Here is a 57,149-nt window from a genome sequence, read left to right as displayed (position 1 = left end):
TCACCAGCAAGGCCTGGGCTGGAAGAACAGTTTTGGTACCGGCAAAGGCCCGGACACCATCACCAGCGGCCTGGAAGTGACCTGGACCACTACGCCAACGCAATGGAGCAACAACTACCTGGAGAACCTGTTCGGCTTTGAGTGGGAACTGAGCCACAGCCCCGCCGGTGCCAACCAGTGGACAACCAAGGACGGTGCCGGCGCCGGTACCATCCCGGATGCCCACGACCCGTCCAAGCGGCGCAATCCGACCATGCTGACCACGGACCTGGCACTGCGCTTCGACCCGATCTACGAGCCGATCTCCCGGCGTTTTCTGGAAAATCCAGAGCAATTGTCGGACGCCTTTGCCCGTGCCTGGTTCAAGCTGATCCACCGCGACATGGGCCCGCTCTCGCGCTACCTCGGGCCGGAAATGCCCAGCGAAGAACTGCTGTGGCAAGACCCGATTCCGGACGTCGACCATGCCCTGGTCGACGACAGCGACGTCACCGCACTCAAGAGCAAACTGCTGAACTCGGGCCTGACCGTGTCGCAACTGGTATCCACCGCCTGGGCGGCGGCCTCCACCTTCCGTGGCTCGGATAAACGCGGCGGCGCCAATGGTGGTCGCCTGCGCCTCGCTCCGCAGAAGTTCTGGCAGGCCAACCAGCCTGAACAACTGGCCAACGTGCTGCAGAAACTCGAAAGCATCCAGAGCGAGTTCAACGGCAGTGGCCAGGCCGGCGGCAAGAAAATCTCCCTGGCAGACCTGATCGTGCTGGCCGGTAGCGCCGGCGTCGAACAGGCGGCGAAAAATGCCGGCCACAACGTGACAGTACCCTTCACTCCCGGACGGATGGATGCCACGCAAGAGCAGACCGACGTCGAGTCATTCGGCTTCCTGGAACCCATCGCCGATGGCTTCCGCAACTACGCCAAGTCGCGCTACGGCGTCCCGGCCGAGGCGCTACTGATCGACAAGGCGCAATTGCTGACCCTCACCGCACCGGAAATGACCGCGCTGATCGGCGGCCTGCGCGTGCTGAACACTAACGTCGGACAAACCCGGCACGGGGTATTCACGCAGCAACAGGAGGCGCTGACCAACGACTTCTTCAAGAACCTGCTGGATATGGGCGTCGAATGGAAACCGACCTCGGAGGCTAACGAGGAGTTTGAAGGGCGTGATCGCAAAACCGGCGATGCGAAATGGACAGCGACGCGAGTCGATCTGGTGTTTGGCTCGAATGCGCAGCTGCGGGCCCTGGCTGAGGTCTATGCCAGCGACGATGCGAAAGAGAAGTTCGTCAAGGATTTCGTCGCCGCCTGGACCAAAGTGATGAACCTGGATCGCTTCGAACTCAAATAGCTGAAAAGCGCTGTTGAAAACCCGCAACGCCTCCCCCTGTGGAGGCGTTGTGCTTTTTTGCTGGCGAAGGAGTCCGGCGCACTTGACGCCTCAAGCCGTTAAGTGGAAAAAGGTGCGTGCCCCATAGGGAAAACTCGATGCAAGCGTTGGGTGAGTACAAGAATTAAGGAAGATTCGTCAAAATTCATGAAAACCCTATTCTGCTTGCTGATCGCCATCAGTGTCGGTATCGCGCTGCAGTACGCCGGTATTCCCCATGGCCTGTTGCTGGGCTCGATACTCGGGTCCGCGCTGTTTGCCAGCAACTTGCGCTTTTCCCCCACGCTGCCCCTCGGCCTTGGCTACGTCCAAATCGTCCTGGGGATCGCAACCGGCCTGATGTTCAAGGCATGGGACAGCCATACCGCGACAGCGATGTTGCCCAGCCTGGGTTTCATGCTGCTGGCGCTCACGGTCCAGAGCATCGTGGCTGGTTTCTGGTTGCTCAGAGTCTCGGGATGGAACCGCAAGGACTCCCTGTTGGCCGTCTACCCTGGCGCCCTCGCCGCCGTGTTCGATTTGCTCGAGTCCGAACGCGCGTCCGGCAAGGTGATTGTCGTGCACCTGGTCCGCCTGCTGTTGATCACCGTGCTGGTCAGTTTTTGCATTCCCGGACAGACCATCGCGGTGATTGCCCAGAGCAGTCCGCTGGGCACCAGTACGGCGCTGACCCTGCTGTCGCTGATCGCCTTGTGCATAGTGCTCGGCCGCTGCCTGTTGCGCATCGGCGTCCCGGCCCCCTTCATGCTGACCGCGATCGTCGTCACCGGCGTCTATATCAAGATGGGTTATCTTTCGGCCTTCCACATGCCGCAATGGAGTGTCGACAGCGCCGTCGTCCTGCTGGGAGTGCTGATCGGCTCGAAATTCAAGGACATCCCCCTCACAGAACTCATTCGCCACGGCCGCGCCGGGCTGATGTCGGTATCACTCATGCTGCTGATCGCAGCGGCATTTGCCGTAGTCGCCGGGCGGGTGCTGGGCAGCGATCCCTTGATGCTGTGGCTGGCCTACATGCCCGGCGCCGTCGAAACCATCGCCATCGTCGCCTTCAGTGGCGGACTGAACGTGGTGTTCATCCTGACCCATCATCTGGTGCGGATGGTCCTGCTGCACTTCGCGCCCGCCTTGCTCATCCAGGCGCGGCGCTGGCGCGAAGAGGCCTGATCGGCAGCGGCAAGGCGCGAGGGACTAAACCGGAGAAATGGTGGCCAGAGCGCCGATCAAAATGGTCAACACCAGAAATCCACCCAGAAAAAATGCCATCTTGCCCATTGGGGCCTCCTACGTCATGTGCATGCGGTGCAGCGGTGGCTGCGCATGCGGAACAGGCTGTCATTGTGAGCTCGGGACGGCGTGCATGACAGCGGCAGATGGCGAAGGAAAATACGGATCAGATGCCCCGTTTCACCGACTCCACCTGCGAAATCCCGACACTATTCCTCCAGGCTGATCCCCGATCCCCCCAATTCCTTGGGGACATCCTTCTGCTTGGGCAATCCATCCTTGATCCGCAGCACGCTCTCCTGATAGTGAACGTGAACGCCAGGCGTATACGCAAGATCCGGAATAACCGCGGCATACACGTCGATGAGCCCCATCCCGGGGTGTTCGGTAAACAGATGCCCGCCGCACGTCTTGCACCACTTGCGGTAACTCTGCGGGGTCTTGTTGTAGGTGCCGATGTTGTCTGCCCCCCGAGTCACCTGCACCGCCTCGGGTTTCCACAGCGTGAAGGCATTGACCGGCCCAGCCGACCAGTGCCGGCACGACTCGCAATGGCAATAGCCCATCGCGTCCGGCTCGCCGCTGACGGTGAACTCGACGGCGCCGCAAAAACAACTGCCTTTGTAAGAACGTTCGATGCTCATGACATGACTCCTCGATCAAGGGTCAGGCGATAGGATCGCCTGACGTGTACCCGCTTTCAGCCGTCGATGTAGCGCACCGCTGTCGCCGGCGTGCGCCGCACCTGCAGTTCGAAAATATCAGGGCGCGCGTAGTGCCCGGTGACGTCAAGCGCCCGTCGCGCAGGCGCCACGAGTGCGACGTCGATGTCCGCGTACAGAATGCCGGCCTCACGGTGTAACGGGCCGGCCACGATCCGGCCTTGAGGACTGACCACCACCGAGTCGCCGTCGTTGATCCATTCGTCCGGATCGGCAAACAGTTGCGCACGCGCCGGGAAGTCGTCCGGGATGTCACTGCCACGCAGCGCGGTGCCGCTGCCGAGCACCCAACAACGGCCTTCGAGTGCAATGTGACGCATGGTGCTGATCCAGCCATCGCCCGTGTCGTAGGTGGGTGCGACGTAGATTTCCACCCCTTGGGCATACAGTGAATAACGCGCCAGCGGCATGTAGTTTTCCCAGCAGATGAGCGCCCCCACGCGGCCGACCGGGGTATCGACCGTACGCAGCCCGGATGCATCGCCGAAGCCATGCACCATGCGCTCGGGATTGGTTGGCATCAGCTTGCGGTGCCGGTTGAGCACGGCGCCGTTCGCGCCGATAACGACTACGCTGTTATAGAGCGTGCCGCCGCCATTGCGCCGGTCGCACTCATTGATGCCGCACACGATCGTCACGGCGTGAACCCTGGCGGCCTCGCACAACGGGCTCAGGTCACCGCTGGTGATATCGACGGCGTTGGCCAGCAGCCGCGTGTGCAACTGGCCCATGACGGCCCCGTCCTTTCCCGCCGCCAGCCGCCATATCCATGACGGGTAACCTGGAATGAAGGATTCGGGCAAAACGATCAGCGTGGCTCCCGCCGCCGCAGCCTCGGCGACCGATTGCACGGCCCGGGCGATGGTCGCGCTGCGATCGAGCAGCACGGGCGGACGCTGAATGATAGCTACCTTGGTCATGGCGTTCTCCTTGGGCGTTGGTTATTGACGGCTTCAGCGTGCGCGTGGCGAAGTCGCGGGGCTAGTTCAGAATCTGAAGTGTTGCAATTGCGGAGACCCGGTGATGGATGACAGCTACGGTCAGTTCTGCACGGTCGCGCGGGGTGCCGAAGCCCTGTGCGAGCGCTGGACGCCATTGGTCGTGCGCGAACTGCTGTGTGGCAGCAAGCGCTTCAACGAACTGCACCGCGGCGTACCTCGGATGTCCACCGGTCTGCTGGCACAGCGGCTGCGCCATCTGGAAGAGATCGGAGTGATACGTCGCACCGCCGCAGGCAAGGTCTGGGAGTACAGCCTGACCGAGGCGGGCGAGGAATTGCGCCCCATCATCCTGGCCCTGGGTCACTGGGGCGCGCGCTGGATCGGCAGTCGCCTGCGCGATGACGAACTCGACGCGGGCCTGCTGATGTGGGACGTGCGCCGCTTCGTGCGCCTCGAGACGTTCCCGTCCCGACCGGTGGTCATCCACTTCAAGTTCCGCGACGCGCGCCCCGGCGAGCAGGCGTGGTGGCTTGTGGTCGAACAAGGCGTGGCAGACCTGTGCCGCGACGACCCCGGGCGCGAACTGACGCTCGTGGTGGACTCCAGCGTGCGTGCTTTGACCGAGGTGTGGACGGGTGATCGCACTCCGCGGGAGGTTCTTCAGGCGCGAGAGCTGCGGGTCGACGGCGCGGCGCGGGATGCGGAGAGCTTGTGGAGATGGCTTGGTACCAGCGCGTTTGCGGGTACCCGTAGCGCTGCACTTTCTACTGGGCGTTGATACGTATCTTCAATAACCGAACACATCGCAAACCTGTGGGAGCTGGCTTGCCAGCGAAGGCGGCCTGACAGCCAACCCAATTCCACGGATATCCCCGGCACCCTGTAGGAGCGAGGCTTGCCCGCGAAGACGTCCGAAACCCAACCAATCTCTTGCGACCGTACTCACCCCCCGAAGGCTGCGATCTTTGATCTTGAAACCGCACAAGCCCCACCCCAAAGAATGGGGCAGAGCTTCTTACTCCACATCAAGTTGAACAACCGCCCTCACCTACTCCTGCGGATCAACCCGATCCAGCACCCGATTCACCGACAACTCCGCCAGTGCAATCATCTGCTGAATCGCCAACGCCAGATTGCACTTTGGCCCTTCGAGGATGAACGCCAATTCACTGGCCATGACACTGGCTGAAGCCAGGGTTTCACAGGCGTGAACCAGGAGGGTTTCGTTGTTTACGCTGGGGACGATGTTGAAGATGGGGTTGGGACGACGGTCGGCCATGGCTGGCTTGCGGGATGGAGACTCTGAATCGGTTTTCGGCGACTCGCAGGTTTGGGATGAATCAGCGTTTTCGTTGAGCATCTGGAACTCCAAATGGATGGGGCTCCTATGAGAAATACGGGCTACCACACCCGGTCGCTGCCTTGGCAGTGACGGAGTGAGGTTAGCCAGGTGACTTCCGAGCGGCAAGCTTATTGGATTGTAGGAAATCTCCGAGACACTCGTACCACCGCTTTGCGGCAGCTATGATGTTCTAAATTTTCGGAAACCCCCAGTCGGTAAGTGGCGAGAGTTGAGACAACAACTCAAGGTGCTCTATCGTTTTGACCTTTTGAATATTTCCTAACTCTATCGATCCACCGAGAGCCAAAGCAGGCACCAGCCCATACATTTCGTCAGCTTTAAGTTTTCCTAACTTCTTTAGAGCCGGCTTAAACAAAAACTCCAAGTCGTTATAATCAGGGTCCATGGACGAAAAAAATACCCGAACCCCAAAATCAATCTTCTCGCCTGTGAAAATAGAGACACGGGGCGAGTAACGTGCCATACAAGCGCTGATTGTCAAACAATACCCGCTTTTTTCTCCCCATACATAAAGATCACCAAACGCGCTGCGGGCAATGACATAGTAGTTATCCTGGTGATAAAGCTCTGTATCAACTAACCACTGCGTCAGTACGGCTTCATATTCCTGAGGGTTGACCGTCCAAAATAATCCGTCACCGTATCCGCACCACCCAAACTCTTCCCAATACTTGATCAATTGTCCGGGAAGTTTGTTTTTATATCGAGCCACGCTCGACACCGGAACTTCCTGGCGTGTGATTGGAGCGCCGAACTGTTTGATAAAAAAAGCATAATCCTCGTCCAAAGCCTACTCCTTATTTACATCTTTCAAGTTTTGCACTCATTTTTGTGGAGCCACGAATAGCCTCGGGTACATCATTAGCGGCAGCATCCAGACCGCCTATGCGGCTAGGCCACTGGGGACCAATGCTTGCATTGATACGCCGATCACCAAAATCACTGATGATGTCCTTTCCTCCTGCAAACAGGTCGGGATTATGCAAAGCGGCTAACGTTGCCATTTTTTGCAAAGTCATATCCTTGGCCAAGGTTTTTGCTCGTTCGGGAAATACACCTTCCGCCCTCAGTTTATCGCGGAGTTCAACCTCCATCTCTTGACTGAGTTTTTTTCGCGCTGTTGCAGCAACCTTCGGATCCCTCATAACGTTTTTCGTCGTGAACGCTTCTCTTCCTTTCAAATACTCATTCACGCTCAGATCATTAAGCCCTTTTTCCTGCCCTGCCAGCTGCCGATCAAATTCCGGGATCTTCGCTGCGTGCATCTTGTTCACCTTAAAGCATGGCACCTTGTGCTCTGGCATGCCCACCGGTTTTTTCGGTGACGGGCGATCGGGTTGGCGATGAGCGGGTGATGTCGGTTCTTGCGGTGCGAATGCGCCTCTTCCTGGCTTCGGCGGCTGCAGGTCTGGATGTTTTTTCAGTGCGTCTTCGTGCTTGAGCATCCACTGGCCCAACTGCGCACCTTTGGAGCTTGCTCGCATCTCACTGGCAAGGACATGTGCATTGCCTCGCCCGCGCGTGAGGTAGGCGACGATTGATCCCGGCAAGAGGACAACGATTTCCTCGTGTCCCCATGCGATATGCTGGGCGGCCCTGTCTATGGCAAACGGGTCATCACGGCTGAAGGGATTTAATTCCTCATCGCCACGGGTCCCCTTCCACGCGATGTTAATGCCATCCAGGTAATACCTGCCAATACGCGGCAGTCCATCGACGAAAAACTCAGCGATGGAAACCAGGCCGAGCGCCCCCAATATCCAGGAGCTGACTTTTAAACCCATTGCAGCGCCAGCTGCGCCGAGCGGAATAGCTCCCGCACCTCCTGCAAACGTGCCTACCCCAGCGCCAATCGCGCCGCCTGCAAGCACACTGCCGACCACGATCATCGCCATCTGATTGACGACACTAATGAGTTCAGTGAGGACACTGGAAATGTCGAGGTCGGAGAAGCGTTGCCTCAAGGATCTGGCGGCTTCCCATTCTGCTCGAATGAACGCCGTCTGGATGTTGTGGATGCGTCGAATATTGAGACCGATGGAGGGCCCTTGTTCATTGAGTCGAGTTCTGGTTTGTCCTCCTTGATATCCCATACTGCGGGTTATCTCGTTTTCTATTTCAAACCAGGTGGGAACGACATTCCATAAAGTCATTCTGTGTCTTCCTGACATGGGTGAAGTACTGACGATGTTTGTTATCGAGGATATGAAACAGGTATCAAAAAAAGCATGACAAGCTTTGACAACCCACCCTATACCAAGCGGATTTCGTCAATCAACAAAACGCATAGAAATCCCAATTACCTTTTTCTAAAACAAGAAATTTCATCTCAACAAGTTCACATTTACTGTAAGAAATTTCTTACTTGAACTCACCAAGAGCGATTTTTTTACTCGCTTGGAGACCCTTAAACTACAGCCAACGCGAGGCGGCCTACCGACCAGCCTGACTCTTTGAGCCGCATGCAATCCAGCTATAGGAGCCGGCTTGCTGGCGAAGGCGGCCTGACAGCCAACCCAATTCCACGGGTATCCCCGTTATCCTGTAGGAGCGAGGCTTGCCCGCGAAGACGTCCGGCAGCCAACCAATCTATTCCAACCGTACCCAATTTCCCCGAGCTGGGCCGAAGCGCTTTGGTTACTTTCGCGCTTTTCGAATCGGCATAGGAGGCGGCCATCTGGCCGCGCCCCTGCCACACCACCCGGCATGCGGTTCCGCACCGGGCGGTTCGAGAAGTTGAGGTCAGCAGAGTCGAGGTAGACCCAACCGGTCGAACCACGCCACCGTAAACACTCCATGGATCAGACCGACACTGTTGTGCCAGTACCTGTGGCGCAAGGCGAAACCCTAGATCGCCGTTACCGCAGCAATGGATATGTACGCGATCAAGAGACAGGTCAGCTGTCAGGCCGTCTTCGCCAGCAAGCCGGCTCCTACAGGTGATCGGGGTACATATATATATATATGTACCTCCAGTCAGGGTACTGACCGGGTGAAAATCCGACTGCGTCTTGAGGAACAAGACGCTGGATTATTCACTCATGCAAGGAGGCACCATGCCTGATCCTACTCAAGTAGAAACTCTGCTGAAAGCTGTCATTGGCAAAAACTATTCGGAAGCACTGCGTGCTCAATTATCGGAACAGACCGGGCGCACCATTCGCCCGCTGGGCGGTAAGTTTGCGGGTACTATGGATTACCAACCCGAACGTATCAGCCTCTATCTCAACGATGCCGGTGTGATTGATTCGTATCGTTTCGGTTGATCAACTATTTCAACGCCCACAAAAAAGCCCGCTGACCGTCACCGGTTCAGCGGGCTTTCAAACAGCTTGGCTACTTACAACGCCATATCCCTGGCAGCATCAGCCTTCGGTGCCACAGGCGCTGCAGCCGGAGCAGCAGCCGGAGCCGTCGCCTGACCAATCGCCGGAGGCGGAGTCAGCTCCAGCACCTTGGAGGTGTAGGCCCACTCCTCGGCAACTTTCTCGGGATTGCCGTTCAACTGAGTGCCATAGCTAGGCACGATCTGGTGCAGCTTCTCCTGCCAGGCCGGGGAAGCTACCTTGTCCTTGAACACTTTCTGCAGCACGGTCAGCATGATCGGCGCGGCAGTCGAGGCACCTGGCGATGCGCCCAGCAGGCCGGCAATGGTGCCGTCTTGCGAAGCGACGATCTCGGTACCCAGCTTCAACACGCCACCGGCGGCTTCATCACGCTTGATGATCTGCACGCGCTGGCCGGCTTGCCACAGCCGCCAGTCTTCGGCCTTGGCGTTCGGGAAGTATTCCTTCAGGGCGTCGAGGCGGTCTTCGTCCGACAGCATCAGTTGACCGGCAAGGTACTCGACCAGCGGGTATTCCTTGATGCCGACCTTGGTCATCGGCCACACGTTGTGCGTGGTGGTGGTGGTCAGCAGGTCCAGGTACGAACCTTCCTTGAGGAACTTGGTGCTGAAGGTGGCGAATGGGCCAAACAGGATGACGCGCTTGCCGTCCAGGACCCGGGTGTCCAGGTGCGGCACCGACATCGGCGGTGCGCCAACGGAAGCTTTGCCGTAGGCCTTGGCCAGGTGTTGCTCGGCGAGGGTCGGGTTTTCGGTGACGAGGAACGAGCCGCCTACCGGGAAGCCTGCATATTCCTTGGCTTCAGGAATGCCCGACTTCTGCAGCAGGTGCAGGGCTCCGCCGCCGGCGCCGATGAACACGAACTTCGCGTCGGTTTCGGATTTCTTGCCGTCCTTGAGGTTTTTGTAGCTGACGCGCCAGCTGCCGTCGTCGTTGCGGGTGATGTCCTGCACTTCGCTGGACAGTTTCAGGTCGAACTTCGGGGTGGTCTGCAGGTGCGCGACGAACTGGCGGGTGATTTCGCCGAAGTTGACGTCGGTGCCGATCGGCGACCAGGTGGCCGCGATTTTCTGGTTCGGGTCACGCCCTTCCATCATCAGCGGAACCCACTTCTTGATCACAGCCGGGTCTTCGGAGTACTGCATGCCGGCGAACAGCGGGCTCGCTTGCAGGGCTTCGTAGCGCTTTTTCAGGAACTTGATGTTGTCATCGCCCCAGACGAAGCTCATGTGCGGCGTGGAGTTGATGAACGAACGCGGATTTTTCAGCACGCCTTGCTGGACCTGCCAGGCCCAGAACTGACGGGAGATCTGGAAGGCTTCGTTGATTTCAACGGCTTTCGGGATCTGTACGTTGCCCTTGTCGTCTTCCGGGGTGTAGTTCAGCTCTGCCAGGGCGGAGTGACCGGTACCGGCGTTGTTCCAGCCGTTGGAGCTCTCCTGGGCGACGCCGTCGAGGCGCTCGATCATTTCCATCGAGGTGCCGGGTTCCAGCTCGTTGAGCCAGACACCCAGGGTCGCGCTCATGATGCCGCCGCCGATGAGCAGTACATCGACTTTCTTTGCCTCTTGCGCCTGGACGCAAGTGATCCCCATCGACAAAGCCAGCCCCAGCAGGGCTGTGTTCATTTTCTTAAACATCTGTAGCACCTATGATAAAACGCCATCCGCCCTTCCATCTTCACTCTCGAGCCCCGTGTTTCACGGCATACAGGCAGATGTCGTGGGTGCTCGCACATGACGATTGGAGGGTGGGCACACAAGGCCGACGTGATCCATCGACCTCACTTTATATGTCCCTGCTGAACTGACTTTTTATCGTTATTGGCCTCAGCTACTTGAGCGACAGTGATTCTGCTGGCGCGTCTCGTGGACGCGCAAACTGAATAAGTCAAAGCAAGTTATTGCCAAGAATATCACGACATGACAAACCCGCGCGTCTGTTCCCGACTTGATCGTCCGGGCACGGGCGTCTGACGCCACTATACTGATCCTGATTTTCCAGGTGAGCCGGTGAGGAATAGTCATGAGCGATAAAGTCGATCTGCGCAAATACTCCTCTCAAGTGGTGGATGGCGTGGAGCGCGCGCCCGGCCGCTCGATGCTGCGGGCGGTGGGCTTCACCGACGAGGACTTCAAGAAGCCGCAGATCGGCATCGCCTCGACCTGGGCGATGGTGACGCCGTGCAACATGCACATCGACAAGCTGGCGATCGAAGCCGAAAAAGGCGCGAATGCGGCCGGGGCCAAGGGCGTTATTTTCAATACCATCACCATTTCCGACGGCATCGCCAACGGCACCGAAGGCATGAAGTATTCGCTGGTGTCGCGGGAGGTGATTGCCGACTCCATCGAGGTAGTGGCCGGCTGCGAAGGCTTCGACGGGCTGGTGACCGTGGGCGGCTGCGACAAGAACATGCCGGGGTGCCTGATCGGCATGGCGCGGCTGAATCGCCCGTCCATCTTCGTTTATGGCGGCACCATCCGGCCCGGCGCCGGCCACACCGATATCATCTCCGTGTTCGAAGCCGTGGGCCAGAACGCCCGGGGCGATATCAACGAGATCCAGGTCAAGCAGATCGAGGAAGTGGCGATTCCCGGGCCCGGTTCCTGCGGCGGGATGTACACCGCCAATACCATGGCCTCGGCGATTGAGGCGTTGGGCATGAGCCTGCCCGGCTCCAGTTCCCAGGACGCGGTCGGCAGCGACAAGGCCTCGGACAGTTTCCGCGCCGGTCAGCAGGTGATGGAACTACTGAAGCTGGACCTCAAGCCGCGGGACATCATGACCCGCAAGGCCTTTGAAAATGCGATCCGGGTGGTGATCGCCCTCGCCGGCTCGACCAACGCGGTGCTGCACCTGCTGGCCATGGCCCATGCCGTGGACGTCGAGCTGACCCTGGATGACTTCGTCGAGCTGGGCAAGGTGTCACCGGTGGTGGCCGACCTGCGCCCAAGCGGCAAATACATGATGAGTGAACTGGTGGCCATCGGCGGCATTCAGCCGTTGATGAAGCGCATGCTGGCTGCCGGGATGTTGCACGGCGATGTGCTGACGGTCACCGGCAAGACCCTGGCCGAAAACCTGGAAAACGTACCTGACTATCCCGAAGGCCAGGACGTGATCCTGCCGTTCGACCAACCGGTGAAAAAGGACTCGCACCTGGTGGTGCTGCGCGGCAACCTCTCGCCCACCGGTGCGGTGGCCAAGATCACCGGCAAGGAAGGCCTGCGCTTTGAAGGCACGGCCCGGGTGTATCACGGTGAAGAAGGCGCGCTGGCCGGCATTCTCAATGGTGAAGTCAAGGCCGGCGACGTGATCGTGATCCGCTACGAAGGCCCCAAGGGCGGGCCCGGCATGCGCGAAATGCTGTCGCCGACGTCGGCGGTCATGGGCAAGGGACTGGGCAAGGACGTGGCGCTGATCACCGATGGCCGCTTCTCTGGCGGCTCGCACGGCTTCGTGGTCGGGCATATCACGCCGGAAGCCTTCGAGGGCGGGCCAATTGCGCTGATCGAAGACGGCGACAGGATCACTATCGATGCTGAAACCCGACAGATCAGCGTTGACGTGTCCGACGCCGTGCTGGCCGAGCGCAAGACCCGCTGGGTGCGTCCGCAATCGAAGTACAAACGCGGGGTGCTGGCCAAGTACGCCAAGACCGTGTCCAGCGCCTCGGAAGGTGCTGTTACGGATAAATATCTCTAGGAAACAACTTTGTCAGGACTGACGTCTTCGCGAGCAGGCTCGCTCCCACATTGAATCTCTGGGGCACACACACAAATTCTGCACCCGCCGAAGACCTCATGTGGGAGCGAGACTGGCTTGCCGGCGAAGAAGCCCTCATGAACAGCACAGAAATCACTGAATGCGCGCAGGCCTGACCCCTTGCCTGAATTATCTCCAAAGCTTCTCGTAACAAATACGCCCGCATTCACATAAAACTTCTGAATGACCCTCCGACTCTCAATCTTGCGCTGGCGAACCCGTGCAGCGTCACGATGCATTTCATCGACAGTTAATCCCCTAAGGTTATGAGTTCGCCTCGCAATAACGCCCCACACAACAATTCAGGAATCGCTATGAAACGCTCTCTGTGGTTTGGTTTGATCGCTACCCTCGCAACCGGCACCGCCCACGCGGCGTCCCAGGAGGTGCCCATGAATCTGGTGAGCGCCGAGGGTGCGCCACAAGCCATCGGCACAATAACCGTCAACGAGACGCCCTATGGCCTGTTGTTTACGCCGAATCTCAAGTCACTGCCGGTGGGCACGCACGGTTTTCATGTACACGAAAACGGCAGCTGCGAAGCGGCCCTGAAAGATGGGGTGAAAGGCGCTGCGCTGGCGGCCGGAGGGCATCTGGATCCGCAGAAAACCGGCAAGCATCTGGGCCCGTATGCCGACGGGCACCTGGGAGATCTGCCAGCGGTCTACGTGACCGCCGACGGCATCGCCAATTACCCGGTACTGGCGCCGCGCCTGAAGACGCTCTCGCAAATCAAAGGCCACGCGCTGATGATCCACGCCGGCGCCGATAACCATTCGGACATGCCAAAACCCCTGGGTGGTGGCGGCGACCGTGTGGCGTGCGGTGTGATCTGATCCCCACGATCAAATGCAACACTGGCCAAGCCTGCGATCTTCAGCGGCGCTCCCTCAAAGCCGAAACCGCCCCACCGACTGCGACAGCTGACCCGCCAGGGCCGACAGTTCATCGGTGGTCGACGCGGTACGGCCGATGACCTGGCTGTTGCCCTCGGACATGCCGGCGATCATTTCCACCTGATGCGCGATTTCATTGCTGGCCAGGCTCTGTTCACCGATGGTGCGGGTGATGTCGTTGACCAGCTGCGTGGTATTGAGCGTCGCGTCGAGGATTTCACGGATAGCGCGTTCAACGTCGGCGGTCACCGCCATGCCTTTGTCGACCTGCGCCACGCCCGCTTCCATGCTGGTCACCGCCTCACGGGTGCTGAGCTGGATGCGCGCGACCATGGCGGCGATTTCCTGGGTGGAGGCACTGGTGCGTCCCGCCAGGCTGCGGACTTCGTCGGCCACCACGGCAAAACCGCGGCCCTGCTCCCCGGCGCGGGCAGCCTCGATGGCGGCATTCAGCGCCAGCAGGTTGGTCTGGTCGGCGATACCTTTGATCACCTGAATGATGCTGAAGATGGCTTCAGACTCCTTGTCCAGCGTGCGGATCACCTGGGCTGATTGCTGCGCCGAGCGCGCGATGCCGTCCATGTCGTTGACCACCTGATGGATCACCCGGCCACCCTCCTTGGCCAGTGTCTCGGCCTGGTTGGCCATGTTCAGGGCCCGCTCGGCATGCCGGGTGATTTCCTCGATGCTGGCGGTCATTTCGCTGGCCGCCGCCGCCATGGTGCTGGCCGCTGCACTTTGTTGCTGGCTGCTGCCGGCGACTTCATGACAGCCGTTGCTCAATTGGGTGCTCATGCCGCTCACGCCATGGGCGTTGCTGCGAACCACCTCGATCATGCCGCGCAGGTCGCGCTGCATGGTCGCCAGGCTACGAATCAGCGCACTGGCTTCGTCTTGATGGGTGGGCTCGACAATGGCCTCGCTCAGGTTGCCATGGGCGATGCTGTCGGCAATGCGGCTGGCGGTCCGCAGCGGCCCCATGATGCTCAGAATCACCCAACGGCCCTGGGCGAGCAGCAATAACAGGCTGGCGATGAGCACGCCGCCAATGGCGAGATTGGCATTGCTGATGGCTTGCCCGGTGGCGGCACTGGTCTGTCGGGTGTCGGTTTCGATCAGCTCGCTGAGCGCGGCCATCTGGTCTTCCAGCTGACTGAACGCAGCATTGAAGGTGCCCAGTTCCTTTTGCGCGGCATCGGGGTTATCCAGCGCCAGCCCGACGATGCGTTCGGCGGCATTGATGTAGGTATCAAGGCTCGGTTTGAGCTTGTCCAGGCCGGCCTTGATAGTGGCATTGACCGGCAGCCTGAGGTTCTCACCAAGCACTTCGCGAAAGTGCGCCGCATGTTCTTCGATGGAGCTGCGCACCTCGGCTGTGCTGCTGGTGCTTTTGCCCAGCCCGACCAGCATCGCGGCCAGCACGTCGGCGCGTAACGCGTCGTGCATCATGTCGGCTTCGAGGTGATTGCGCAGCGCGGTCATGCTGACCTCGTTGTCATTCACCGCCTGCGCCATCTGCGCATTTCCCAGGTAACTGACCAGGCTCATGATCAAGGCCGTGAGCAGGCCGGTGCCAATCAACAACAGCAAACGTATTTTTATCGACACTGTGTGGGTCCCCTGTCAGTTGATCAAACCACCCGCAGATGGCTTGGCTGATCAGGTTATCGACTGCACCCGGCGCTAATTGAAGGCTATTTCCATACGCTCGTTTCTTTTACGACATGCGGTCGTCATCGGCCGAGAACGTGCGCACGTTCATCGCCAACACAAAAACCTGCAGGAGCCTGGCTTGCCAGCGAAGAGGCCCACACAAACCACCCTGATCCCCGACTTTTCACAGCTTGGCCCCGCAGCCCAGAACTGCCTGCAACGTCAGCGCGTTGGCCAGCGCAAAACCGCTGGCGGTGTTATCGAAGATGCACCAGGTGGGTATGCCCGCCTGCACCGGGTGTTGTACTTGCCGAGCCAGCGCTTCCAATCGGCTCAGGTCGTAGTCGCTGTGATAAATGCGCGGCGAGCCGTGCCAACGCCAATAATGAATCCCCGACCAACCGCTCGGCGTTTCGCCCCCGGTAATGGGCGAGGGATCGGCAGCGACCCGCCCTATGCGCAACTCGACCAACAAGGCTTGCGCCTCCAGCCAACTCTCATGCCGAGGTTCAAGCACCACCGGCCCGGCGTAACGTTGCCGCAGCGCCAGGAAAAACGCCGCCGCAATGTTTTCGTCATAAGCCAACGACGGCGGCAACTGCACCAACAGACAACCCAGGGAAGCACCCAGCGCCGTGCATTGGAACAAAAACTCGTCCAGCAACCGCTCACAGCCTTGCAAGCGCTGAACATGGGTAATGAGTTTGGGCACCTTCACCGAAAACCGAAACTGCGCCGGCACCGACTGCGCCCAGCGCTCATAGGTCTGCGGCCGATGCGGGCGATAAAACGAACTGTTGATTTCGACGGCCGTGAGTTGCGAGGCATACCGCTGCAAATGTGTGCCCAGCTCGGGAAACAGCGGCCAGTGTTCCCGGGGCAGGTTCCACCCGGCACAGCCGACGTAAACCGGCGGGATTTGATCGGGCTCGTTCAATAGAGCACCGCCGCGGCATCACGCATGAAGATTTCCACGGTCTTGGGCCCGATCCCATCGAATTCGAGCAGGCGCTTTTCAAAGGCCTGGCGATCCTCGCTGGCCGCCTGAATGTGGCCAATTTTTCCGGCGTATTCCTCGCCGAGTTTCTGGCACAGGTTCAACAGGCGCGTCGCGGTGGTCTCGTCGTAGCGCACGTAATGGGCTTCACCCAACATTAAAACCAGTTGCCTGTGGGTACATCCACCCAGCTTGCGCGCGGTATCGCGTCCGTGTTTTTCAACGATTACGCGGTAGGCCTGCGCCGCGATTTCAGCCTGGATGCGCTTGCCCATCAGGAAGCTGGCGATAAACCATTTGAACAAGGCACCCTCGTCTGCATTACTCAAATGAATACCGAGATCGCTGGCACTGATCGATTTGTTCATTTCAGGCTTCCTTCTCCCAGGTCCGCAACAGCCTCGGCTCCTTGAACTTCGAGAAAAGCTCGCCCTGCAAGTTCGTTTTTTTCACGGAAATCGAAAACTTCCAGATCTGGCAGAAACAGAAAGGCCAATGGCTGCTGGTTGGCCGACAAGCTTTCCGCTTCTAATTTTTGCGTAAGGAGGGGACGGTTCTCAAAACCCGTCCCTCTATCTATCTCGAGACAACAGCAGCGCCATCGCCAACGATCTTCAGCCAAGGCCAGCGAGCCTGGTAACTCCGGGCCTTCGCTTCGAATAAATCCCTTTCGGGATGAAGCGGATTGATCCGCAACAGCCCTTCTTCGACATCGCTTAAACCGTAAGGCGCATACACCTCGCCCGTCAGCACATCCAGCCCGATGCAGGTTCCCGCAATCAGATACCGATCGATCCCATCCCTGGCCGACTGAAGCCTGGGGTACGGTTTGCCGAACCGCTGGCCGTACCAAAGGTGCACCCGTGCCTGATTCTTGATTTCGATATCCACTTCAAGGTCGTGAAAGAGCTCGCGCGCGAGTTGGATGACTTCGTTCTCCGCCTCCCAGGATACGTCTTCATCAAAGTAGAAAACGTCGTAGTCCTTGACGCCCCAGGCGGCGGGATGCCCGGCCTGCTGATTCCAGACCGCCTGGAACAGGCAGCCTGCGGTCAACATGCATTGGTCCAGGCCAAGTGCAGGCAAGCGCCGGGCTATTTCGTCGTTTGCCGGATTGGTCATTGCGATTTCGATCAAGCGTTCGGTGGTCAACATGGGCCATCTCCCTTTGGGTATCCCTATCCTGAGAGTTGACGATACATGAATCCGTTTATTGAATGAGTGGATGCTGTTGTTTCACCCGTCTCGACAGGCCGCTAATGGTGCACGTACTTGCCAATGAATCAGCAAGCACGCCCATCCGGCACACCCATGAAAAAGCCCGCACAGGGCGGGCTTGGGTAGTTAAAGTTGAGTAGGTGGCCAGCGCTGGTCTCTGGCTTACAAGGTTTATCAGGCTTCTGACAGAAGAGTTTTGTGCTCTCCTGCTTCACACGGCATAAGGGCTGGATCTCAGCGCGGAGATCTTTCTAACCGTGTACCCTTCGGAACGCGCCCCACGTTTCCTCGCTATCCGCTTTGCGCATCAGTCTGCGTCTTCACCTACAACTTCAGAGTAGCAAAAAGCTCGACGCGGTGGCCGCGATTTTTAGACCGATTTCCTTCATCGAAAAGCGCGGCTGGAAGCAAAAATACTAACGCCTACCGCCCGAGGGATCGAATTGACGTTCACCCGGACTCAAGTGAATACTCGACTGCCTGGCGAGACCATTTCGGCCGGTACGCTCACAGGGCCAATCACTTCAGGGGAAGGACCGCAACATGACGACGCGAACTGAAAAAGCCATTCTGGCAGGCGGTTGCTTCTGGGGCATGCAGGATCTGATCCGGCGCCAACCGGGTGTGCTGGCCACGCGGGTGGGCTACACCGGCGGCGATGTGGACAATGCCACCTATCGCAACCATGGCACCCACGCCGAAGCGATCGAGATCGAGTTCGATCCGCAGCAGATCAGCTATCGCCAGGTCCTCGAGTTTTTCTTCCAGATCCACGACCCGACGACCAAAAACCGTCAGGGCAACGATATCGGTACCAGCTACCGCTCTGCCCTCTTCTATCTCGACGACCAGCAAAAACAAGTGGCCGAAGAGACGGTGGCCGACGCTGATGCCTCCGGTCTGTGGCCCGACAAGGTTGTCACTGAAGTGGTGCCTGCCGGCCCATTCTGGGAAGCGGAGCCGGAACATCAGGACTATCTGGAACATTATCCCAACGGCTACACCTGTCATTTCATCCGGCCGAACTGGAAGCTGCCGCAACGCGGCTGAGGCTATTGGCAGCGAGCCCTACAGCACTTGCCGCGCGGGGGCTCCGTTCGTGCATAGCGCCGAAGCTCAAGCGGTGTGCAACCAACGACCCGCAGGAAGCTTTGCTGCATGCGGCTCGCGTTGATGAAGCCGCAGCTGCAACTGCGGCGCGTAATACCAGTGGGTGGTCGCCGAGCGACCGTTGAGCAGGCCGCTGGCGATCAAGGATCTACCTGGCCCATCATTTCAGCGACCGTTTCCGAGCGATTGGCAAAGCGTTGCGCCAACACCGCGCAGACCATCAGCTGGATCTGGTGGAACAGCATCAGCGGCAATATCAACACACCCAGGGTGCTGCCGGCGAACAGCACCTGGGCCATCGGCACACCGGTTGCCAGGCTTTTCTTTGAACCACAGAAGAGGATGGTGATGCGGTCTTCCTGATTGAAGCCAAGGGCTTTGCCCAGCACGGTGGCGATCAGCAGCACCAGCGCCAGGAAGATGCAGCAAACGACCACCAGCCCGGCCAGCGCCCACAGCGGAATCTGATGCCAGATGCCTTCGACCACCGCCGCACTGAACGCACCGTAGACCACCAGCAGGATCGAGCTTTGATCCACGTACTTCAGCCAGTTCCTGTTGCGCGCCACCCAGCTGCCGATCCAGCGCCGGGCGATCTGCCCGGCAATGAACGGCAGCAACAGTTGCACGCTGATTTTCAGGATCGCATCGAGGGTCGAGCCGCCCTCGCCGTGCACATCCAGCAGCAAGGTCACCAGCAGCGGAGTAAGGAAGATCCCGAACAGGCTGGACGCCGCCGCACTGCAAATCGCCGCCGGAATGTTACCCCGGGCCAGAGAGGTGAAGGCAATCGCCGACTGCACGGTGGCCGGCAGTGCGCAGAGGTAGAGCATGCCCATGTACAGATCGTTGCCGATCAGCGGCGACAGCAAGGGTTTGAGCGCCAGACCGAGCAGCGGGAACAGGACAAAGGTCAGGCTGAACACCAGCAAGTGCAGACGCCAATGGCCCGCACCGGCGATGATCGATTCGCGCGACAGTTTGGCGCCATGCAGGAAAAACAGCAGGGCAATGGCGAGGTTGGTCAGCCAGCCAAAGGCGACCCCGATCTGACCGCTGGCGGGCAGCACGCTGGCGAGAACGACCACGCCGATCAGGGTCAGGGTGAAGTTGTCGGGCAAGAAACGAGGGCGAGTCATCAGTGTTATCCGGGAATGCCAGGAACGATGCAGTGACTCTAACGTGCCTGCCGATGACCGACTAACGCCAATGAGCCAGTAGATGCCGCCAAAAGGACAACACGGAAACTATGTTTACGACCGGGCGTCCTGCCGACCCATCCGAAACCTGATCCTGAGAACTCGAACACCCGTCACAGTGACGAAATCCCGCGAAGAACTTCCGCACTCGGCAGCGGCTATGTATGATCGGCGCAGGCCGATGCTGCCCGCCGCTCGCTCCCGCAGGGAAAGGTGAAAGCATCTGTTCTTTCCCCACATCATGTCGTATCTCTTGACGGTCGGGATTTGGCAACGCGAGCACCAAAAAGCCTCGGCTACAGGAGCAACGATGTTTTCAATCGATCAAGCCAAACAGATGGCCAAGCGGCTGCGTGCCTCGCTGGAGACGCGCAATCAAGCAGTGCCCCACTCCACCGCGCTGGAGCTGGTAGCGCAGCAACTGGGCTACAAGGACTGGAACACCGCGTCAGCGATGCTTGTCCAGGAAAACACCCGGCCCGCGATCACGTTCGACAAACCCATTCCAATATTGCGGATGTTCGACGAAACCAAGGCGCGGGAGTTCTACCTGGATTTCCTGGGCTTCAGCGTTGAGTTCGAGCACCGGTTCGAAGCGGATCTGCCGCTGTACCTGGGGATCAGCCGGGACGGCCTGCAACTCCATCTGTCCGAACATCATGGCGATGCGAGCCCGGGATCGACGGTATTTGTGCCGATGCAAAATATCGAACGGCTTCGCGATGAGTTACTGTCCAAACGCTACGGCTACGGACGTCCGGACATTGTCCAGCAGGGTTGGGGCCAAGTCCTGGAAGTCCATGACCCTTTCGGTAACCGGATTCGCTTCTGCCAAAGCTGACCCTGCGTGGCGCACCGGGCACGCCCGGTACGCCTTGGCTCGATGTCACCCTTCGCGACATCTTCCAAACCGCTAAAGCGGTCAATATCGCTGTGTTTCGTCTACCCTCACCAAGCGCCCTGCAGCAATCAACGAGTGCCGGGCGCCTCGACATTCTTGCGTTAATGGACCGGAGAACTTTCATGCTCAAACGACCCCTGGCATTGGCCGCCGGCTTGATCCTGGCATGTTGCAACCTGCTGGCGCAGGCCGCCGATACGCTCAAGGTCAGCGCGATTCCCGATGAGGCGCCTACCGAACTGCTGCGCAAGTTCAAGCCGCTTGGCGCCTATCTTGAGCAGCAACTGGGCATGAAGGTCGAGTTCGTGCCCGTGAGCGACTATCCGGCCGTGGTCGAGGCGCTGGCCACCGACCGCATCGACCTGGCCTGGCTGGGCGGCTTCACCTTCGTTCAGGCTCGCCTGAAAACCGGCAACGCGATCCCGCTGGTACAGCGCGAACAGGACGCTCAATTCACCAGCAAATTCATCAGCGCCGACCCTGCCGTCAAGTCGCTGGCCGATCTGAAGGGCAAGACCTTTGCATTTGGCTCGGTGTCTTCGACTTCGGGCAGCCTCATGCCGCGTTATTTCATGCTTAAAGACGGCATCAAGCCGGAAACCTGGTTCAGTCGAGTGGGCTACTCCGGTGCCCATGACGCCACCGTCGCCTGGGTCCAGGCCGGCAAGGTCGACGCCGGTGTACTGAACGCCAGCGTATGGGAAAAACTGGTCGCCGCCGGCAAGGTCGACACCACCAAGGTCAAAGTGTTTGCCACCACCCCCGCCTACTTCGACTACAACTGGACGGTCCGCGGTAGCCTCGATCCGGCGCTGGCGGCGAAGATCAAGGCCGCCTTCCTGGCGCTCGATCCGGCCAAGCCCAAGGACAAGGAGATTCTGGACCTGCAGGCCGCCAGCCGATTCATCGAAACCAGCCCTGAAAACTACAAGGGCATCGAGGAAGCCGCACGCGCCGCCGACCTGCTCAAATGACGTTGCATCTGACCCGGGTCAGCCTCACCCACGCCAACGGCGTCCAGGCGCTGCGTGGCGTGGACTTGCACATCGGCGCCAGCGAGCAGGTCGCCATCATCGGCCCGTCCGGAGCGGGCAAGTCGAGCCTGCTCAACCTGCTGGCCACGGCCTTAAGACCGGGCAACGGTGAACTGCAAGTGCTCGGCGAGCGCGCCTGGCAGCTGTCTGCCCGGCAGCGTCAGCGTCTGCGCGCGCGCATCGGACTGATCCATCAAGCACCGCCCCTGCCGCCGCGCCAGCGCGTGGTCACCGCGGTCCTGGCCGGAAAGCTGGGGCAGTGGGGCCTGGGCAAGAGCCTGCTGAACCTGCTGCACCCGCTGGATATTCCGGGCGCACGCGCGGCCTTGGCCAGGCTGGACCTGGGCGACAAATTGTTCGCCCAATGCCAGCAACTGTCCGGCGGACAGCTGCAGCGCGTAGGCATCGCCCGGGTGTTGTATCAGGCGCCCGAGGTGTTGCTGGCCGATGAGCCGGTATCGGCCATGGACCCGGTGTTGGCCGAACATACGCTGTCAGTGCTGTGCCGCCATGCCCGGGAGCACAACGTCACCCTGGTCGCCAGCCTGCATGCGGTGGAGCTGGCCCTGGCGCACTTTTCACGAATCATCGGCCTGCGCGATGGACAGATCCTGTTTGACCTGCCGGCCGACGCCGTCGGCCGCGAGCTGCTCGACACCCTCTACGCCAACGAACAGCTGCAAGACTCGCCGGTTCCTGCGCCACCCTTGAGTGTGCAGATACCCCGATGCTGACGCGCGATACCCGAGACCCCGCCGCCCGCCCCCGTCTGCTGCTCACTCTGCTGGCCCTTGTCCTGCTGTGGCCGGGCATCCACTTCAGCGAGTTGGACCTGAGCGTACTGGTCGCCAGTGACAGTCAGAGCGAAATCGGCAAGTTCGTAGCAGCCTTCTGGCCGCCAGCCCATGGCGAGGAATTCATTGAACTGCTATTGCAAGCCACCCTGCAGACCCTGGCCATCGCCACGGCCGGCATGGCCCTGGCGTTGCTGTTGGCCGTTCCCGCCAGCCTGCTCGCCAGTCGGGCCCTGTCGCTGTCGGCTGCCTCCCGTGCCGGGCGACCGGGCGTCTGGGGTCGGCTGCTGCGCTGGCCCGTACGCGGTTTACTGATCTTCCTGCGCAGCGTGCCGGAAATCGTCTGGGCCCTGCTGTTCGTGCGCGCCGTCGGCCTCGGCCCGACGGCCGGCGTCCTGGCCATTGCCATTACCTACAGCGGCATGCTGGGCAAGGTCTACGCGGAGATTTTCGAGTCGGTCGACCAGCGTCCCGCCCACGCGCTGTTGCAAGCCGGCAGCGGTCGGCTCGCGGCCTTTTGCTACGGGATCCTGCCCAACGTCGCTGCGGAGCTGCTGTCGTACACGGTGTATCGCTGGGAATGCGCCATCCGCGCCTCGGTGGTGATGGGCTTCGTCGGTGCCGGCGGTCTCGGCCAGCAAATGGATCTGTCGTTGCGCATGTTCGCCGGCGGTGAAGTCGCCAGTCTGTTACTGACCTTCCTCGTCCTGGTGCTGCTCGCCGATCAACTCAGCCGCCTGCTGCGCTGGAGGCTGGCATGAATCGCCTGCTGAACCTGCTATTGGTGCTGTGCATCGGCGCAGCCATCGTCGCCTCGTTCATTTACCTGGGCATCGATCTCGGCGAACTCGGCGCCACCGGCAACCTGGACCGGATGGGCGCTTATGCGCTGCGTTTTCTCAGTCCGGACCTGAGCCCGGGGCACTTGCAAGCCATCGGCCACGGCGCCCTGGAAACCATTGCCATGTCCGCCCTGGGCACCCTGCTTGCGGCGGTACTCGGCCTGCTCCTGGCATTGCCCGCCGCCGGACGTTTTGGCTGGCCGCTGCAGAGTGCTTCACGGCTTGTGCTCAACGCTTTGCGCGCGGTTCCGGAGCTGGTGTGGGCGGCGCTGATGGTGCTTGCCGCCGGGCTCGGGCCCAATGCCGGCACCCTGGCATTGGCCCTGCATACCACCGGCGTGCTCGGCCGGCTGTTCGCCGAAGCGCTGGAAAACACCCCGCCGCAACCGGCCGAAGCCATCCGCCTGCAGGGCGGCAATGCCGTATCGGCGTTCTGTTATGGCACCCTGCCCAACCTGTTGCCACAGCTGCTGGCCTACATCCTGTACCGCTGGGAAAACAATATCCGTATGGCCAGTGTGCTCGGCTTCGTCGGCGCAGGCGGTTTGGGGCAAATGCTCTATGTCAGCCTCAGCCTGTTCCAGGAAGCTCAGGCCAGCACGGTCATCCTGGCCATGCTGTTACTGGTATTCGCCGTCGATGCATTAAGCAGCTGGAGCCGTCAACGCTGGGTCAAGGCCTGACCGCGAGTCCCGTCACCACGACCGCCTCAATCATCCTCATGCAACTTGATGCCCCGCGCATGCAGCAGATGAGGCACCAGCAGCACCAACAAGGTCAGCGCCAGGAGTGCGGCGGATATCGGTTGCGTCAGAAACACCATCCAGTCTCCCTCGCTGATGGACAAGGCGTTGCGCAATTGCTTTTCAGCCATCGGCCCCAGCAGCATGCCGACGATCACCGGGGCCACGGGGAAGTCGAAGCGACGCATCAAAACCCCGCCCCAACCGATCGCCAGCATCAGCAACAGATCGAAGGAAGAGTGGCGCATGCCGTACACGCCGATGGTGGCAAACACCAGGATGCCGGCGTTCAGGTACGGCCGGGGGATCTGCAACAGCTTCACCCAGAGGCCCACCAGCGGCAGGTTCAACACCAGCAGGATGACGTTGCCGATGTACAGCGAAGCCACCAAAGTCCAGACCAGGGCCCCCGAGGTCTCGAAGAGCATCGGTCCCGGTTGCAGGTTGTAGTTCTGGAACGCGGCCAAGAGTATCGCCGCGGTGGCGGAGGTGGGTATGCCGAGGGTCAGCAGCGGCACCAGAGAACCGGTCGCGCTCGCGTTGTTGGCCGCTTCGGGGCCGGCGACACCTTCGATGGCGCCCTCGCCTTTGCTGGCGGCAAATTCTTTCGGGTATTTGCTGAGTTTGCGTTCGGTCGAATAGGACAGGAAGGTCGGGATTTCAGCGCCACCGGCCGGGATCGAGCCGAAGGGGAAGCCGATCAGCGTTCCCCGCAGCCAGGCGGGGACCGAGCGCTTCCAGTCGGAGCGGGTCATCCACAACGAGGTCAACCGGTGTCGGCCGACGGCGGCTTCTTTTTGATAGAGCAGGCTGTACAAGGCCTCCCCCACGGCAAACAGGCCGACCGCCACGAGCACCACCTCGATGCCGTCCACTAGCTCGGGCACGCCCAAGGTGTAGCGGGCGATACCCGAAGTCGAGTCGAGGCCGATCAAGCCCACGGTGAGCCCGATCCCCAATGAAGCGAAGCCTCGCAGCATCGAAGCCCCCAGCACTGCGGACACGGTCGTGAACGACAGCACCAGGATAGCGAAGTACTCCGCAGGACCAAACTTGAGCGCGAGTTTGGCGACGATGGGGGCAAACAGGGTCAGCATGACCGTGGCGATGGTGCCCGCCACGAATGAGCCGATCGCCGCCGTCGCCAGGGCCGGTCCGGCCCGACCGTTGCGCGCCATGAGATTGCCTTCCAGGGCCGTGACCATGGAAGACGACTCACCCGGGGTATTGAGCAGGATGGACGTGGTCGAACCACCGAATTGCGCCCCGTAGTAGATGCCGGCAAACATGATCAAGGCCCCGGTGGGATCGACCTTGGCGGTGATCGGCAGCAGCAAGGCCACGGTCAGTGCCGGCCCGATTCCCGGCAGGACACCAATCGCGGTGCCCAACAAGCAACCGATAAAGCCCCACATCAAGTTGATCGGCGTCAGTGCCGAGGAAAACCCCATCGCCAGGCTTGCGAGAATGTCCACCGTATCGATCTCCTTCGGCCCGATTCAGATCCAGGCGTTGACAAGGGGCGGAAGGGAAACCCCTAGCCCGGCGTTGAACAGCCAGTAAATCGGCAGGGTCAGGGCCATGCCGATGGCGAGATCGCGCACCGGACGGCGGCTGCCAAACCCCCGTGCCGAACAGGCAAACAACAACGCGGCCGCCAATACGAAGCCAATGAGGTTGATCAGCAAGGCCACTCCCAGCAGCCCCGCCGTCACCCAGGCCGCACCGGCCATGCCGCCGGGTATGACGCCGGTGGCCTCATGGTTGTCGTCGGCCAGTTCGCGAAAGCCTCCGGTGACCGCTTGATAGCTCAGCAACAGGCCCACGGCGCCGAGAAATGCCGCCACGGCATAGGGATAGACGTGCGCCCCGAGGATGACGAAGCCCATTTCGGGGGGAAACCGATGCGCGCCGAACGCCAGCACGGCGCTGATGGCAATCACGCCGATGCCAATCGCCAGTTGCGTCGGTACTACCGTGCGAGGCTGAGTCATTTCGCAACCAGCCCGACTTCGACCAGCATCGCCCGCAGCCGCACGTGCTCTTCGTCGACGAATTTGCCAAACTCATCGCCGGTCAGGACGTTGGGTGACCATTTGTTGGTTTCGATATTTTCTTTCCAGACTGTGCTGTTGGTGGCGGCGACGACCGCGTCGGTCACTTCCTTGCGCTGCTCGGGCGTGAGGCCTGCTGCGCCGTAAACGCCACGCCAGTTGCCGATCGTCACGTCGTAGCCACTCTCCTTGAGCGTCGGCGCATCGATGCCGGCGACACGCTCGGGCGCGCCGATGGCGAGCACACGGAACTGGCCGTTTCTGATGTATTGACCGAGTTCGGCATAGCCGCCGGTGATCACCTTGATCTGGCCACCCAATGCCTGGGCAACGACTTCACCGCCACCGGCGAAGGCGACGTAGTTCACCTTGTTGACCGGGACCCCCATTTTGCCGGCCAGCTCGGCAATGCCGATGTGATCGATCGAGCCCTTGGAACCACCGCCCCAGGCGATACTGGTCGGCTTGTCTTTAAAGGCTTTGAGCAAGTCCTCCAGGGTCTTGAATTCGGACTCCTTGCGTACGGCGAGCACGTTGTATTCGGTAAACAACCGGGCAATCGGTGTCACGTCCTTCAAGCTGATTTGCGGCTTGTTCTGTTCAATGGCCGTGACCATGATCGCGCCGACGACCAGCAGCGCATTCGGGTCGCCTTTGGTGCTGTTGGCGAATTGCGCCAGCCCCAGGGTCCCCCCTGCCCCGCCCTTGTTCTCGAAGGTGGTGGATTTTGCCGCTTTGGCCTCGACCAGGGCCTTGCCCAGCACCCGTGCGGTCTGGTCATAACCACCGCCCACGGAGCCTGGGGCCATGAACTTGACCGTGTCCAGCGCAAAGGCCGGTGTCGCGAGCGCGACGGCGGTGATTCCTGCTGCAATGTAGCGATTGAATCGACGGAACAAAGCGGACATGAGTGGTCTCCCGATTGCATTGTTTTTATAGTTGCCGGTTGCACGTCGATCAGGGAGCCTTCCCTGTTCAATGCATCTTGGCCTGCGGATAAGCGTAGGCCATGCTCGGGACGATGGCCTGCAACGATGAGTCGCTTTGAAGAGGACGCTTTTTCAGATCATCGAAACTCGCTATGGTCTTTGGATGATTGAACCGGACCCGTTCACCAGGAAGGCGAATACATGGCCAACGCTCGTGCCGATGACCGCAGCAGTGCGTGGTCGGTGTTTCTGATTTTCTTGCGCCTAGGGCTGACCTCTTTCGGCGGCCCGATTGCGCACCTGGGTTACTTTCGCGATGAATTCGTCACGCGTCGGCGCTGGTTGAGCGAAGGCAGCTATGCGGATCTGGTGGCGCTCTGCCAATTCCTGCCGGGGCCGGCGAGCAGCCAGGTTGGCATCGCGCTGGGGATGTCCCGGGCCGGATACGGCGGCGCGCTGGCCGCCTGGGCCGGCTTCACGCTGCCTTCGGCCATTGCTCTGATCCTGTTCGCCCTGGGCATTGCCCATGACGGCACGGCAATCTCCCCCGGCGCACTGCACGGGCTCAAAGTGGTGGCCGTCGCAGTCGTCGCGCAAGCGGTATGGGGCATGGCACGAAACCTGTGCACTGACGTGCTGCGCGTTACGCTGATGGCGATTGCGGCCTGCGTCGCCCTGCTCGAACCGTCCGCCTGGGGGCAGGTCAGCGTGATTGCCGCCGCGGCGGCCGTTGCCGGCGTTTTGCTGGTAAAGCCCGGGCCGAGTACCGGGCACGATCCACTGCCGGTCACGATCAGCCGCCGGGCCGGAGCGATCTGGCTCGGGTTGTTCCTGGCATTGCTGGTCGGGCTGCCCTTGTTGAATCAACTGCTGGCAAATCAAAGCGTAGCGATGGTGGACGCCTTCTACCGGGCCGGATCGCTGGTATTCGGTGGCGGTCACGTCGTTCTGCCACTGCTGCAGGCCGAAGTGGTGCCCTCCGGTTGGGTCGGCAATGATGCCTTCCTCGCCGGGTATGGCGCCGCGCAGGCAGTACCGGGCCCCTTGTTCACCTTCGCCGCGTTCCTCGGCGCGTCGATGAACCAGGCCCCATCGGGCTGGTTCGGCGGCATGCTCTGCCTGCTGGCGATCTTCGCGCCGTCCTTTCTGTTGATTATCGGCGCCTTGCCTTTCTGGGAGCGACTGCGTCGCAGTGCGCGCACGCAGGCCGCGCTGGCCGGGGTGAACGCGGCGGTGGTCGGCCTGCTGCTGGCTGCGCTGTATCAGCCGGTCTGGACCAGTGCCATTTTCCAGGCGCAAGACTTCGCCCTGGCGCTGGTCGCCCTGGTGGCGTTGATGTTCTGGAAACTCCCGCCCTGGCTGGTGGTTATCGGCTGCGGGATCGCGGGCTGGCTATTGTAGGAGCCGGCTTGCCGGCGAAGGCGTCTGCAGGGGCGCTGCAAGGCTTGAGGCCGACTTCGCTGCGCTGCGGCGATCCGACAAGCCAGCTCCTACATGGATCACCGGCGTACCGCTGGGAACAATGCCGAGCTATTCTAAAAACCATCTGCGCTGCAACCCTCAACCAAATGCATCAGACCCAAGTTGATCAATGATCTGCAACAGGAGATTTGTCATGAAAGGCATGCTCGGCAGCATTGGGTTGTCACTCTTACTGGCTGCAACGGCGGCATACGCCCATCACGGCTGGAGTGAATACGACTCCAGCAAACCCCTGGAGCTCAACGGCACCATAGAAGAATCCGGCTACTCCCATCCTCACGGTTTCGTACGCCTCAAGACAGCGGACAAGACCTGGAACGTCGTGCTCGCACCGCCCTCGCGCATGGAGAATCGCGGCCTGTCCCGGGACATGCTGAGTGTGGGCAACCAGGCCACTGTGGTCGGCTATCAGAACCGCAATAAACCTGAGGAACTGCGCGCCGAACGCATCACGGTCGGCGACAAGACCACCGAGCTGCGCTGATGCAGACCATTGATGGCAGCGGCTGGCTGGACTGGTTGAATGACTCGCAGCTGGGGTCCGCCATGCGCGGCGACCTGTGGCTGTATCCGCTGGTCGAGGTGGTTCACATCATTGGTTTCACCGTGCTGGTCGGCTCTGTGGTGATGTTCGATCTACGGGTGCTCGGCCTGTCGAAAGATATTGCGGTGACGGCCCTGGCTCGCCACCTCCTGACCTGGTCGATTGCCGCCTTGCTGTTGATCGTGCCTGCCGGCCTGATGATGTTTTCAGCCCATCCCCATGATTTCGCCTCCAACGGCGTGTTTATCCTGAAGCTGTGCCTGATCGCTACCGCGGGCGTCAATGCAACCCTCTTCCACGTCGGTGTCTACCGCTCTGTCCAGCGATGGAACACCGCCGTGGCGGCGCCTGGAATCGCGAAAACCCAGGCGCTGTTTTCGATTGCGCTATGGGTCAGTGTGATCCTCTGCGGTCGACTGCTGGCGTACACCTGAGCCGCTCATACCTAAGGATGAGACGCTAATACCTGGATGTTCACCGGGACAACCTTCGCATAAGTGACGGGATTTTTGAGCCAATTAAAATGACGGCATCGAACGACAGGGCTGGAACAGACTGCATTTATGCCTGCCTGGTTGTTGCTTGAATCATCCCCTGAAGGAATAAGGTGAACATCATGAAAACCCCCAACCTGGCGTTAGGCATTGCGGTGTTCGCAGCCAGCGCTTTTATCTCGGCGATTGCACTGGCAGATGAGGCCGGCGCCGGATCTGCCAAAGGCGGCAGCGGAGCGGGCGGCGATCGGGATGCCGTTGCACCGCTGGTACAACAGGCTCCTGACAAACCCGCACCTGATCACGTCGCCGAAGGGGGCGCCGATCGACTCAAGGAAAGACAACTCGCCGCCGATGGCTCCGACCGCCTGATCGAGCGCCGCGTTGCCGGTTACAACCCGCTACGGGGTACTCGAGTGGCGGAAGGCGGTTCTGACCGACTGATCGAGAACCGCGTCGCCGACGGCGGCTATGGCTACGACTCCAGCTCCGAGGTCATGCCTTACTTCTGCCTGGCTTGCCGCTGACTGCGCAAGGGTTCGCGCCCCGAAGAAAAAGTTCCAGCCCCCCCGCTTCTGTGGCGAGGGGGCCTGGCGTTAATTCAGGGTTTTTTGTCCTGTCGGCTGACAAGCATTGCTTTTAGGATTTGTCACCGTTACCGGGTTGCCCTGTCGAGGAGTGCATGAGCGAATGAGAAGAAGCGCGCCAGTCCCTGGATCGGATCATCGCCAGTTCGTGCCGGGCCAGCGATGTGATCGGGCGGCTCAGGGCGCTGTCACGCCGGTGCGATCCGTTACGCCAGGCCGAGTCGCTCGATGACATCGTCATCGCGACGCTGAGCCTGGTGCAGCGCGAAATGGAGCAACACAAGATCATCCCCAAGGTCGATCTGAGCGGGCTCACGGCGCAGATCAGCGCCGATCGCGTGCAGCTGCAGCAAGTCATCATTAATTTGATCATCAACGCTTGCCAGGCGATGCAAGCAACGCCTGTGCAAGACCGCAGACTGCAGGTGCGCACGTGGGTGGAAAACAGCAAGGCGGTGCTGGAAGTGGCCGACCAGGGTCCGGGGATCGCGGCGGATGTCCTGCCCTCACTGTTCGATCCGTTCTTCACTACCAAGGAAAACGGCATGGGCATGGGCCTCGCCATCTGCCGTTCGGTCACCGACTTCATGAAGCACAACCGCCCCGACATCCCCAGTTGCCTGGTGCTCGACGTGCGGTTGCAAGGCACCAGCGGGCTGGACTTTCAGATGGACCTGGCGGCGGCCAACATCAACCTGCCGGTTGTATTCATGACCGGTCACGGCGACATCGCCATGACCGTGCGCGCCATGAAAGCCGGCGCGATCGACTTTTTATCCAAGCCCTTTCGCGAACAGGACTTGATCGACGCCGTGTCCGCCGCGCACGTCCGCGACAGGGCGCGCCGTGAAGCCCAACGCAGCACTGATGAGTTGCGTAGTCGTTACGCAACACTCACCGCACGGGAGAAAACCGTGATGGCACTGGCGGCGTCGGGGCTGATGAACAAGCAGATTGCCGGGCAGATAGGCTTGAGCGAGATAACGGTGAAAATCCATCGCGGCCAGGCCATGCGCAAAATGTGTGCGCGCTCCTTCGCCGATCTGGTTCGAATGGCCGAAGCACTCAGTAGCAGCCGTTCAATATAGAGGCGCTATACCCACGTATACTATGCGGAATTAACGGACAGCGTATCTTGCAAGAGTAGCGGGTGATTGATGGCAGCCCGCTATCATCCAGGGTATCAACATGTTCCGCACCGTTATTATTTCCATTGTTGACGACGATGAATCCGTTCGGCTCGCACTGGACAGTTTATTACGCTCCAATGGTTATACCGTCCGTACTTACGCGGGTGCCGAAGAGTTTCTCTGCTCCTCCGGCCCCGCAGCGACTCACTGCCTGATTTGCGACATACAAATGCCCGGCCTCTGCGGCATCCGGATGTATGAAGCCTTATCAGCGATGGGTCTGCGCATTCCGGTGATCTTCATCACCGGCAATCCTGGTCCACCACTGCACCTCAATACGCAAACACTGGTCCCCATCGCGTTTTTCCCCAAGCCGTTTCATTGCGGCGAGTTGATCGCCTGTATCGAAGCCTTCCTGGCACTGCGCTGATGATTTGCTTATCCAGATACACTTTATAACCACTGCTTTTTAATACTTTGGTATAGCCCACTAACACTTGAACATGCCTGCACCAACCCCAGGTAGAAGTGTCGCGACCTGTGTGCCTGAATATCATTTCCCCAGAGTGAAACAAACTTGAACGCGCCCGATGGGTCCTCACTCATCGTTCTCGATTTTGTCTTCTGGAGAAAACCATGACACAGCACATATTGATTGTTGGTGCAGGATTCGGTGGCGTTTGGAGTGCCTTGAGCGCGGCCCGTCTGTTGGACCAGCATGATCGCAATGACGTCCGGATCACCGTCCTGGCCCCCCAGGCGGAATTGAGAATCAGACCCCGGTTCTACGAGCCCGATGTTCATAAGATGATGGCGCCGCTGGCCGAGTTGTTCGACGCGGTGGGGGTGAAATTCGTACAAGGCTCGGCTGACGACATCGATGTGCAAAACAAACGGGTTGTCTACAGCGACGCGCTCGGCACCCGGGGCCAATTGAAGTATGACCGGCTGGTCCTGGCCGCCGGCAGTCGTCTCATTCGTCCTGCCCTTGAAGGCATGATCGAACACGCATTCGATGTCGATCAGATTGAAACGGCCACCCTCCTGGAAGCCCACATCAAATCGCTGAAGAACCAGCCTGCCAGTGCCGCCCGCAACACCGTCGTGGTGGCCGGTGGCGGCTTCACCGGTATCGAAACGGCCACCGAAATGCCGGCCCGCCTGCTTGCCGCGCTGGGTGACGACGCAGACATCAGGGTCATTGTCGTCGACCGCGGACCGCAAATCGCCGCATCCATGGGCGACGGTATTCGCCCCGCCATCGTCGAAGCCAGCGAGCACCTGGGGATCGAATGGGTACTCAATGCGACAGTCGCCTCGGTGGATGCCAGTGGCGTCACGCTCGCTGACGGTCAGCGTATCGAAGCCAGCACCGTGATCTGGACGGTCGGGTTTCGCGCCAGTCCGCTGACCGAGCAAGTCGCCGGAACCCGGGATCCTCAAGGGCGCTTGCATGTCGACGGTCACTTGAAGGTGCTGGGACAAACCGACATTTTCGCCACGGGCGACGTGGCCTATGCCGCCACCGACACGGTGGGCAATTTCGCGGCGATGTCCTGCCAGCACGCCATCTGCCTGGGCCGTTACGCCGGCAATAACGTGGCGGCCGACCTGCTCGGCGTGGCGCCGATGACCTACAGCCAGCCCAAGTACGTGACGTGCCTGGACCTCGGCGCCTGGGGCGCGGTGTTTACCGAAGGCTGGGATCGTCAGTTGAAACTGGTCAAGCAGGAAGCCAAGGAACTCAAGACCCAGATCAACACCGTATGGATCTACCCGCCGGCAGCCGACCGAGCGACGGCGCTGGCGGCGGCCGACCCGCTGATTCCAGTGGCATGAACCCGGCTCGCCCCTGCCTGAGTTGATCGAGCGCATCTCGACAACTTCCCGGGCAGCGGGCACGGGGTGATCCCACGCCCGGTTCCTTTCCCCGGCCAGCTCTATCTCCTTGCTGAGCCGGCACTTCCCAAACGCCCGCCACTCGTTTTTCTGGCGGGCGTTTTTTTTGCAGGGGTCACTCAGTATCAGGTATTGGTTTTCAGCTTGGTCCACAACCGGGTACTCAACCGTGCGATGGCCGCAGGCAGTTCCTCCACGGTAAACAACTTGTCCAGCACACCGCTCGGCGGGTAGATCGCCAGGTCCTGCTTCACGGCTGGAGCAACATACTGATCCGCCGCCAGGTTGGGGTTGGCGTAGTGCACGCTGTTGCTGATGTTGGCGATAACCTGCGGCGTCAGCAGGTAATTCATGTAGGCGTAGCCATTCTTCTCGTGCGGTGCACTCTTGGGCATGACCACCATGTCGAACCACAACGTCGATCCTTCGTCAGGAATCGAATAGGCGATGTCGATGCCGTTGTTGGCTTCCTTCGCGCTGGCCGCCGCCTGCACCACGTCACCATTGAAACCGATGACCGCGCAGACGTTACCGTTCGCCAGGTCGCTGATGTATTTGGAGGCGTGGAAATACTGCACGTAAGGCCTGATTTTCAGCAGCGCCTGTTCGGCTTTCTTATAATCCGCAGGTTCGTGGCTGTGGGGCGGCAGGCCCAGGTAATTGAGGGTGATCGGCAGGATCTGCGTGGGGTTATCGATAATCGCCACGCCGCACTGGCTCAGCTTCTTGATGTTGTTTTCATCAAAGAACAGATTCCAGGAGCGGGTGACTTCGGTGTTGCCGAAGATCGCCTTGATCTTCTCGACGTTGTAGCCGATACCCGCGGTGCCCCACATGTAGGGGTAGCCATACTGGTTGCCCGGATCATTGACCTCGAGTTTTTTCATCAGGGCCGGGTCAAGGTTTTTCCAGTTGGGCAACTGGCTTCTATCGAGCTTCTGTACCGCGCCGGCCTTGATCAATCGGGACAGGAAATGGTTCGAAGGGCTCACCACGTCATAGCCGGTGTTGCCGGTCATCAACTTCGATTCCAGCACTTCATTGCTGTCATGGATGTCGTAGGTAGCCTTGATTCCGGTTTCCCGGGTGAACGTGGTCAGGCTGTCGTCGGCGATATAGCCATTCCAGTTGGAAATGTTGACGACCTGATCGGCGTAGCTGGCGGCGGACATCGTGGTCAGCACGACCATCAGCGGAATATTGTTGATGCGCATGTTCAATCACCTGGTTGTTGATGAGCTTTTATTGTTTTCTGATTGCCGGGTTTTCTAGACTTCCGTTCGGGCCCTGACCGCCTCCACGCGCATTCGCAGCATGGCACCGATGTCGAGCAAGGGGCGCGGCGGCAGCCAGCCCGGCTGTGCCCTGTGCATGACCGACGTCAGGATCGGCGAGCTGGCACCCGATGCCAGCTCGGCGAGCAAACGTCCCCACAGGGTGCCGCGCGCGACGCCGGAACCGTTGCAGCCGGCCACGGCATAAACGCCTTCTTCGACCTTGGCAAAGTAAGGCTGGCCAGAGCGTGAGGCGCTCAAGTGCCCGGTCCAGGTGTATTGGATGTCCTGCTCGTTCAGCCACGGAAAACGGCGCTGCAAGCCGAGCACATGGTGTTTGCGACGCTGCAGCAGTTCACTGTCGGACAAGTCCCGGGAACGGTATTCCGCCGTGTTGCGGATCATCACCCGACGGTCCGGAGTCAGGCGCACCGTGGCCCCGAGGGGTCGGGTGGAAAGCACGCCCCACGGCGCGACCTTGCCCATGGCGCTGAACTCCTCGTCAGTGAGCGGCCGCGTGAGGCTGGCACTGAGTTCCATCGCAAAGGTGCCGCTGTCCGCGATCCCGGCGCGGGGGATGAACGCGTTCAGGCAGACGAGCACCTGCTTCGCTTCGATGCTCGCGTTTACAGCGTTGGCGCGCAGGCCACCGTTGCTCAAACGCTCCAGGCCCGTGATGTCGGTGTTCTCGTAGAGAGTGACGCTGTCCGGCAGCGTATCCAGCAGGCCCTTCACATACTTCGCCGGTTGCAGCAATGCGTTGCCGTTGCCGCACCAGATCGCGGCCTGGTAATGCCGGGTTCCGAGCTTGTCGCTCAGCGCATCACCCTCCAGGAACTGCGCGCTGGCGCCGACCGCGCGGAGTGTTTGCAGCTTGGCCTCGACATGGGTCAGTTTGCCCGGGTCGCTGACGGCGAAGTAATAACCCGAATCGCGAAAATCGCACTCGATGCCATGCCGGACTATGCGCTGGCGTACTTCCGCGCTGGCGACCCGCGAAATCTCGGTATCCACTGCAAAATCAGCAAAACCCCGGCGGCCGGTCAGCTCGTCATCGGTCGGGTGTTCATGGCCGACCACGAAGCCTGAATTGCGCGCCGAAGCCCCCTGCGCCGCGCGCTGCCGGTCGACCACCACGATGCGTGCCTGAGGATGCATCTCTGCCAGGGAATGAGCGGCGCACAGGCCGGTGATGCCGGCACCGATAACCAGCCAGTCGGCCTTTTGCGTGCCGTTCAGGCGAGCGCGGTCCGGAGAGTTTCCAGCTTGCGCAATCCAGCCACATTCATTTTCCATGCATCACCTCATTGGACCGTCGTTCTGCGAGCGTCTCTTTTGAAAGCACCACCTCATGCAACAATCGCATCAGTAGTTTGAGATGGCGGTAGCTAGAGCTATAATCTATAAGGCCTTGGGTAATACAACCAACGTTATAAAATCATCGAGCCATTCAGAAAACGCATGGATAAAATTCGCCACGTTCCTTCGCTCCAGGCCTTGCAGGCGCTGATCGAGGTCTCCGACACAGGCAGCTTCACCCAGGCGGCGCAAACGCTGTGCCTGACCCAAAGTGCAGTGAGTCGAAAAATCCAGCAGCTGGAGAGTCACTTCGGCTTACCCATGTTCGTGAGGAACAGCCGTAATGTCCGACTGACCCCGGAAGGCGAACAGGTGCTGGCCACTGCGCGCACTGTCCTGGCGCAACTGAAAACCCTCGAGGATCGGCTTACCCCGCAGAAACGTCCTTTCCGCATCCGCATGCATGTGTCGCTGGCGGTGCGCTGGTTGCTGCCGAAGTTGAGCGAGTTCTATCGAAGTCATCCGGACGTTTCGCTGTCGATCGAAACCGTGGCGACTGAAGTGGTGGAACCGGCAATCGATAGCGACGCCTACATCCTCTATCTGCCCGAACCCTCCAGCGACCTGGATTGCCTGACCCTGTTCGAAGAGGCCCTGGTGCCGGTGTGCGCTCCGGGCCTGGGCAGCGCGACCCGGCCGTTGCAGTCGGTGCTGGATCTGGTGGGTTTCCCGCTGTTGCATCGTTCGGCGGACAAGCATGACTGGGTGCAATGGCTGGCAGCCAACGGTGGCAAGTCGCTGGAGGATTACCGGCACATCCCGTTCAACCTCGACGAGCTGGCGCTCGATGCCGCGGCGCGGGGACTTGGGGTCGCGATGACTGACATGACCCTCGCCGGCGAGTCCATTGAACGTGGTGTACTGGTCATACCCTTCGGCCACCCGCTGAAGACCCGCGGGATCTATGCGTTGAACCTGCAACCTTCGGCGGCCTCGCATCCGGCGTGCTCGCTGATCATGCAATGGTTCGCCCTGCAGGCAGAACTGCCTACACCGTGCAAGGCATGATCCCTAGGTGCCGCGCCCCAGCCCTTCAGTCGCATTGGCAAAAGCACCGCCCGCCTCGCGCACCAGCCGACGCCACTCAGCGCCGTTGATGAGCCCTGTGCGTTCCATCTCATCGGCAGCCTTGAGCAACTCGTCGTATTGCTCCTCAGCGTCCATCCGGATCTCGGGCTCTTTGAGGAGCTGATACCAGGCGTCGAGGGCTTCCTGCTTGCGATCATCATTCATGGCCAAACTCCCGGTAGTGACGTCTTTTGGAAGTTTTTCATGGATGGCCGTTCATCGTTTCCGACGTACGGCATTGGGCTCATTTATCCCCCCGCCTGTGACAATCAGGGGCACAAGCTGCTCTTCATCCAACAGCGCCCGTGGTCGAGCTCACAGACCGGTGCGCGGATCGAAGAGCTGCCCGAAACCGCTGGTCGCCCACCGTAATCCCGGCGCGGATTCATTAGAAAATGGTCATTCAACTGTTGATCGGCTGTCCGGGTCCCCTGTTTTACCCGACTCACTGCCAGGCCACCCTCTGTCAGCCGATCACCCCATGAACAGAGGGAATCATCATGAAAATCCCAGCCCTCGGTTTGACCGCCCTCCTAGCCACTGCTCCGGCGTTCGCCGATACCCAGACCGACACACCGGTCATCCACGACAAGACCGGTTTCTTCGTCCACCTGGACGTTGCCAAAGAGCTGTCCAGCACCGACATCTCGCAAGCGTGCGGCATCGTCCCCGCACGCTTCACATACCTCGACCACCAGGGTCGGGAGCATGTACTGGATTACAGGGTGCATGGCCTGGGTTGCATCGATGATCATTGATCGGGCCACGGTACTTACGGATGGTCGGGCTGCACTGGTGCCATTGGCTGTCCAGAGGTCGAACCTGAAACCTCAACTAAAATGGCAAAAAACACCAGCCCCTTTGAGCAGTTCCGGCATAGGCGCAGAGCATGGCCGAATCTAGACTCACCCCGATAAAAATACTCAAGCTCAAGAGAACCCGGGGCTGATCAAGGAGAACCACCATGAACCCATCCGATATTTTTGTTATCAGCGCCGTGCGCTCGGCCATTGGCAGCTTTGGCGGCTCGCTCAAGGATGTACCACCCATCCAGCTGGCCACCGACGTTTGCCGCGCAGCCATCGAACGTTCGGGTCTGGCGCCCGAGCACATCGGTCACGCCGTGATGGGGCATGTGATCCCGACGGAAGCGCGCGATGCCTATATCTCCCGAGCCGTGGCGATGAATGCCGGGCTGCCGAAAGAGACGCCGGCGTTCAACGTCAACCGCCTCTGCGGTTCCGGTTTGCAGGCGATTGTCAGTGCCGCGCAGAGCCTGATGCTGGGGGATGCCGGGGCCGCGCTGGCCGGCGGCGTCGAGTCCATGAGCCGCGGCGCCTACCTGTTGCCGCAGGCACGCTGGGGCGCACGCATGGGCGATATGCAGGCCATCGACTACATGCTCGGCGTCCTGCAAGACCCCTTTGCCGGTTTCCACATGGGCATCACCGCGGAAAATATCGCCGAGCGTTACGGCATTACTCGCCAGGCCCAGGATGAACTGGCGCTGGTCAGCCAGCAACGGGCCGCCCGAGCCATTGCCGAAGGCCGATTTGTCGAGCAGATCGTGCCGATCGACGTGGCGACGCGCAAAGGCACGGTGTCCTTTGCCACTGACGAACATGTGCGCGCCGAGGTCAACGCCGAACAATTGGGCAAGATGAAACCGGCCTTCAAAAAAGACGGCAGCGTCACCGCCGGCAATGCCTCAGGCCTCAATGATGGCGCCGGTGCGCTGATCCTGGCGACCGGTGAAATGGTGCGTGCGCAAGGCCTCAAGCCGATGGTGCGACTGGTCGGGTACGCCCACGCCGGTGTCGAACCGGAACTGATGGGTCTGGGCCCGATTCCCGCCACGCGTCTGGTGCTCAAACGCGCCGGCCTGACCGTTGCCGACCTGGATGTCATCGAGTCGAACGAGGCCTTCGCCGCCCAGGCCTGTGCGGTGGCGCAAGAACTGGGCTTCGATCCAGAGAAGGTCAACCCCAACGGTTCGGGGATTTCCCTGGGCCATCCGGTGGGCGCCACCGGTGCGATTATCGCCACCAAGGCCATTCATGAGCTGCTCCGTGTTCAGGGGCGTTATGCCCTGGCGACCATGTGCATTGGCGGCGGCCAGGGCATCGCCGTGTTGTTCGAACGCGTCTGACGGCCCTCCCCTGCATGACTCTCCTGTCCCCGTTCTGCGGGGGCAGGGTTGAGCGCGTTCGACAAAACCCTTCGAATATTGGCGTGATGACCTAACCTCATAGGCTGAGTGACTATCAATAGAGTCGAACACGCCTATGTGCCCTGCATTGAAAGCCATGATCTTCGTCGCTTTCACGCTTTTCGGGTCCAGTCCCGGAATGCTGTCGGCAGCGGACCCGCCAGACGCTTCGGCACCCCGGCCGGGCGCTGCCATCCTTGCCGTTTCCCAGAGCGACCTCCAGGCGTTGCAACTTCGCCTGGACATCCTCAAACAGCAGATCTCGCTGGTCGACAACTACAATCAGCTGGAAGGCCCGCAGGATCTGGTTCAGGCATTTATCCTCGATGTCGATCGCCTGTCGGCCTCATTGCTTCCCCTGCAAACTCAACTGCGTGCTCAACTCGGCGTGCTGGGACCTGTCCCGCTCGACGATGTCGCAACGGAGCAATCCGATATCACTGCGCAAAGGGCATCGCTCACCGAGCAAAAAAACAAAGTCGACGCCACTTTGAAAACCCTGGCAGCGCTCAAGGAGAGTGCCACCGACCTCATCACCCAGATTGGAGGCATTCGGCGCAACCTGCTGGAAAGCGAACTGACCCTGAGCACCCGCAGCATTCTCAACCCGGGTTTCTGGTCACCGCTATTAAACCTGTCGCCGGACGATCGGCAGCGCTTGAGCTCGTTCGTCGACCAGGCTCGAGATGTGATCAAGGCCGCCTGGCAACCCGGTCAGCGCGTCTTCACGACCGCACTGCTGGTGCTGGCACTGATCATCTGGACCCTGGGCCGCAGGCTCGCCGAACGGGGGCTGACATGGTTGTGCATCCACCGCATGCCCGAGGGCCGCCTGCGCCGAAGCTCACTCGCCCTGGCTTCGGTGCTGGCCACGGTGTTGACCGCCGGCATTTCCCTGCAATTGCTGTTTTTTGCGTGCACGCGCGAAAGTCCGCTGACGCCGACGCTGACGACGTTTTCCCAGGAGTTCGAAAAGGTCGTATATGCCTGCGTGCTGATTACCGCTCTGAGCCGCGCCATGTTGTCCACCCAACATCCCTCCTGGCGGCTGCCCGCGATTGCCGATCAGGTAGCGCTGTCGCTGAAGCCGTTTGCACGGCTGATGGCCGGCAACCTGCTGGTTCTGATGACGATGGTCCAGGTGGCCAATGCAACCGGCATGAGCAGTGAGGTGGTGATCGCCGGTCGCGGCGTCATCGCGCTGACGGTCTCGGCCATTGTCATTGTTTTGTTGTGGCGCACGGGCAAAGTCCGAAGATCCGTGGTGGCGAGCGGCGAAGCCCCCGAAGCGGGCACGACCTTCGCCGGTCTGCTCTACGCCATCAGCGGCCTGGCAATTTTTATCACCCTGGTATCGTTGCTGATTGGTTACATATCCCTGGCAAGATTCATCACCTTCGAACTGGTCTGGGGATTTATGATCCTTTCCGGCTTTTACCTGCTGATGCAGCTGGCGAAGGACGCCTGCGAATACCTGTTTTCAGCCCGGAGCCCGAGCGGCAAGGCGCTGAAACAGTTGCTGGGCATTGAAGACCGTCGCCTGGAGCAGGTCTCGATCATTTTTTCGGGCGTCAGCCGGGCCGGGCTGCTGCTGTTGGCGGTCGTCACTTTGTTTGTCGGGGGTATCGGAACGACCCTCGGGCAACTGTCCACCAACGTCTTTGCCATCCTTGGCGGCGGTGGCCTGCGTAAACTGAATATCATCCCGGGGCACTTGCTCAATGCGGTGCTGGCCCTGCTGATTGGCATCTATCTGATTCGATCGCTGGGCCACTGGCTGGATAAGGAGTTCCTGCCGAAAACCGAAATGGATCCGGGTATGCGCGCTTCGCTCACCACGCTGTTCGCCAACATTGGCTATGCGCTGGTCATTCTGCTGACGCTGTCGTCATTGGGCGTGCAATGGACCAATCTGGCGTGGATCGTCAGCGCCTTGTCAGTGGGCATCGGCTTTGGCTTGCAGGAGATCGTCAAGAACTTCGTCTCCGGCCTGATCCTGCTGACCGAGCGTCCGGTCAAGGTGGGCGACCTGATCAGTATCAGCGGGGTCGAAGGTGACATCCGCCGGATCAACGTGCGGGCCACCGAAATCCAGCTCAGTGACCGCTCGATCGTCATCGTCCCGAACTCGCAGCTGATTTCCCAGAACCTGCGCAACGTGACCCTGGGCGGCAGCGCACAAGGGGTGGCGACACTCGAACTGACCTTCCCGCTGGACATCGACCCCGAGCAGGTGAAAAACCTGCTGTACGACACCTACTGCGAACACGAGACCATTCTCGACAAACCGGCCCCGGTGGTGCGGTTCAGCAAACTGACGCCCGAAGGCATCACCTTGACCATCACCGGTTATGTCGCCAGCCCGAGAATTGTCAGCACCACCAAAAGTGACCTGCTGTTCGAGATCCTAAAACGCCTGGGTGCCGCCGGAATTGAATTGGCGAAACCGGCACCCGCGGTGTGAGCGGGTGCTCGGCATGATGGATGGTCACTTCGGTTGCGCCACGGTGCGCAGGTACGGTTTCACCGTCTTGAAGCCTTCCGGATATTTCTTGCGCGCGTCCTCGTCGGAGACCGAGGTGGGGATGATCACGTCATCCCCCGGACGCCAGTTCACCGGGGTGGCGACTGTGTGCTTGGCGTTCAACTGCAGGGAATCGAGCAGGCGCAGCACTTCATCGAAGTTGCGCCCGGCACTCATCGGGTAGATCAGCATCGCCTTGACCTTCTTGTCCGGGCCGATGATGAACACCGAACGCACGGTGGCGTTATCCACGGCGGTCCGTGCGCCGCCACTGGCATTGGGGTGAATCATGTCGTAGAGCTTGGCCACCACCAGGTTCTCATCGCCGATCATGGGGTAGTTGACCGCATGGCCCTGGGTTTCTTCGATGTCTTTGGCCCAGCTCTGATGGTTGCTGACGGGGTCGACGCTGAGGCCGACGATTTTGGTGTTGCGCTTGTCGAACTCAGGCTTGAGTCCGGCCATGTAACCGAGCTCGGTGGTGCAGACCGGGGTGAAGTCCTTCGGATGCGAGAACAGGATGGCCCATTTATCGCCAATCCATTCGTGGAAGTTCAGCGTGCCTTCGGTGCTCTCGACGGAAAAATCCGGTGCCTCGTCGCCTATACGAATTGCCATGCTCGTTCTCCTGTTGTGTTGGTATGGAAACACTCAGGCGTTCCAGTATAGGAGACCTTGAACACTTCGCTTTGCTGCCTGCTGAAGTGTTGGTGATAGCGGTGATGCTGTTCCTTCAAGCAGTCAGTGAGTCCCTCGCCACAATGAGTGGGTGTGCCATTTCCCGCCATCGAGGCCTGAACTCACGGGTGCCTTTGCCGCCTGCTATTTACGCGCCACTTTGTAGCGGACGCAGTCATCGTAAAAACTCTGCCTGATTGCCGCTGGCTTGAGCCGCGATTGACTGTCGTAGGTCTGTTCGGTAATGCCCATGGCCATCATGCGCATCCATGGCTTGCTGAACCTGTACGTTTGCAACTTCTGCCGTGCGGCATATAACGACACGCCCGACAGTTTGAGTTCCTGGGCTTTGGCCGCCGTTCCAGCGCCCCAGCTGCACAGATACTGGTCATTTGCCACCAACTCCCTGGCCTGGACGCAGGCGGCACCACTCGCCAGGCCGCACGACATGAGCGCGATCAATACATTCCGCATTTGCATTCGATCCTAACTATCTGAAAATAAATTGATTTTGGTCAAAAGATCGAGGCTTCGGGGCCAGCAAAATGCCTTAAGTGCGCGATAGCCTGTTTTCTCTATGTCTTACGGACATTTCTTGCGAGACTTCAAACCTTCGCTAAAGCTAACGCTTCCAAACGCAACCCAGAGAGGCAACGGAATGTCAGGCGCAAAGAAAATGACCGTGGGACAGCTGACGATGTTGACGGCCGTCAACATGTTGGGCTCAGGCATTGTGTTGTTGCCGACCAAACTCGCCGAAGTCGGCGGTATTTCCATTCTTTCCTGGCTGATCACCGCCACCGGCTCCCTGGCGCTGGCCTATGCCTTTGCGCGCTGCGGGATGCTCAGTCGCAAGACCGGGGGCATGGGCGGCTACGCCGAATACACCTTCGGCAAGGCGGGCAACTACCTCACGAACTACACCTATGGGCTCTCGTTGTTGATCGCCAACGTGGCGATCAGCATTACCGCGGTCGGCTATATCCAGGAGCTGTTCCACATCGAGCTTGATTCACTGCAAGTGGGCCTGGCGACCATCGCCCTTTTGTGGATCACCACGTTCGCCAACTTCGGCGGCGCGCGGATTACCGGCCGGATCGGTGCGGTCACGGTCTGGGGAGTGATTGCGCCGGTGGTGCTGGTGTCTACCATTGGCTGGTTCTGGTTCGACAGCAGTGTCTACGCCGCCGGCTGGAATCCGCACAACATGGGCTGGTTCGAAGCCGCAGGGGCATCGGTGGCGATCACCTTGTGGGCATTCCTCGGCCTGGAGTCGGCGTGCGCCAACACCGATGCCGTGGAAAATCCGGAGAAGAACGTTCCGATTGCGGTACTCGGCGGCACCCTCGGCGCAGCGGTGATTTACATCGTTTCGACCAACGTTATCGCCGGCATCGTCGATAATCCGGAACTGGTCGCCTCCACCGCACCGTTCGGCCTGGTCTTTGCCAAGATGTTCACCCCGCTGGTGGGCGATATCGTGATGGCAGCGATGGTCCTCGCCTGCATCGGTTCGTTGCTGGGTTGGCAGTTCACCATCGCCCAGGTGTTCAAAAGCTCGGCGGACACCGGTTACTTCCTGTCGATCTTCGCCAAGTCGAACAAGGCCGGAACGCCCATTGTCGGCATGCTGGTGCTGCTGGCCGCGCAGACGGCGCTGGGTTTTCTTACCATCAGTCCGGACCTGAGCAAACAGTTCGACACCCTGGTCAACCTCGCGGTGGTCACCAACCTGGTGCCTTACATCCTGTCCATGGCGGCCTTGATGACCATGCAGAAGGTGTCCAACGTACCCGCCGGCAAGGCCCTGGCCACCAACATCATTGCCTGGGTGGCAGCGGCCTACAGCTATCTCGCGCTCTACAGTTCGGGCGAGCAGGCGCTGATGCTCGGCGGTGTGGCGACCATCTTCGGCTACACCCTGTTCGGCTTCGTCAACAACCGCCTGATCCGCCTCGAGGCGCTTAACAACAGCGTACCGACGCAGACCGTCAGCGCTCAACACCTCTCGGGCCAGCCGGTGCCGGTGAACAATCTGCAAACTGCCACTCTGGAGACTCAATCATGACGGAATATAAAAATTTGCTCGGAATGCTCACGCTGCTGGTGAGCAGTCCGCCGGACAAAAGAACCGTATTCGGTCGCGCCCTGAATCAGTTGATCAGCGATGTGGAAGAACGCGCCATCAGCGTGCTGGTCTCGGAAAGCCTGAGCGACGCCACCTCGATCCTGCATTCGGACCCGGCGATTCAATGCGTGCTGCTCAGCTGGGAAATGGACGACAGCGAAGGTCATGAGCAATGCATCAAGCTGCTGACCAGCCTGCGCCAACGCAACACCCGGGTACCGGTGTTCCTGATCAGCGACCGCAGCACCGTGTCGAATATTCCGCTGGTGGTCATGCAGCACGCCGACGACTTCATCTGGCTGCCCGAAGACACCAGCCGCTTTCTCAGCGGGCGCATCCTGGCCGCCATCGAACGCTACCGGCATGCGGTGCTGCCGCCGATGTTCGGCGCGCTGTTGAAGTTTTCCCGGACCTATGAATATTCCTGGCACACACCTGGACATGCCGGTGGCACGGCGTTTCTCAAGAGCACGGCGGGCCGCGCTTTCTACGAGTTCTTCGGGGAAAACCTGCTGCGTTCGGACCTGTCGATCTCGGTCGGCGAACTCGGTTCGCTGCTCGATCACAGCGGCCCGATCGGCCAGGGCGAGCGTTACGCTGCCAAGGTCTTCGGCGCGCACCGCACCTACTACGTGACCAACGGTTCGTCGACCTCCAACCGGGTCATTCTCATGGCCAGCGTCACGCGTAACCAGATCGCCCTGTGCGACCGCAATTGCCACAAGTCCGCCGAGCACGCCATGACCTTGTCCGGGGCCATTCCGACGTACCTGGTGCCGACCCGCAATCGCTACGGTATCATCGGCCCGATCCTGCCGCAGACCCTGAGCGCCGCAAGTGTCAAAGCCGCCATTGCCGAGAACCCGCTGGTCAAGGACGGTATCGATCCGACGCCGATCCACGCTATCGTCACCAATTCCACCTACGACGGCCTGACCTACAACGTCACCCGGGTCGAGGAGTTGCTGGGCCAGAGTGTCGACCGCCTGCATTTCGATGAAGCCTGGTACGGTTATGCACGGTTCAACCCGCTGTATCGCGACCGCTTCGCCATGCATGGCAGCCCGGACGATCACGATGAGTCGCGCCCGACCGTATTCGCCACGCAATCGACGCACAAGTTGCTCGCCGCACTGTCCCAGGCGTCGATGATTCACGTGCGCAACGGCCGCAACCCGATTGCGCACGAGCGCTTCAACGAGTCGTTCATGATGCACGCCTCGACCTCGCCCAACTACGCGATCATGGCCTCCTGCGATGTCAGCTCGGCGATGATGGAAGCGCCCGGCGGGCAGATCCTGACCACCGAATCCATCGAAGAAGCCATCGCTTTCCGCCAGGTCATCTCACGCATGAACAACGAGATGCTGGGCAAGGATGAGTGGTTTTTCACCTGCTGGCAGCCGCGGTCAGTGCTGGTGGATGGCGCAGCGGTACCTTTCCATGAAGTCGATCCGGCGCTGCTCAAAACCGAGCCGAACTGCTGGGTGCTGCACCCGAACGAGGTGTGGCACGGTTTCGGCGACATCGAGGACGGCTACTGCATGCTCGACCCGATCAAGGTCTCGGTGCTGAGCCCCGGCATGGGCGATGACGGCAACCTGCTGGACGTCGGCATCCCCGCCTGCGTCCTCACCGCCTACCTCGGACGCCAAGGCATCGTCGTCGAGAAAACCACCGATTTCACCATTCTCTTCCTGTTCTCCATCGGCATCACCAAAGGCAAATGGGGCACGCTGGTCAACGCCCTGCTCGACTTCAAGCGCGACTATGACGACAACCTCGAACTCGAGCTGTGCCTGCCGGACCTGCTGACCGCCAACCAGCAACGCTACGCCGGCATGGGCCTCAAGGACCTCGCCGCGGACATCTTTGCCGCCATGAAGCAACACAAGACCACGGCGACCATGGCCCAGGCGTTCGGCATGCTCCCGCAGGCCGAATTCAGTCCGGTGCAGGCGTACGAGAAACTGGTGAAAAACGAAGTCGAACGGGTGACCCTGGAAGAAGCCGCCGGGCGGATCGTCGCGACCGGGATCGTGCCTTATCCGCCGGGCATTCCATTGTTGATGCCAGGTGAGAACGCAGGGCCGGCGGACGGGCCATTGCTGGCCTATCTCAGGGCGCTGGAAAGCTTCGACAGATCCTTTCCCGGCTTCACCCATGACACCCATGGAATCGAAAGCGAGACTGGGGTTTATCGACTGCTGGTGCTGAAATGAAGTAAGCGGGATCTTCGGCGTACACAAAACCCAATGTGGGAGCGGCGGTGCGGCGATCCGACTTGCTCGCGAAAGCGGTCGTTCAGCCGACCATGATGGCGCCTGACACTCCGTCTTCGCGAGCAAGCCCGCTCCCATAGGGGATCTTCTACGGGTATGGAATCGTATCCCGCAGGCTCGGGTCAAACCCTCACATTGCGACCCGGCAACATCGACCTTTGGCTGTTCTCCCAATCCTCGACCAGCCCCACCGGAGCATCGGACGCCGGCAACATCGTGCGCCCGCGCACCAGGTCCGAGGCGCGTTCGGCGAGCATGATGGTCGGTGCATTGAGGTTGCCGTTCGGCTCGGTCGGAAACACCGACGAGTCGATCACCCGCAGGCCCGCGATGCCCCGCACCCGCAGTTCCGAATCCACCACCGCCATGTCGTCCTCACCCATCCGGCACGAGCCGCAAGGGTGGTAGGTGCTCTCCAGGTTCTCCCGGACGAAGGCGTCGATCTCTTCATCGGTGTTCACCTGCGGCCCTGGGGCGATTTCGCCGTCGCGGAAGCGGTCCATCGCCGGCTGGCCGATGATCTCCCGGGTCAGGCGGATGCAGCGGCGGAAACCTTCGCGATCCTCTTCCCGTTGCAGGTAGTTGAACTGAATTTCCGGGTGCTCGTAGGGATCCGCCGAACGCACCCGCACATACCCGCGGCTCTTGGGTTTGTTCGGCCCGGTGAGCACCATGAAGCCATGGCCCTTGATCGGCTTGTTGCCGTCGTAACGCATGGCTGCCGGCAGGAAGTGAAACTGAATGTCCGGCCAGCGCAGGCCCTTGTCGGAGCGGATGAAACCACCGGCCTCGAAATGGTTGGTGGCGCCGAGCCCGTCCTTGAACAACAGCCAGCGCAGGCCGATCAACAGCTTGCTCAAGGGGTCCATCTTGCTGTTGAGTGTTACCGGCTCCTTGCAGCCGAACTGGATGTACACCTCGGCGTGATCCTGCAAGTTCTCCCCTACTCCCGGCAGGTCATGGCGGACGCCGATCCCGGCTTTGCGCAGGACCTGCGCCGGGCCGATACCGGAGCGTTGCAGCAAGTGTGGAGAGCCGATGGGCCCGGACGATACGAGCACTTCCCGGTGGCAATAGACCTGGTGGGTCTGGCCTTCATGATCATAAATGACGCCGACGGCACGTTTGCCTTCAAGGATGATCTGGCGGGTCATCGCGTGGGTGATCACGGTCAGGTTCGGACGGTCCATGGCCGGGCGCAGATAGGCGTTGGCGGTGGAGCAGCGCACGCCGTTTTTCACCGTCATGTGCATGGCACCGAAACCTTCCTGCATGAAGCCGTTGCAGTCGTCGGTCTTGATATAGCCCGCTTCAGCACCGGCCTCGACCCAGGCTCCGTACAGCGGGTTTTTCATGTGATTGCCGTTGGTGGTGTGCAATGGACCGGTGCTGCCGCGATAACCGTCGCCACCCTCCTCGTAATGCTCGGCGCGCTTGAAGTAAGGCAGGCAATTGCGATAGCCCCAACCCTGGGCACCGAGGGACTCCCACTCATCGAAGTCATAGGCGTGGCCACGGATGTACACCAGGCCATTGATCGATGACGAGCCACCCAGCACCTTGCCGCGCGGGCAGTGGATACGCCGGCCGTTGAGGTAAGGTTCCGGCTCGGTTTCGTAGCGCCAGTTGTATTTTTTGGTGTTCATCGGGATCGAAAACGCACTGGGCATCTGGATCACCACGCTGCGGTCGCTGCCACCGAACTCCAGCACCAGCACTGAAGTCGTCGGGTCTTCACTCAGGCGGTTGGCCAACACACAACCGGCCGAGCCGGCACCGATGATGATGTAGTCGTATCGTTGCGTAGCCATGGTTATCTCCCGGCCGTCGATTCGTTGAAAACAGGCAACGCGGGCTTGGTCAGCTTGTCGCCGGTGGTGTACTGCGGGCATGTCTTTTCGATGTGCTGGATGACGCTTTCTTCACGCTTGAGGTCGATCGAGCGGCTCAGCCAGTAGTAGGCCAGCCCCGAGACGATCAACCCGACAAGCCAGGCGATATCGATGCTGCCGAGCGCCTTGGCCAGCGGACCGACATAGACCTCGCGCTGCTCGACGCCGTCGTAGATGTAGAAGAACGGGATCATCGAAATGAAACCGATGGCGTACGCCGCAATGCCGCGCAGGCCCCAGCTGCCGTAGAGATTGCCGTGGGGCATGAAGAAGTGCGGGATGGCGTAGCGGCCCTTGCGCACGAAGAAGTAGTCGGTGAGGTTGACCGAGGTCCAGGGCACCAGGAAGTACAGCATCACCACCAGGTAGATGCCCAGCACCGACAAGCCTTTGCCCGAACTCTGGATGCTCAGGGCCACGCCCAGTTGCAGCAGGATCACGAACGCGATGGCCAGGACCCGGGCCTTGCGGGTCGGCTCGATGTGCCTGATCGAGTCGACGCAGGTCAGTGTGGTCAGCTTGGCGCTGTAGATGTTCATGGCGATGACCGGCAGGAACGCCAGGATCGTGACCACCACCACGGCCGTGCCCATGAATGGCGACACGGTATTACCCACTTGGCCAAGGGCGACCAGCACATCGGTGGAATGCAGGTGATCGGCCAGCCAGCCACCCACGGAAATCATCCAGGCACCGGACAAGGAGGCACCGAGAAACACCACCGCGATCAATTTGCCACTGGCGGTGTTCTTCGGCAGGTAGCGCGAATAGTCGGACACATAGGGCGCATAGGCGATGTTGTAACTCGCCGCCGCGGCGAACTGGGCAATGAAACCGGTCCAGTTGAAACCCAAGGGCGCCGGGGCTGTTTCGCCGGCGGCCAGTACCGGCATTGGCGCATCGGGCACCCAGCCCATCAGCACCGCCAGGGTCACCAGGCCGTACAGCGGCAACGACAGAAACAACGCCCATTTGAAACTGCGGTGCATCCAGTCATGACCGAGGATCGCCAGGATGGCGGCCGGGACCGTCACGGCCACCGCCACCACAATGGGGTTGAAGCCGAACAGCGTGTGCAGGCCCTGCATCATCAACACCAGGTTGACGATGTTGAAACCGGCGAACACGAACAGCGTCGCCAGCAGCACCAGAATCACCCCGCGATAGCCGAACTGCGCACGGGACTGGATCATCTGCGGCAGCCCCAGGTGCGGGCCCTGGGAACCATGGAAGGCCATGAACAGCGTGCCGAACATGATGCCCAACGTACCGGCGAGCGTGGTCCACAACGCGGTCAGGCCGACGCTCGGGCCGACGAAGCCGATGGTCATGGTGAAGAAGGTGAAATTGCCGAGGAACCAGAACGGCCCCTGGCTCGACAGCTTGTCGGTGCGCTCGCTTTCCGGGATGAAATCGATCGAATGGCCTTCGACGATGGGTTTGTCGTCGAGGATAGTCAGGCTGGGGGCGGCTTTGGCGTCAATGTTCATGATGGACTCTTATTGTTTGAAGATCATGACGGAGTAATTGCGTTCTTTTGGGTGAACGCCCGCGAGCAGCACCGACCTGTGGCGAGGGAGCTTGCTCCCGCTGGGCTGCGTAGCAGTCCCTGTCTTTTCAGGCGTAAGGGGGCCGCTTCGCGCCCCAGCGGGAGCAAGCTCCCTCGCCACAGGTGTCAGGCGCCAATCAGGGCAGCGTGATCCAGACCGCCTTCGTTTCGAGCAGATAATCCAGCTGTTCCGGCCCCAGATCCTTGCCGAATCCGGACTGCTTGTAGCCACCGAACGGCATCGACGGGTCGAGGGTGCCGTGGGCATTGACGTACACCGAACCGGCCCGCAACCGTGGAATCAGGCTGTGCACCCGTCCAAGGTCATTGGAATAGAGCGCGGCCGCCAATCCGTAGGGTGAATCATTGGCCAGGGCCAGCGCCTCCTCCTCATCGTCGAATGCTGCGGTGACCAGCACAGGACCGAAGATTTCTTCCTGGACGATGCGCATGTCGTTGCGGCAATTGGCAAAGATGGTCGGCTCGACGAAGAAACCGGGGCCCTCCACCGGCTGGCCGCCATAGACCAGTTCCGCGCCTTCCTGCTTGCCGGTTTCGATGTAGTCGGTCACACGCTGCTTCTGCAGCGCCGAGACCAGCGGGCTGATGAAGCAGTCTGGATCCAGGCCTGGCGCCATCTTCAATGTGCGGGTGTAGGCGATCAGTTCGCGCAGGAACTCGTCGTAGACGCTGCGATGAACATAGGCCCGCGTGCCGGCATCGCACACCTGGCCCGAGTTGAAGAACACGCCGTTGGCGATGGCCTGGGCGGCGGCTTTCAAGTCGGCATCGGCCAACACGATTACCGGTGATTTTCCTCCCAGTTCCAGGGTAAGTCGCTTCATTTCGTCCAGCGCCGCGCGACCGACCGTGCGCCCGACCGGGGTCGAACCGGTAAAGGTCAGCTTGTCGATGCCCGGGTGGGTGGCCATAGCCGCACCGACCACACTGCCGCGGCCGGTGACGATGTTGATCACCCCGTCGGGTATGCCGGCTTCCTGCACCAGTTCGGCAAATCGCAGGGCCGAAAGCGACGTCAGCTCGGCGGGTTTGACCACCACGGTGCAACCGGTTGCCAGCGCCGCACCGAGCTTCCAGGCCATGGTCTGCAGCGGGAAATTCCAGGGCACGATGGCGCCGACCACACCCACCGCTTCCTTGCGCGTATAGGCCAGGTAGTTGCCCGGCAGCGATGGCTCGACGGTGCGCCCGTGAAGCTTGGTCGCCCAGCCGGCGAAATAGCGCAGGGTATCGACCGTGCCCTGGATGTCGACATCCCGGGCGAAGGCCGCTGACTTGCCCATGTCGATCGATTCGATTTCCGCCAGTTCGGCAGCGTTGCTTTCAATCAGGTCGGCCAGGCGCTGCATCATCCGTTCGCGCTCTACCGGTTTTGCCTGACGCCAGGCGCCCCCGTCGAACTGCGCCCGGGCGGCTTGCACGGCGCGATCCAGATCCTCGGTGGTGCCCATGGGAATGCGGGTGATCAGGCCTGCGGTCGAGGGTTCGATGACCTCGGATGTCTGCCCGTCGCTGGCCTCGACCCAGGCGCCGCCGATGAACATCTTCTGCGCCTTGCCGAGAAAGGTCTGGGTGGCTTCGGAGACACCGAATTTCTGCAGGTAATTTTTGACGATCGTGTCCATTTTCATGCCCTCTGCGAGGCCGTGGTGGTTTCGCTCAAGACGTGTCGCGCCTGAGCCCGCTCGTGGAAGATGAAACCGATGCTGTTGAGCAGCAGTTGCGCCGCCAGAATCGAGGTCATGCCGGTCGGGTCGTAGACCGGCGCGACCTCGACCAGGTCCATGCCGACGATGTTGCCTCGGCTGCGCTTGGCCAGGGCCTGGATGATTTCCAGCACTTCGTAATAGAGGAAGCCGCCATGGCTGGGGGTCCCGGTGCCCGGCGCAATGGAAGGGTCGAAACCGTCGATGTCGATGGTGATGTAGTAGTTGATGTTCTGCGGGATCAACGCCAGCACACCGTCGACACCCAGGCGACGCACGTCGCGTACCGAGAGGATCTTCGAGCCCGCCGCATGGGCCGCTTCGTAGTCGTCGCGATTGGAGGAAGACACATTGCGGATGCCCATCTGGGTCATGCCGACGATGTGGTTCATTTCCGAGGCGCGGCGCAGCGGGTTGCCATGGCCATAACGCACGCCGTGGCGTTCGTCGACGAAGTCCAGGTGAGCATCGAAATGGATGATGTGAATCGGACCGCGGCCTTCGAAAGCCTTGATCACCGGGGCGTGAACCGAGTGATCGCCACCGAGCACCACCGGCATGACACCGGCATCGAGGATCTTGCGCACCGCGTATTCGGTGTTGGCGTTGCTGGTGGCCATGTCGGTGTGCACGATGTCGGCGTCACCCACGTCCACCATGCGCACGTCGGCGGCGGTCAGGTACATGACGTCATCTTCGTGGTCGTAGGCGCCGGCATGGCCGAACGAGAACAGCGTCGATGCCTCGCGAATCCCCCGTGGCCCGAAGCGGGCGCCGGAGCGCCACTGGGTGCCCATGTCGTTGGGCACGCCAAGGACGGCCACGTCGGCATCAAGGGCATCCCAATCGGTACACACCGGGGATTTGCCAAAGGTGCAGTGCCCCACGAATGGCAGGTTCAGGCGACCGGATTCATAACCGTTGTTCGACATGTCGGGCATCTCCAATTCTTGTTTTTGGCTGTGCGATCGTGGAAGGCGATCGCCGTTGGAGTGACTATGGGCGCAGGTTTTCGTGGAAAAAATGCTAAACATCAGATACTCATATCGGCATTGCCGATGCATCCACACGCGGGAGGTCCAAGGTGATCCAGCTGCACGATGTCGATCTGAAACTGCTCAGGGTGTTCGCCACGATTGTCAGGTGCGGCGGCTTTTCCGCCGCGCAGGCGGCATTGAATGCCGGCCAGTCGACCATCAGCGAACAGATGACTCATCTGGAGACCCGGCTCGGGGTCAAACTCTGCCAACGCGGGCGCAGTGGCTTCCGCCTGACCGAGCAAGGCGTGGCGATCCATGAAGCCACCCAGCGCCTGCTCTCGGCCGTGGAAAATTTCTGCATGGACGCCGACGTGCTCAAACAGCACATCAGCGGCAAGCTCAACCTGGGGATCATCGACACCACCATCACCGACCCGGACTCACCGCTGCCGCGCACCACCCAGCGCTTCGTGTCCCGCGGGCATGACGTGCACCTCAACGTGTACGTGGGCAGCCCCGCCGAACTGGAAGAACGGGTGCTCGACGGCCGCCTGCACCTGGCCATCGGGCACTTCCCGATCTACGTTCCGGGGTTGCTGCACACACCGCTGTATCAGGAAGCCCTGGGGTTGTATTGCGGGCGCCGGCACCCGCTATATGGCAGCAAGACCGAGGGCGACGAACTGCGCGAAGAGATTGCCGCGAGCCGGATTGTGGTCAGGGGCTACATGCAGCAATACGACCTGGAACACCTGGGCGTCAGCAAGGCCGCCGCCACCGTGGACAACATCGAAGCCCTGGCCATCCTGCTGATCTCCGGTGCCTACCTGGGTTTCCTGCCGGTGCACTTCGCCACGCAGTGGGTCAAGACCGGCGAGATGCACCAACTGGCACCCATCAGCCTGCAACTGATGTCGCCGTTCGATGTGATCACCCGCCGCGGCACCGCCCCGCCGCCGATCCTGCAGGCGTTTCTGGAAGACCTGGCGGCGTGTTCGCGTAAAACGGTCAACGGCTGACGTTGCTGGCGGTGGATGGCCTCGACCGCGATCTTCAACACAACCGGCATTTACGAGTTTCGTAGGTAGACATCGACGACCCTCGCATGATGAGTGTGTGCAAACCGATACACCGTATCGAATTCGATCCACCTCTGCGCGCCCCCCGTATTCTTCGAGTTAGGCCCCCTCGCCGCCTCTAACTCTCGCCTTACCTGTATTGATTTCAATACGGGAGGCTCCGTAATTTCTCACGAAAACATATCATCCCATTGATTTATAAAGAATAACTGTTGTTGGCACCGCACTTGCTGGTCAACCTCAAGCCAAGCTCACTGCGAAGAACACCGCCTCCCCCTACCCGGGGGTCTACATCACCCTGAAAACAGGAATCCACCATGTTCAGCAAGCACGACCAGATCAAAGGCTACGACGACGAACTGCTGGCGGCGATGAACGCCGAGGACGCGCGGCAAGAGCACCACATCGAATTGATTGCTTCGGAAAACTACACCAGCCAGCGGGTGATGGAGGCGCAAGGCAGCGGCCTGACCAACAAGTACGCCGAAGGCTACCCCGGCAAGCGTTATTACGGCGGCTGCGAACATGTCGACGTGGTCGAGCAACTGGCCATCGATCGCGCCAAACAGCTGTTCGGCGCCGATTACGCCAACGTCCAGCCGCACTCCGGCAGCCAGGCCAATGCCGCGGTGTACCTGGCGTTGCTGCAAGCCGGTGATACCGTGCTGGGCATGAGCCTGGCCCACGGCGGACACTTGACCCACGGCGCCAAGGTCAGCTTTTCCGGCAAGCTCTACAATGCCGTGCAGTACGGTATCGACACCGCGACTGGGCTGATCGATTACGACGAAGTCGAGCGCCTGGCGGTCGAGCACCAACCGAAGATGCTGATCGCCGGGTTCTCCGCCTATTCGAAGACCCTGGACTTCCCGCGCTTCCGTCAGATCGCTGACAAGGTCGGTGCTTATCTGTTCGTCGACATGGCCCACGTCGCCGGGCTGGTGGCGACCGGTCTGTACCCGAACCCGCTGCCGTACGCCGACGTGGTCACCACCACGACCCACAAGACCCTGCGCGGCCCACGGGGTGGCTTGATTCTGGCCCGGTCCAATCCGGAACTGGAGAAAAAACTCAATGCCGCAGTGTTCCCCGGTGGCCAGGGCGGCCCGCTGATGCATGTGATCGCTGCCAAGGCCGTGTGCTTCAAGGAAGCGCTGGAACCTGCCTTCAAGACCTATCAGGCGCAAGTGATCCGCAACGCCCAGGCCATGGCCAAGGTCTTTATCGACCGAGGCTACGACGTAGTGTCCGGCGGCACCGACAACCACTTGTTCCTGGTCAGCCTGATTCGTCAGGGCCTGACCGGCAAGGACGCCGACGCCGCCCTCGGCCGCGCCGGTATCACCGTGAACAAGAATGCCGTGCCGAACGACCCGCAATCACCGTTCGTGACCTCCGGCCTGCGCATCGGCACCCCGGCAATCACCAGCCGTGGTTTCAAGGAAGCCCAGAGCATCGAGCTGGCGGGCTGGATCTGCGACATCCTCGATCACCTGGGTGATGCCGATGTCGAGGCCCAGGTCGCCAGCCTGGCTGCCGCGATGTGCAGTGACTTCCCGGTCTACCGCGGCTGATTTGCAACGGGAGGGCCAGCCCTCCCGTTCGCTCAGGAATCGAGACGTCGAAATCCCCATTCTGTCTCCTATGGGCAAACCCGGCCAGAGCGCTCTATGATTGAACCCCATGACGACCACGCCTCCAATCCGCCAACCCTGCCCGCCCGGCGCCTGCGACTGCGGGCGTGACCCGCTGCTGGACACTCCGGGCGCGGACGTGCGCATTCTGTTTCTGACCCGTTCGGAGGAAAAGCGCCTGGTCGAGCGCCTGGAAAACCTGCAGAGCCTGAGCGACCTCGAGCGGTTGCAGCAACGGATGTATGAGCAGCTGGGAATACGGGTGCAGATCGCCCCCGGTTTCAACGAAGTGCGGACCATGCGCGGCATCGCCATTTCCATTGGTGAACTGCCGGGGCTGTGCCGCAAGACCCGGCAGTCGATTCCGGCTGCCATTCGCCGTGGGCTGGAAAAACACCCCGAAGTTGCCTACGAGCTACTCAATGCCAACGACCTGTTGCGTGACGCCTGATCGCTGCAGCCCTCCCTCTTCACCATTCATTCCAAATACAACGAAACAGGATCAGCGGTCATGCGCGCAGGCGGGTGCGCTGCTATGCCTTCTCATGGGAGAAACCGTTTCAGGCCGGCCAGGATGATGCTGGCAACAAAGGCGTGACCGTGGTCCCGGCGCCAACCAGGTGCGCGAAGATCAACAGGTGCCGATCCGTAACAGGAGGTGGCGAATGTTATTCATGGTCAGTTGGACAATCAGCCCGCAAAACCGCAACAGCGTGATCCAGCGCTTTATCGAGACCAAAGGGGCCCCACCCGAAGGCGTGAAAATGCTGGGTAGATGGCATGCCGTCGGTGGCTCCAGCGGGTTTGGCATCGCGGAAACCGACGATGTGGTACAGATTCAGAAGTGGGTGCTGCAATGGAATGACCTGATGAGCATGGAAGTCCATGCGGCTTTGACCGATGAGCAGGCGGCGCCGTTGCTGGCAGCCGTTGTCGGCAAGCGATAGTCATCCTGGCGGCGGGCCCTGCTCGCCGCCCTTCCTGACAAACACCATCAAACTCCTGTGGGAGCGAGCCTGCTCGCGAATACGTCGGCAGCGCCAACATCGCAGCGTCAGACAAACCGCTTTCGCGAGCAAGCCGGCTCCCACAGTGGACTGTGCCAGGCGCAAATTTCGCATCCACCCTAATACCTGTGGGCTGTGTCGGGCTCAGGTCGTGTGCACACCCACAAATCTTACCGGAGCACGAGTCGCTACTTCTTCATCCCCACCCGCCGCCGCATCTCTGCGGTGATGGTCTGCCGGGTTTTCTTCAGATCCGCCCAAGGCTCATCCCCCACTTCGGCCAGCCGCTCTTGAACGTTGTGCACATTCCATTGATTGCCGCCCTTGAGTTCGCCCACCTCCTCGCGAAAGACCGGCACCGACACCGGTAACCCGTCGCGGGTCCGTACGGCATAGGCGCAGATGGTGGTCGCCCCCAGTCCGTTGCGCAGGTAATCGATGAAGATCCGCCCGACCCGATTCTTCGGTCCGGAGACCGCGGAGAAACGATCCGGC

53 protein-coding genes and 2 pseudogenes (2 of these 55 cut by a window edge) are annotated in these 57,149 nt (G+C 60.6%); 30 read left to right on the top strand and 25 right to left on the bottom strand.

The window, feature by feature from the left end; all coding sequences use genetic code 11:
* On the top strand, positions 1-1,351 hold the 3' portion of the coding sequence (gene katG / locus ACA041_RS12680; protein ID WP_497441413.1) for a catalase/peroxidase HPI. 917 nt of this gene lie to the left of the window's left edge; the window shows 1,351 of its 2,268 coding nt (coding positions 918-2,268); the start codon falls outside the window, past its left edge; the stop codon is at positions 1,349-1,351.
* A gap of 186 nt (positions 1,352-1,537) precedes the next feature.
* Positions 1,538-2,557 (top strand): AbrB family transcriptional regulator, encoded by a 1,020-nt coding sequence (locus tag ACA041_RS12675; RefSeq protein WP_497441412.1) that lies wholly within the window; start codon positions 1,538-1,540, stop codon positions 2,555-2,557.
* 269 nt (positions 2,558-2,826) lie between these two features.
* Here the strand turns inward: ACA041_RS12675 and ACA041_RS12670 are convergent, their stop codons facing one another.
* Positions 2,827-3,261: a GFA family protein gene (locus tag ACA041_RS12670; protein WP_497441411.1), complete on the bottom strand. Its 435-nt coding sequence runs from the start codon at positions 3,259-3,261 to the stop codon at positions 2,827-2,829.
* 56 nt (positions 3,262-3,317) lie between these two features.
* Positions 3,318-4,259, bottom strand: a complete 942-nt coding sequence (locus tag ACA041_RS12665) for a carbon-nitrogen hydrolase family protein (protein ID WP_497441410.1) — start codon at positions 4,257-4,259, stop codon at positions 3,318-3,320.
* Positions 4,260-4,362: 103 nt separating this feature from the next.
* On the opposite strand from ACA041_RS12665, the gene ACA041_RS12660 reads away from it, so the two are divergent.
* Positions 4,363-5,058: a winged helix-turn-helix transcriptional regulator gene (locus ACA041_RS12660; RefSeq protein ID WP_497441409.1), complete on the top strand. Its 696-nt coding sequence runs from the start codon at positions 4,363-4,365 to the stop codon at positions 5,056-5,058.
* Positions 5,059-5,328: 270 nt separating this feature from the next.
* Here ACA041_RS12660 and ACA041_RS12655 read toward each other — a convergent pair whose 3' ends face one another.
* The 3 genes from ACA041_RS12655 to ACA041_RS12645 form a co-directional block, all read right to left on the bottom strand.
* On the bottom strand, positions 5,329-5,640 hold the full coding sequence (locus ACA041_RS12655) for a DUF6124 family protein (RefSeq protein WP_497441408.1): 312 nt from the start codon (positions 5,638-5,640) through the stop codon (positions 5,329-5,331).
* Positions 5,641-5,812: 172 nt separating this feature from the next.
* Positions 5,813-6,430, bottom strand: a complete 618-nt coding sequence (locus tag ACA041_RS12650; RefSeq protein WP_497441407.1) for a GAD-like domain-containing protein — start codon at positions 6,428-6,430, stop codon at positions 5,813-5,815.
* Positions 6,431-6,440: 10 nt separating this feature from the next.
* A complete protein-coding gene (locus tag ACA041_RS12645; RefSeq protein WP_497441406.1) occupies positions 6,441-7,796 on the bottom strand; it encodes a DUF6861 domain-containing protein in 1,356 nt (451 codons plus the stop codon).
* Positions 7,797-8,699: 903 nt separating this feature from the next.
* Here ACA041_RS12645 and ACA041_RS12640 point away from each other — a divergent pair.
* On the top strand, positions 8,700-8,909 hold the full coding sequence (locus ACA041_RS12640; protein ID WP_497441405.1) for a hypothetical protein: 210 nt from the start codon (positions 8,700-8,702) through the stop codon (positions 8,907-8,909).
* 74 nt (positions 8,910-8,983) lie between these two features.
* Here the strand turns inward: ACA041_RS12640 and mqo are convergent, their stop codons facing one another.
* Entirely contained in the window at positions 8,984-10,630 is a 1,647-nt protein-coding gene (mqo, locus tag ACA041_RS12635; RefSeq protein WP_497441404.1) for a malate dehydrogenase (quinone), read from the bottom strand.
* Between the two features lie 385 nt (positions 10,631-11,015).
* On the opposite strand from mqo, the gene ilvD reads away from it, so the two are divergent.
* A complete protein-coding gene (gene ilvD / locus ACA041_RS12630) occupies positions 11,016-12,698 on the top strand; it encodes a dihydroxy-acid dehydratase (protein WP_497441403.1) in 1,683 nt (560 codons plus the stop codon).
* 374 nt (positions 12,699-13,072) lie between these two features.
* Complete coding sequence (gene sodC / locus ACA041_RS12625) at positions 13,073-13,594, top strand: superoxide dismutase [Cu-Zn] SodC (protein WP_497441402.1); 522 nt, start codon at positions 13,073-13,075, stop codon at positions 13,592-13,594.
* 54 nt (positions 13,595-13,648) lie between these two features.
* Here sodC and ACA041_RS12620 read toward each other — a convergent pair whose 3' ends face one another.
* From ACA041_RS12620 to ACA041_RS12605, 4 genes and pseudogenes are all read right to left on the bottom strand, one after another.
* The gene (locus ACA041_RS12620) at positions 13,649-14,374 is read right to left on the bottom strand and encodes a methyl-accepting chemotaxis protein (RefSeq protein ID WP_497442063.1); all 726 of its coding nucleotides are present in this window, start codon (positions 14,372-14,374) and stop codon (positions 13,649-13,651) included.
* A gap of 132 nt (positions 14,375-14,506) precedes the next feature.
* Positions 14,507-14,791, bottom strand: a pseudogene (locus ACA041_RS12615) (HAMP domain-containing protein); the annotation flags it as partial.
* Positions 14,792-15,491: 700 nt separating this feature from the next.
* Positions 15,492-16,244, bottom strand: coding sequence for a DUF72 domain-containing protein (locus ACA041_RS12610; RefSeq protein ID WP_497441401.1), 753 nt, complete (start codon positions 16,242-16,244; stop codon positions 15,492-15,494).
* Positions 16,241-16,672 (bottom strand): DNA methylase, encoded by a 432-nt coding sequence (locus ACA041_RS12605; protein WP_497441400.1) that lies wholly within the window; start codon positions 16,670-16,672, stop codon positions 16,241-16,243. Before ACA041_RS12605 ends, ACA041_RS12610 begins: the two co-directional genes overlap by 4 nt.
* Before the next feature lie 83 nt (positions 16,673-16,755).
* Between ACA041_RS12605 and ACA041_RS12600 the strand changes: the two are divergent.
* Positions 16,756-16,836: pseudogene (locus ACA041_RS12600) on the top strand (nuclear transport factor 2 family protein); the annotation flags it as partial.
* Positions 16,837-16,880: 44 nt separating this feature from the next.
* On the opposite strand, the gene ACA041_RS12595 reads toward ACA041_RS12600, so the two are convergent.
* Positions 16,881-17,459, bottom strand: a complete 579-nt coding sequence (locus tag ACA041_RS12595) for a nucleotidyltransferase family protein (RefSeq protein WP_497441399.1) — start codon at positions 17,457-17,459, stop codon at positions 16,881-16,883.
* A 606-nt stretch (positions 17,460-18,065) separates the two neighbouring features.
* Between ACA041_RS12595 and msrA the strand changes: the two genes are divergently transcribed.
* Positions 18,066-18,572, top strand: coding sequence for a peptide-methionine (S)-S-oxide reductase MsrA (msrA, locus tag ACA041_RS12590; RefSeq protein ID WP_497441398.1), 507 nt, complete (start codon positions 18,066-18,068; stop codon positions 18,570-18,572).
* A 200-nt stretch (positions 18,573-18,772) separates the two neighbouring features.
* On the opposite strand, the gene ACA041_RS12585 is transcribed toward msrA, so the two are convergent.
* Positions 18,773-19,771, bottom strand: a complete 999-nt coding sequence (locus ACA041_RS12585; protein WP_497441397.1) for a bile acid:sodium symporter family protein — start codon at positions 19,769-19,771, stop codon at positions 18,773-18,775.
* Positions 19,772-20,141: 370 nt separating this feature from the next.
* Between ACA041_RS12585 and ACA041_RS12580 the strand changes: the two genes are divergently transcribed.
* The 5 genes from ACA041_RS12580 to phnE all read left to right on the top strand — a co-directional run bounded on the left by ACA041_RS12580 (position 20,142) and on the right by phnE (position 24,085).
* Positions 20,142-20,672 (top strand): glyoxalase superfamily protein, encoded by a 531-nt coding sequence (locus ACA041_RS12580; protein ID WP_497441396.1) that lies wholly within the window; start codon positions 20,142-20,144, stop codon positions 20,670-20,672.
* Between the two features lie 182 nt (positions 20,673-20,854).
* Entirely contained in the window at positions 20,855-21,706 is an 852-nt protein-coding gene (locus ACA041_RS12575) for a putative selenate ABC transporter substrate-binding protein (protein WP_497441395.1), read from the top strand.
* Complete coding sequence (locus tag ACA041_RS12570; protein WP_497441394.1) at positions 21,703-22,500, top strand: phosphonate ABC transporter ATP-binding protein; 798 nt, start codon at positions 21,703-21,705, stop codon at positions 22,498-22,500. Before ACA041_RS12575 ends, ACA041_RS12570 begins: the two co-directional genes overlap by 4 nt.
* Positions 22,494-23,321, top strand: a complete 828-nt coding sequence (locus ACA041_RS12565) for a PhnE/PtxC family ABC transporter permease (RefSeq protein ID WP_497441393.1) — start codon at positions 22,494-22,496, stop codon at positions 23,319-23,321. Before ACA041_RS12570 ends, ACA041_RS12565 begins: the two co-directional genes overlap by 7 nt.
* On the top strand, positions 23,318-24,085 hold the full coding sequence (phnE, locus tag ACA041_RS12560; protein WP_497441392.1) for a phosphonate ABC transporter, permease protein PhnE: 768 nt from the start codon (positions 23,318-23,320) through the stop codon (positions 24,083-24,085). Before ACA041_RS12565 ends, phnE begins: the two co-directional genes overlap by 4 nt.
* A gap of 26 nt (positions 24,086-24,111) precedes the next feature.
* Here phnE and ACA041_RS12555 read toward each other — a convergent pair whose 3' ends face one another.
* From ACA041_RS12555 to ACA041_RS12545, 3 genes are read right to left on the bottom strand one after another with little or no spacing between them, the layout of a single operon-like run.
* Complete coding sequence (locus tag ACA041_RS12555) at positions 24,112-25,620, bottom strand: tripartite tricarboxylate transporter permease (protein WP_497441391.1); 1,509 nt, start codon at positions 25,618-25,620, stop codon at positions 24,112-24,114.
* A 24-nt stretch (positions 25,621-25,644) separates the two neighbouring features.
* Complete coding sequence (locus tag ACA041_RS12550; protein WP_497441390.1) at positions 25,645-26,139, bottom strand: tripartite tricarboxylate transporter TctB family protein; 495 nt, start codon at positions 26,137-26,139, stop codon at positions 25,645-25,647.
* Positions 26,136-27,107 (bottom strand): Bug family tripartite tricarboxylate transporter substrate binding protein, encoded by a 972-nt coding sequence (locus ACA041_RS12545; RefSeq protein ID WP_497441389.1) that lies wholly within the window; start codon positions 27,105-27,107, stop codon positions 26,136-26,138. Before ACA041_RS12545 ends, ACA041_RS12550 begins: the two co-directional genes overlap by 4 nt.
* 222 nt (positions 27,108-27,329) lie before the next feature.
* Between ACA041_RS12545 and chrA the strand changes: the two genes are divergently transcribed.
* The 7 genes from chrA (at position 27,330) to ACA041_RS12510 (ending at position 33,204) form a co-directional block, all read left to right on the top strand.
* Entirely contained in the window at positions 27,330-28,529 is a 1,200-nt protein-coding gene (gene chrA / locus ACA041_RS12540; protein WP_497441388.1) for a chromate efflux transporter, read from the top strand.
* Between the two features lie 214 nt (positions 28,530-28,743).
* A complete protein-coding gene (locus tag ACA041_RS12535; protein WP_497441387.1) occupies positions 28,744-29,094 on the top strand; it encodes a DUF6152 family protein in 351 nt (116 codons plus the stop codon).
* Positions 29,094-29,588, top strand: a complete 495-nt coding sequence (locus ACA041_RS12530; protein WP_497441386.1) for a DUF6644 family protein — start codon at positions 29,094-29,096, stop codon at positions 29,586-29,588. Before ACA041_RS12535 ends, ACA041_RS12530 begins: the two co-directional genes overlap by 1 nt.
* A 182-nt stretch (positions 29,589-29,770) precedes the next feature.
* Positions 29,771-30,175 (top strand): hypothetical protein, encoded by a 405-nt coding sequence (locus ACA041_RS12525; RefSeq protein ID WP_497441385.1) that lies wholly within the window; start codon positions 29,771-29,773, stop codon positions 30,173-30,175.
* 329 nt (positions 30,176-30,504) lie between these two features.
* Complete coding sequence (locus tag ACA041_RS12520; protein WP_497442062.1) at positions 30,505-31,323, top strand: LuxR C-terminal-related transcriptional regulator; 819 nt, start codon at positions 30,505-30,507, stop codon at positions 31,321-31,323.
* Positions 31,324-31,423: 100 nt separating this feature from the next.
* Positions 31,424-31,795, top strand: a complete 372-nt coding sequence (locus tag ACA041_RS12515) for a response regulator transcription factor (RefSeq protein ID WP_497441384.1) — start codon at positions 31,424-31,426, stop codon at positions 31,793-31,795.
* A gap of 206 nt (positions 31,796-32,001) precedes the next feature.
* Complete coding sequence (locus ACA041_RS12510; RefSeq protein WP_497441383.1) at positions 32,002-33,204, top strand: NAD(P)/FAD-dependent oxidoreductase; 1,203 nt, start codon at positions 32,002-32,004, stop codon at positions 33,202-33,204.
* 185 nt (positions 33,205-33,389) lie between these two features.
* Here ACA041_RS12510 and ACA041_RS12505 read toward each other — a convergent pair whose 3' ends face one another.
* Together ACA041_RS12505 and ACA041_RS12500 are read right to left on the bottom strand one after the other, a co-directional pair.
* The gene (locus ACA041_RS12505; RefSeq protein WP_497441382.1) at positions 33,390-34,478 is read right to left on the bottom strand and encodes a polyamine ABC transporter substrate-binding protein; all 1,089 of its coding nucleotides are present in this window, start codon (positions 34,476-34,478) and stop codon (positions 33,390-33,392) included.
* Between the two features lie 54 nt (positions 34,479-34,532).
* A complete protein-coding gene (locus ACA041_RS12500) occupies positions 34,533-35,834 on the bottom strand; it encodes an NAD(P)/FAD-dependent oxidoreductase (RefSeq protein WP_497441381.1) in 1,302 nt (433 codons plus the stop codon).
* A 165-nt stretch (positions 35,835-35,999) separates the two neighbouring features.
* Here ACA041_RS12500 and ACA041_RS12495 point away from each other — a divergent pair, with 165 nt between their 5' ends.
* Positions 36,000-36,905, top strand: a complete 906-nt coding sequence (locus tag ACA041_RS12495) for a LysR substrate-binding domain-containing protein (RefSeq protein WP_497441380.1) — start codon at positions 36,000-36,002, stop codon at positions 36,903-36,905.
* Between the two features lie 3 nt (positions 36,906-36,908).
* Here ACA041_RS12495 and ACA041_RS12490 read toward each other — a convergent pair whose 3' ends face one another.
* Entirely contained in the window at positions 36,909-37,130 is a 222-nt protein-coding gene (locus ACA041_RS12490) for a hypothetical protein (protein WP_497441379.1), read from the bottom strand.
* 335 nt (positions 37,131-37,465) lie between these two features.
* Here ACA041_RS12490 and ACA041_RS12485 point away from each other — a divergent pair, with 335 nt between their 5' ends.
* The 3 genes from ACA041_RS12485 to ACA041_RS12475 all read left to right on the top strand — a co-directional run bounded on the left by ACA041_RS12485 (position 37,466) and on the right by ACA041_RS12475 (position 41,638).
* Positions 37,466-37,723, top strand: a complete 258-nt coding sequence (locus tag ACA041_RS12485; RefSeq protein ID WP_497441378.1) for a DUF2790 domain-containing protein — start codon at positions 37,466-37,468, stop codon at positions 37,721-37,723.
* Between the two features lie 206 nt (positions 37,724-37,929).
* The gene (locus ACA041_RS12480; RefSeq protein WP_497441377.1) at positions 37,930-39,114 is read left to right on the top strand and encodes an acetyl-CoA C-acyltransferase family protein; all 1,185 of its coding nucleotides are present in this window, start codon (positions 37,930-37,932) and stop codon (positions 39,112-39,114) included.
* 136 nt (positions 39,115-39,250) lie between these two features.
* Entirely contained in the window at positions 39,251-41,638 is a 2,388-nt protein-coding gene (locus ACA041_RS12475; protein ID WP_497441376.1) for a DUF3772 domain-containing protein, read from the top strand.
* Between the two features lie 24 nt (positions 41,639-41,662).
* On the opposite strand, the gene ACA041_RS12470 is transcribed toward ACA041_RS12475, so the two are convergent.
* Both ACA041_RS12470 and ACA041_RS12465 read right to left on the bottom strand, forming a co-directional pair.
* Complete coding sequence (locus tag ACA041_RS12470; RefSeq protein ID WP_497441375.1) at positions 41,663-42,316, bottom strand: peroxiredoxin; 654 nt, start codon at positions 42,314-42,316, stop codon at positions 41,663-41,665.
* Between the two features lie 204 nt (positions 42,317-42,520).
* Positions 42,521-42,856, bottom strand: coding sequence for a hypothetical protein (locus ACA041_RS12465; protein WP_497441374.1), 336 nt, complete (start codon positions 42,854-42,856; stop codon positions 42,521-42,523).
* A gap of 178 nt (positions 42,857-43,034) precedes the next feature.
* Between ACA041_RS12465 and potE the strand changes: the two genes are divergently transcribed.
* Positions 43,035-44,444, top strand: coding sequence for a putrescine-ornithine antiporter (potE, locus tag ACA041_RS12460; RefSeq protein ID WP_497441373.1), 1,410 nt, complete (start codon positions 43,035-43,037; stop codon positions 44,442-44,444).
* Positions 44,441-46,726: an Orn/Lys/Arg family decarboxylase gene (locus ACA041_RS12455; protein WP_497441372.1), complete on the top strand. Its 2,286-nt coding sequence runs from the start codon at positions 44,441-44,443 to the stop codon at positions 46,724-46,726. Before potE ends, ACA041_RS12455 begins: the two co-directional genes overlap by 4 nt.
* 182 nt (positions 46,727-46,908) lie before the next feature.
* Here ACA041_RS12455 and betA read toward each other — a convergent pair whose 3' ends face one another.
* The 4 genes from betA to speB form a co-directional block, all read right to left on the bottom strand.
* Positions 46,909-48,597, bottom strand: a complete 1,689-nt coding sequence (gene betA / locus ACA041_RS12450) for a choline dehydrogenase (RefSeq protein ID WP_497441371.1) — start codon at positions 48,595-48,597, stop codon at positions 46,909-46,911.
* Positions 48,598-48,599: 2 nt separating this feature from the next.
* Positions 48,600-50,168 carry a purine-cytosine permease family protein gene (locus ACA041_RS12445; protein WP_497441370.1) on the bottom strand — a complete coding sequence of 523 codons (1,569 nt, stop codon included), beginning with the start codon at positions 50,166-50,168 and terminating at the stop codon, positions 48,600-48,602.
* Between the two features lie 196 nt (positions 50,169-50,364).
* The gene (locus ACA041_RS12440) at positions 50,365-51,873 is read right to left on the bottom strand and encodes an aldehyde dehydrogenase family protein (RefSeq protein WP_497441369.1); all 1,509 of its coding nucleotides are present in this window, start codon (positions 51,871-51,873) and stop codon (positions 50,365-50,367) included.
* 2 nt (positions 51,874-51,875) lie between these two features.
* A complete protein-coding gene (gene speB / locus ACA041_RS12435) occupies positions 51,876-52,886 on the bottom strand; it encodes an agmatinase (RefSeq protein ID WP_497441368.1) in 1,011 nt (336 codons plus the stop codon).
* A 152-nt stretch (positions 52,887-53,038) separates the two neighbouring features.
* Here speB and ACA041_RS12430 point away from each other — a divergent pair, with 152 nt between their 5' ends.
* From ACA041_RS12430 to ACA041_RS12415, 4 genes are all read left to right on the top strand, one after another.
* Positions 53,039-53,953 (top strand): LysR family transcriptional regulator, encoded by a 915-nt coding sequence (locus ACA041_RS12430; protein ID WP_497441367.1) that lies wholly within the window; start codon positions 53,039-53,041, stop codon positions 53,951-53,953.
* A 377-nt stretch (positions 53,954-54,330) separates the two neighbouring features.
* Entirely contained in the window at positions 54,331-55,587 is a 1,257-nt protein-coding gene (gene glyA, locus ACA041_RS12425; protein ID WP_497441366.1) for a serine hydroxymethyltransferase, read from the top strand.
* Between the two features lie 109 nt (positions 55,588-55,696).
* Positions 55,697-56,098, top strand: a complete 402-nt coding sequence (locus ACA041_RS12420; protein WP_497441365.1) for a hypothetical protein — start codon at positions 55,697-55,699, stop codon at positions 56,096-56,098.
* A 214-nt stretch (positions 56,099-56,312) separates the two neighbouring features.
* A complete protein-coding gene (locus tag ACA041_RS12415; protein ID WP_497441364.1) occupies positions 56,313-56,594 on the top strand; it encodes a DUF3303 domain-containing protein in 282 nt (93 codons plus the stop codon).
* 248 nt (positions 56,595-56,842) lie between these two features.
* Here the strand turns inward: ACA041_RS12415 and ligD are convergent, their stop codons facing one another.
* On the bottom strand, positions 56,843-57,149 hold the 3' end of the coding sequence (ligD, locus tag ACA041_RS12410; RefSeq protein WP_497441363.1) for a DNA ligase D. 2,312 nt of this gene lie beyond the right edge of the window; only the last 307 of its 2,619 coding nucleotides appear in the window; the start codon falls outside the window, past its right edge; its stop codon occupies positions 56,843-56,845.

Source organism: Pseudomonas sp. LBUM1676, from assembly GCF_059695605.1.
The sequence above is the reverse complement of the archived record's forward strand: the minus strand, read 5'-3'. Positions and strand labels throughout refer to the sequence as shown.

Coding starts and splice junctions, on each gene's coding strand:
- ACA041_RS12675 (WP_497441412.1), top strand. CDS start 1,538: ATGAAAACCCTATTCTGCTTGCTGATCGCCATCAGTGTCGGTATCGCG.
- ACA041_RS12670 (WP_497441411.1), bottom strand. CDS start 3,261: ATGAGCATCGAACGTTCTTACAAAGGCAGTTGTTTTTGCGGCGCCGTC.
- ACA041_RS12665 (WP_497441410.1), bottom strand. CDS start 4,259: ATGACCAAGGTAGCTATCATTCAGCGTCCGCCCGTGCTGCTCGATCGC.
- ACA041_RS12660 (WP_497441409.1), top strand. CDS start 4,363: ATGGATGACAGCTACGGTCAGTTCTGCACGGTCGCGCGGGGTGCCGAA.
- ACA041_RS12655 (WP_497441408.1), bottom strand. CDS start 5,640: ATGCTCAACGAAAACGCTGATTCATCCCAAACCTGCGAGTCGCCGAAA.
- ACA041_RS12645 (WP_497441406.1), bottom strand. CDS start 7,796: ATGACTTTATGGAATGTCGTTCCCACCTGGTTTGAAATAGAAAACGAG.
- ACA041_RS12640 (WP_497441405.1), top strand. CDS start 8,700: ATGCCTGATCCTACTCAAGTAGAAACTCTGCTGAAAGCTGTCATTGGC.
- mqo (WP_497441404.1), bottom strand. CDS start 10,630: ATGTTTAAGAAAATGAACACAGCCCTGCTGGGGCTGGCTTTGTCGATG.
- ilvD (WP_497441403.1), top strand. CDS start 11,016: ATGAGCGATAAAGTCGATCTGCGCAAATACTCCTCTCAAGTGGTGGAT.
- sodC (WP_497441402.1), top strand. CDS start 13,073: ATGAAACGCTCTCTGTGGTTTGGTTTGATCGCTACCCTCGCAACCGGC.
- ACA041_RS12620 (WP_497442063.1), bottom strand. CDS start 14,374: ATGGCGGCGGCGGCCAGCGAAATGACCGCCAGCATCGAGGAAATCACC.
- ACA041_RS12605 (WP_497441400.1), bottom strand. CDS start 16,672: ATGAACAAATCGATCAGTGCCAGCGATCTCGGTATTCATTTGAGTAAT.
- ACA041_RS12595 (WP_497441399.1), bottom strand. CDS start 17,459: ATGTTGACCACCGAACGCTTGATCGAAATCGCAATGACCAATCCGGCA.
- msrA (WP_497441398.1), top strand. CDS start 18,066: ATGACGACGCGAACTGAAAAAGCCATTCTGGCAGGCGGTTGCTTCTGG.
- ACA041_RS12585 (WP_497441397.1), bottom strand. CDS start 19,771: ATGACTCGCCCTCGTTTCTTGCCCGACAACTTCACCCTGACCCTGATC.
- ACA041_RS12580 (WP_497441396.1), top strand. CDS start 20,142: ATGTTTTCAATCGATCAAGCCAAACAGATGGCCAAGCGGCTGCGTGCC.
- ACA041_RS12575 (WP_497441395.1), top strand. CDS start 20,855: ATGCTCAAACGACCCCTGGCATTGGCCGCCGGCTTGATCCTGGCATGT.
- ACA041_RS12570 (WP_497441394.1), top strand. CDS start 21,703: ATGACGTTGCATCTGACCCGGGTCAGCCTCACCCACGCCAACGGCGTC.
- ACA041_RS12565 (WP_497441393.1), top strand. CDS start 22,494: ATGCTGACGCGCGATACCCGAGACCCCGCCGCCCGCCCCCGTCTGCTG.
- phnE (WP_497441392.1), top strand. CDS start 23,318: ATGAATCGCCTGCTGAACCTGCTATTGGTGCTGTGCATCGGCGCAGCC.
- ACA041_RS12550 (WP_497441390.1), bottom strand. CDS start 26,139: ATGACTCAGCCTCGCACGGTAGTACCGACGCAACTGGCGATTGGCATC.
- ACA041_RS12545 (WP_497441389.1), bottom strand. CDS start 27,107: ATGTCCGCTTTGTTCCGTCGATTCAATCGCTACATTGCAGCAGGAATC.
- chrA (WP_497441388.1), top strand. CDS start 27,330: ATGGCCAACGCTCGTGCCGATGACCGCAGCAGTGCGTGGTCGGTGTTT.
- ACA041_RS12535 (WP_497441387.1), top strand. CDS start 28,744: ATGAAAGGCATGCTCGGCAGCATTGGGTTGTCACTCTTACTGGCTGCA.
- ACA041_RS12530 (WP_497441386.1), top strand. CDS start 29,094: ATGCAGACCATTGATGGCAGCGGCTGGCTGGACTGGTTGAATGACTCG.
- ACA041_RS12525 (WP_497441385.1), top strand. CDS start 29,771: ATGAAAACCCCCAACCTGGCGTTAGGCATTGCGGTGTTCGCAGCCAGC.
- ACA041_RS12520 (WP_497442062.1), top strand. CDS start 30,505: ATGGAGCAACACAAGATCATCCCCAAGGTCGATCTGAGCGGGCTCACG.
- ACA041_RS12515 (WP_497441384.1), top strand. CDS start 31,424: ATGTTCCGCACCGTTATTATTTCCATTGTTGACGACGATGAATCCGTT.
- ACA041_RS12510 (WP_497441383.1), top strand. CDS start 32,002: ATGACACAGCACATATTGATTGTTGGTGCAGGATTCGGTGGCGTTTGG.
- ACA041_RS12505 (WP_497441382.1), bottom strand. CDS start 34,478: ATGCGCATCAACAATATTCCGCTGATGGTCGTGCTGACCACGATGTCC.
- ACA041_RS12500 (WP_497441381.1), bottom strand. CDS start 35,834: ATGGAAAATGAATGTGGCTGGATTGCGCAAGCTGGAAACTCTCCGGAC.
- ACA041_RS12495 (WP_497441380.1), top strand. CDS start 36,000: ATGGATAAAATTCGCCACGTTCCTTCGCTCCAGGCCTTGCAGGCGCTG.
- ACA041_RS12490 (WP_497441379.1), bottom strand. CDS start 37,130: ATGAATGATGATCGCAAGCAGGAAGCCCTCGACGCCTGGTATCAGCTC.
- ACA041_RS12485 (WP_497441378.1), top strand. CDS start 37,466: ATGAAAATCCCAGCCCTCGGTTTGACCGCCCTCCTAGCCACTGCTCCG.
- ACA041_RS12480 (WP_497441377.1), top strand. CDS start 37,930: ATGAACCCATCCGATATTTTTGTTATCAGCGCCGTGCGCTCGGCCATT.
- ACA041_RS12475 (WP_497441376.1), top strand. CDS start 39,251: ATGTGCCCTGCATTGAAAGCCATGATCTTCGTCGCTTTCACGCTTTTC.
- ACA041_RS12470 (WP_497441375.1), bottom strand. CDS start 42,316: ATGGCAATTCGTATAGGCGACGAGGCACCGGATTTTTCCGTCGAGAGC.
- ACA041_RS12465 (WP_497441374.1), bottom strand. CDS start 42,856: ATGCAAATGCGGAATGTATTGATCGCGCTCATGTCGTGCGGCCTGGCG.
- potE (WP_497441373.1), top strand. CDS start 43,035: ATGTCAGGCGCAAAGAAAATGACCGTGGGACAGCTGACGATGTTGACG.
- ACA041_RS12455 (WP_497441372.1), top strand. CDS start 44,441: ATGACGGAATATAAAAATTTGCTCGGAATGCTCACGCTGCTGGTGAGC.
- betA (WP_497441371.1), bottom strand. CDS start 48,597: ATGGCTACGCAACGATACGACTACATCATCATCGGTGCCGGCTCGGCC.
- ACA041_RS12445 (WP_497441370.1), bottom strand. CDS start 50,168: ATGAACATTGACGCCAAAGCCGCCCCCAGCCTGACTATCCTCGACGAC.
- ACA041_RS12440 (WP_497441369.1), bottom strand. CDS start 51,873: ATGGACACGATCGTCAAAAATTACCTGCAGAAATTCGGTGTCTCCGAA.
- speB (WP_497441368.1), bottom strand. CDS start 52,886: ATGTCGAACAACGGTTATGAATCCGGTCGCCTGAACCTGCCATTCGTG.
- glyA (WP_497441366.1), top strand. CDS start 54,331: ATGTTCAGCAAGCACGACCAGATCAAAGGCTACGACGACGAACTGCTG.
- ACA041_RS12420 (WP_497441365.1), top strand. CDS start 55,697: ATGACGACCACGCCTCCAATCCGCCAACCCTGCCCGCCCGGCGCCTGC.
- ACA041_RS12415 (WP_497441364.1), top strand. CDS start 56,313: ATGTTATTCATGGTCAGTTGGACAATCAGCCCGCAAAACCGCAACAGC.